At 58.6% G+C, this 53,702-nt stretch carries 68 protein-coding genes (1 of these 68 running past the window's edge); 18 read left to right on the forward strand and 50 right to left on the reverse strand.

From position 1 onward, the window contains the following. Positions 1-159 precede the first annotated feature (159 nt). The 3 genes from ACEVJK_RS11645 to ACEVJK_RS11655 all read right to left on the reverse strand — a co-directional run bounded on the left by ACEVJK_RS11645 (position 160) and on the right by ACEVJK_RS11655 (position 808). The gene (locus ACEVJK_RS11645; RefSeq protein ID WP_374740653.1) at positions 160-321 is read right to left on the reverse strand and encodes a hypothetical protein; all 162 of its coding nucleotides are present in this window, start codon (positions 319-321) and stop codon (positions 160-162) included. Continuing rightward, positions 314-577: a phage ORF5 protein gene (locus ACEVJK_RS11650; protein ID WP_374740655.1), complete on the reverse strand. Its 264-nt coding sequence runs from the start codon at positions 575-577 to the stop codon at positions 314-316. Before ACEVJK_RS11650 ends, ACEVJK_RS11645 begins: the two co-directional genes overlap by 8 nt. Before the next feature lie 102 nt (positions 578-679). Then, on the reverse strand, positions 680-808 hold the full coding sequence (locus ACEVJK_RS11655; protein ID WP_374740657.1) for a hypothetical protein: 129 nt from the start codon (positions 806-808) through the stop codon (positions 680-682). Positions 809-1,359: 551 nt separating this feature from the next. Between ACEVJK_RS11655 and ACEVJK_RS11660 the strand changes: the two genes are divergently transcribed. Beyond that, entirely contained in the window at positions 1,360-4,314 is a 2,955-nt protein-coding gene (locus ACEVJK_RS11660; RefSeq protein WP_374740659.1) for an S-layer homology domain-containing protein, read from the forward strand. Positions 4,315-4,395: 81 nt separating this feature from the next. On the opposite strand, the gene ACEVJK_RS11665 is transcribed toward ACEVJK_RS11660, so the two are convergent. From ACEVJK_RS11665 to ACEVJK_RS11860, 40 genes are all read right to left on the reverse strand, one after another. Continuing rightward, positions 4,396-4,902, reverse strand: a complete 507-nt coding sequence (locus tag ACEVJK_RS11665) for a hypothetical protein (RefSeq protein ID WP_186852896.1) — start codon at positions 4,900-4,902, stop codon at positions 4,396-4,398. Between the two features lie 301 nt (positions 4,903-5,203). Next, a complete protein-coding gene (locus ACEVJK_RS11670) occupies positions 5,204-6,025 on the reverse strand; it encodes an amidohydrolase family protein (RefSeq protein ID WP_186852897.1) in 822 nt (273 codons plus the stop codon). A 161-nt stretch (positions 6,026-6,186) separates the two neighbouring features. Next, positions 6,187-6,531, reverse strand: a complete 345-nt coding sequence (rplQ, locus tag ACEVJK_RS11675; RefSeq protein ID WP_147572401.1) for a 50S ribosomal protein L17 — start codon at positions 6,529-6,531, stop codon at positions 6,187-6,189. A gap of 189 nt (positions 6,532-6,720) precedes the next feature. Then, on the reverse strand, positions 6,721-7,671 hold the full coding sequence (locus tag ACEVJK_RS11680) for a DNA-directed RNA polymerase subunit alpha (protein ID WP_147572402.1): 951 nt from the start codon (positions 7,669-7,671) through the stop codon (positions 6,721-6,723). A gap of 134 nt (positions 7,672-7,805) precedes the next feature. Beyond that, on the reverse strand, positions 7,806-8,408 hold the full coding sequence (gene rpsD / locus ACEVJK_RS11685; RefSeq protein WP_147572403.1) for a 30S ribosomal protein S4: 603 nt from the start codon (positions 8,406-8,408) through the stop codon (positions 7,806-7,808). Positions 8,409-8,430: 22 nt separating this feature from the next. Continuing rightward, entirely contained in the window at positions 8,431-8,832 is a 402-nt protein-coding gene (rpsK, locus tag ACEVJK_RS11690; protein WP_147572404.1) for a 30S ribosomal protein S11, read from the reverse strand. A gap of 14 nt (positions 8,833-8,846) precedes the next feature. Further along, complete coding sequence (gene rpsM, locus ACEVJK_RS11695; protein WP_147572405.1) at positions 8,847-9,215, reverse strand: 30S ribosomal protein S13; 369 nt, start codon at positions 9,213-9,215, stop codon at positions 8,847-8,849. 18 nt (positions 9,216-9,233) lie between these two features. After that, positions 9,234-9,347, reverse strand: a complete 114-nt coding sequence (gene rpmJ, locus ACEVJK_RS11700) for a 50S ribosomal protein L36 (RefSeq protein ID WP_008982609.1) — start codon at positions 9,345-9,347, stop codon at positions 9,234-9,236. A 247-nt stretch (positions 9,348-9,594) separates the two neighbouring features. Beyond that, positions 9,595-9,813: a translation initiation factor IF-1 gene (infA, locus tag ACEVJK_RS11705; protein WP_020989775.1), complete on the reverse strand. Its 219-nt coding sequence runs from the start codon at positions 9,811-9,813 to the stop codon at positions 9,595-9,597. Beyond that, positions 9,800-10,099 carry a KOW domain-containing RNA-binding protein gene (locus tag ACEVJK_RS11710; RefSeq protein WP_147572406.1) on the reverse strand — a complete coding sequence of 100 codons (300 nt, stop codon included), beginning with the start codon at positions 10,097-10,099 and terminating at the stop codon, positions 9,800-9,802. The genes infA and ACEVJK_RS11710 overlap by 14 nt, the downstream gene beginning before the upstream one ends. Further along, a complete protein-coding gene (gene map / locus ACEVJK_RS11715) occupies positions 10,092-10,856 on the reverse strand; it encodes a type I methionyl aminopeptidase (RefSeq protein WP_147572407.1) in 765 nt (254 codons plus the stop codon). Before map ends, ACEVJK_RS11710 begins: the two co-directional genes overlap by 8 nt. An 11-nt stretch (positions 10,857-10,867) precedes the next feature. Further along, positions 10,868-11,500, reverse strand: coding sequence for an adenylate kinase (locus ACEVJK_RS11720; protein WP_186852959.1), 633 nt, complete (start codon positions 11,498-11,500; stop codon positions 10,868-10,870). 22 nt (positions 11,501-11,522) lie between these two features. Continuing rightward, positions 11,523-12,905: a preprotein translocase subunit SecY gene (gene secY, locus ACEVJK_RS11725; RefSeq protein ID WP_374740660.1), complete on the reverse strand. Its 1,383-nt coding sequence runs from the start codon at positions 12,903-12,905 to the stop codon at positions 11,523-11,525. Position 12,906: 1 nt separating this feature from the next. After that, entirely contained in the window at positions 12,907-13,347 is a 441-nt protein-coding gene (gene rplO / locus ACEVJK_RS11730; protein ID WP_147572409.1) for a 50S ribosomal protein L15, read from the reverse strand. Positions 13,348-13,362: 15 nt separating this feature from the next. Beyond that, positions 13,363-13,545: a 50S ribosomal protein L30 gene (gene rpmD, locus ACEVJK_RS11735; RefSeq protein ID WP_050623215.1), complete on the reverse strand. Its 183-nt coding sequence runs from the start codon at positions 13,543-13,545 to the stop codon at positions 13,363-13,365. A 14-nt stretch (positions 13,546-13,559) separates the two neighbouring features. Continuing rightward, positions 13,560-14,060 carry a 30S ribosomal protein S5 gene (gene rpsE, locus ACEVJK_RS11740; RefSeq protein WP_147572410.1) on the reverse strand — a complete coding sequence of 167 codons (501 nt, stop codon included), beginning with the start codon at positions 14,058-14,060 and terminating at the stop codon, positions 13,560-13,562. An 18-nt stretch (positions 14,061-14,078) separates the two neighbouring features. Further along, positions 14,079-14,438: a 50S ribosomal protein L18 gene (gene rplR, locus ACEVJK_RS11745; protein ID WP_147572411.1), complete on the reverse strand. Its 360-nt coding sequence runs from the start codon at positions 14,436-14,438 to the stop codon at positions 14,079-14,081. Positions 14,439-14,455: 17 nt separating this feature from the next. After that, positions 14,456-15,001 carry a 50S ribosomal protein L6 gene (rplF, locus tag ACEVJK_RS11750; protein ID WP_147572412.1) on the reverse strand — a complete coding sequence of 182 codons (546 nt, stop codon included), beginning with the start codon at positions 14,999-15,001 and terminating at the stop codon, positions 14,456-14,458. A gap of 14 nt (positions 15,002-15,015) precedes the next feature. Then, a complete protein-coding gene (rpsH, locus tag ACEVJK_RS11755) occupies positions 15,016-15,414 on the reverse strand; it encodes a 30S ribosomal protein S8 (protein ID WP_147572413.1) in 399 nt (132 codons plus the stop codon). Between the two features lie 704 nt (positions 15,415-16,118). Beyond that, positions 16,119-16,304, reverse strand: a complete 186-nt coding sequence (locus tag ACEVJK_RS11760) for a type Z 30S ribosomal protein S14 (RefSeq protein WP_147572414.1) — start codon at positions 16,302-16,304, stop codon at positions 16,119-16,121. A 15-nt stretch (positions 16,305-16,319) separates the two neighbouring features. Further along, a complete protein-coding gene (gene rplE / locus ACEVJK_RS11765; protein ID WP_147572415.1) occupies positions 16,320-16,871 on the reverse strand; it encodes a 50S ribosomal protein L5 in 552 nt (183 codons plus the stop codon). A gap of 20 nt (positions 16,872-16,891) precedes the next feature. Continuing rightward, positions 16,892-17,209 (reverse strand): 50S ribosomal protein L24, encoded by a 318-nt coding sequence (gene rplX / locus ACEVJK_RS11770; RefSeq protein ID WP_147572416.1) that lies wholly within the window; start codon positions 17,207-17,209, stop codon positions 16,892-16,894. 15 nt (positions 17,210-17,224) lie between these two features. Then, positions 17,225-17,593 (reverse strand): 50S ribosomal protein L14, encoded by a 369-nt coding sequence (gene rplN / locus ACEVJK_RS11775; protein WP_147572417.1) that lies wholly within the window; start codon positions 17,591-17,593, stop codon positions 17,225-17,227. A 12-nt stretch (positions 17,594-17,605) separates the two neighbouring features. Continuing rightward, a complete protein-coding gene (gene rpsQ, locus ACEVJK_RS11780) occupies positions 17,606-17,866 on the reverse strand; it encodes a 30S ribosomal protein S17 (protein ID WP_023346506.1) in 261 nt (86 codons plus the stop codon). A 15-nt stretch (positions 17,867-17,881) separates the two neighbouring features. After that, positions 17,882-18,079, reverse strand: coding sequence for a 50S ribosomal protein L29 (gene rpmC, locus ACEVJK_RS11785; RefSeq protein ID WP_147572418.1), 198 nt, complete (start codon positions 18,077-18,079; stop codon positions 17,882-17,884). Beyond that, positions 18,079-18,510 carry a 50S ribosomal protein L16 gene (gene rplP / locus ACEVJK_RS11790; RefSeq protein WP_147572419.1) on the reverse strand — a complete coding sequence of 144 codons (432 nt, stop codon included), beginning with the start codon at positions 18,508-18,510 and terminating at the stop codon, positions 18,079-18,081. Before rplP ends, rpmC begins: the two co-directional genes overlap by 1 nt. Beyond that, positions 18,510-19,358 carry a 30S ribosomal protein S3 gene (gene rpsC / locus ACEVJK_RS11795; protein WP_147572420.1) on the reverse strand — a complete coding sequence of 283 codons (849 nt, stop codon included), beginning with the start codon at positions 19,356-19,358 and terminating at the stop codon, positions 18,510-18,512. The genes rplP and rpsC overlap by 1 nt, the downstream gene beginning before the upstream one ends. 15 nt (positions 19,359-19,373) lie before the next feature. Then, entirely contained in the window at positions 19,374-19,706 is a 333-nt protein-coding gene (gene rplV / locus ACEVJK_RS11800; protein WP_147572421.1) for a 50S ribosomal protein L22, read from the reverse strand. A 12-nt stretch (positions 19,707-19,718) separates the two neighbouring features. Further along, complete coding sequence (rpsS, locus tag ACEVJK_RS11805) at positions 19,719-19,991, reverse strand: 30S ribosomal protein S19 (RefSeq protein ID WP_147572422.1); 273 nt, start codon at positions 19,989-19,991, stop codon at positions 19,719-19,721. A 14-nt stretch (positions 19,992-20,005) separates the two neighbouring features. Next, positions 20,006-20,839, reverse strand: coding sequence for a 50S ribosomal protein L2 (gene rplB / locus ACEVJK_RS11810; protein ID WP_147572423.1), 834 nt, complete (start codon positions 20,837-20,839; stop codon positions 20,006-20,008). A gap of 15 nt (positions 20,840-20,854) precedes the next feature. After that, complete coding sequence (gene rplW / locus ACEVJK_RS11815; protein WP_147572424.1) at positions 20,855-21,154, reverse strand: 50S ribosomal protein L23; 300 nt, start codon at positions 21,152-21,154, stop codon at positions 20,855-20,857. Beyond that, on the reverse strand, positions 21,154-21,774 hold the full coding sequence (gene rplD, locus ACEVJK_RS11820) for a 50S ribosomal protein L4 (RefSeq protein ID WP_186852898.1): 621 nt from the start codon (positions 21,772-21,774) through the stop codon (positions 21,154-21,156). The genes rplW and rplD overlap by 1 nt, the downstream gene beginning before the upstream one ends. 19 nt (positions 21,775-21,793) lie before the next feature. Next, positions 21,794-22,522, reverse strand: coding sequence for a 50S ribosomal protein L3 (rplC, locus tag ACEVJK_RS11825; protein WP_186852899.1), 729 nt, complete (start codon positions 22,520-22,522; stop codon positions 21,794-21,796). A gap of 262 nt (positions 22,523-22,784) precedes the next feature. Continuing rightward, positions 22,785-23,096 carry a 30S ribosomal protein S10 gene (rpsJ, locus tag ACEVJK_RS11830; protein ID WP_147572427.1) on the reverse strand — a complete coding sequence of 104 codons (312 nt, stop codon included), beginning with the start codon at positions 23,094-23,096 and terminating at the stop codon, positions 22,785-22,787. Between the two features lie 432 nt (positions 23,097-23,528). After that, a complete protein-coding gene (locus tag ACEVJK_RS11835) occupies positions 23,529-24,233 on the reverse strand; it encodes a hypothetical protein (RefSeq protein ID WP_374740669.1) in 705 nt (234 codons plus the stop codon). Then, positions 24,230-25,072, reverse strand: coding sequence for a permease prefix domain 1-containing protein (locus ACEVJK_RS11840; protein ID WP_374740670.1), 843 nt, complete (start codon positions 25,070-25,072; stop codon positions 24,230-24,232). The genes ACEVJK_RS11835 and ACEVJK_RS11840 overlap by 4 nt, the downstream gene beginning before the upstream one ends. 14 nt (positions 25,073-25,086) lie before the next feature. Then, on the reverse strand, positions 25,087-25,452 hold the full coding sequence (locus ACEVJK_RS11845; protein ID WP_240286428.1) for a permease prefix domain 1-containing protein: 366 nt from the start codon (positions 25,450-25,452) through the stop codon (positions 25,087-25,089). A 4-nt stretch (positions 25,453-25,456) separates the two neighbouring features. Next, positions 25,457-26,122, reverse strand: a complete 666-nt coding sequence (locus ACEVJK_RS11850; RefSeq protein ID WP_186852903.1) for a hypothetical protein — start codon at positions 26,120-26,122, stop codon at positions 25,457-25,459. Positions 26,123-26,133: 11 nt separating this feature from the next. Next, the gene (locus ACEVJK_RS11855; protein ID WP_374740728.1) at positions 26,134-26,484 is read right to left on the reverse strand and encodes a PadR family transcriptional regulator; all 351 of its coding nucleotides are present in this window, start codon (positions 26,482-26,484) and stop codon (positions 26,134-26,136) included. A 160-nt stretch (positions 26,485-26,644) separates the two neighbouring features. Then, a complete protein-coding gene (locus tag ACEVJK_RS11860; RefSeq protein ID WP_374740673.1) occupies positions 26,645-28,093 on the reverse strand; it encodes a nicotinate phosphoribosyltransferase in 1,449 nt (482 codons plus the stop codon). Between the two features lie 189 nt (positions 28,094-28,282). On the opposite strand from ACEVJK_RS11860, the gene rbr reads away from it, so the two are divergent. Next, positions 28,283-28,885 (forward strand): rubrerythrin, encoded by a 603-nt coding sequence (gene rbr, locus ACEVJK_RS11865; protein WP_240286421.1) that lies wholly within the window; start codon positions 28,283-28,285, stop codon positions 28,883-28,885. Between the two features lie 43 nt (positions 28,886-28,928). Here rbr and ACEVJK_RS11870 read toward each other — a convergent pair whose 3' ends face one another. Then, positions 28,929-30,452, reverse strand: a complete 1,524-nt coding sequence (locus ACEVJK_RS11870) for a peptidoglycan DD-metalloendopeptidase family protein (RefSeq protein WP_374740675.1) — start codon at positions 30,450-30,452, stop codon at positions 28,929-28,931. A gap of 314 nt (positions 30,453-30,766) precedes the next feature. Then, positions 30,767-31,057 (reverse strand): hypothetical protein, encoded by a 291-nt coding sequence (locus ACEVJK_RS11875; RefSeq protein ID WP_374740677.1) that lies wholly within the window; start codon positions 31,055-31,057, stop codon positions 30,767-30,769. Between the two features lie 541 nt (positions 31,058-31,598). On the opposite strand from ACEVJK_RS11875, the gene typA reads away from it, so the two are divergent. Then, positions 31,599-33,428 (forward strand): translational GTPase TypA, encoded by a 1,830-nt coding sequence (typA, locus tag ACEVJK_RS11880; RefSeq protein ID WP_147572435.1) that lies wholly within the window; start codon positions 31,599-31,601, stop codon positions 33,426-33,428. Positions 33,429-33,533: 105 nt separating this feature from the next. Here the strand turns inward: typA and secG are convergent, their stop codons facing one another. From secG to mnmG, 5 genes are all read right to left on the reverse strand, one after another. Continuing rightward, positions 33,534-33,767, reverse strand: a complete 234-nt coding sequence (gene secG / locus ACEVJK_RS11885) for a preprotein translocase subunit SecG (protein WP_147572436.1) — start codon at positions 33,765-33,767, stop codon at positions 33,534-33,536. A 187-nt stretch (positions 33,768-33,954) separates the two neighbouring features. Then, positions 33,955-34,332, reverse strand: a complete 378-nt coding sequence (locus ACEVJK_RS11890) for a RidA family protein (RefSeq protein ID WP_147572437.1) — start codon at positions 34,330-34,332, stop codon at positions 33,955-33,957. A 105-nt stretch (positions 34,333-34,437) separates the two neighbouring features. Further along, positions 34,438-35,334 carry an MBL fold metallo-hydrolase gene (locus ACEVJK_RS11895; protein WP_147572438.1) on the reverse strand — a complete coding sequence of 299 codons (897 nt, stop codon included), beginning with the start codon at positions 35,332-35,334 and terminating at the stop codon, positions 34,438-34,440. Next, positions 35,331-35,576 (reverse strand): hypothetical protein, encoded by a 246-nt coding sequence (locus tag ACEVJK_RS11900; RefSeq protein ID WP_374740679.1) that lies wholly within the window; start codon positions 35,574-35,576, stop codon positions 35,331-35,333. Before ACEVJK_RS11900 ends, ACEVJK_RS11895 begins: the two co-directional genes overlap by 4 nt. 16 nt (positions 35,577-35,592) lie before the next feature. Further along, a complete protein-coding gene (gene mnmG / locus ACEVJK_RS11905; protein WP_186852908.1) occupies positions 35,593-37,470 on the reverse strand; it encodes a tRNA uridine-5-carboxymethylaminomethyl(34) synthesis enzyme MnmG in 1,878 nt (625 codons plus the stop codon). Positions 37,471-37,762: 292 nt separating this feature from the next. On the opposite strand from mnmG, the gene ACEVJK_RS11910 reads away from it, so the two are divergent. From ACEVJK_RS11910 to ACEVJK_RS11980, 15 genes are all read left to right on the forward strand, one after another. Next, a complete protein-coding gene (locus ACEVJK_RS11910; RefSeq protein WP_374740680.1) occupies positions 37,763-38,215 on the forward strand; it encodes a hypothetical protein in 453 nt (150 codons plus the stop codon). Positions 38,216-38,587: 372 nt separating this feature from the next. Next, on the forward strand, positions 38,588-40,651 hold the full coding sequence (recJ, locus tag ACEVJK_RS11915; protein ID WP_186852910.1) for a single-stranded-DNA-specific exonuclease RecJ: 2,064 nt from the start codon (positions 38,588-38,590) through the stop codon (positions 40,649-40,651). Positions 40,652-40,692: 41 nt separating this feature from the next. After that, positions 40,693-42,927 (forward strand): bifunctional (p)ppGpp synthetase/guanosine-3',5'-bis(diphosphate) 3'-pyrophosphohydrolase, encoded by a 2,235-nt coding sequence (locus tag ACEVJK_RS11920; RefSeq protein ID WP_147572443.1) that lies wholly within the window; start codon positions 40,693-40,695, stop codon positions 42,925-42,927. 15 nt (positions 42,928-42,942) lie between these two features. Beyond that, entirely contained in the window at positions 42,943-43,155 is a 213-nt protein-coding gene (locus ACEVJK_RS11925) for a hypothetical protein (RefSeq protein ID WP_147572444.1), read from the forward strand. Positions 43,156-43,216: 61 nt separating this feature from the next. Beyond that, complete coding sequence (dtd, locus tag ACEVJK_RS11930) at positions 43,217-43,657, forward strand: D-aminoacyl-tRNA deacylase (protein ID WP_186852912.1); 441 nt, start codon at positions 43,217-43,219, stop codon at positions 43,655-43,657. Positions 43,658-43,781: 124 nt separating this feature from the next. Further along, positions 43,782-44,396, forward strand: coding sequence for an MBL fold metallo-hydrolase (locus tag ACEVJK_RS11935; protein ID WP_262669525.1), 615 nt, complete (start codon positions 43,782-43,784; stop codon positions 44,394-44,396). A 12-nt stretch (positions 44,397-44,408) separates the two neighbouring features. Next, positions 44,409-45,866, forward strand: coding sequence for a coproporphyrinogen dehydrogenase HemZ (hemZ, locus tag ACEVJK_RS11940; protein WP_374740681.1), 1,458 nt, complete (start codon positions 44,409-44,411; stop codon positions 45,864-45,866). Between the two features lie 45 nt (positions 45,867-45,911). Then, entirely contained in the window at positions 45,912-46,850 is a 939-nt protein-coding gene (locus ACEVJK_RS11945; RefSeq protein ID WP_374740682.1) for a uridine kinase, read from the forward strand. Positions 46,851-46,962: 112 nt separating this feature from the next. Then, positions 46,963-48,825: a glycoside hydrolase family 13 protein gene (locus ACEVJK_RS11950; protein ID WP_374740729.1), complete on the forward strand. Its 1,863-nt coding sequence runs from the start codon at positions 46,963-46,965 to the stop codon at positions 48,823-48,825. A 148-nt stretch (positions 48,826-48,973) separates the two neighbouring features. Continuing rightward, complete coding sequence (locus ACEVJK_RS11955) at positions 48,974-49,783, forward strand: helix-turn-helix domain-containing protein (RefSeq protein WP_186852916.1); 810 nt, start codon at positions 48,974-48,976, stop codon at positions 49,781-49,783. 233 nt (positions 49,784-50,016) lie between these two features. Next, positions 50,017-50,676, forward strand: coding sequence for a GntR family transcriptional regulator (locus tag ACEVJK_RS11960; RefSeq protein WP_374740683.1), 660 nt, complete (start codon positions 50,017-50,019; stop codon positions 50,674-50,676). A gap of 245 nt (positions 50,677-50,921) precedes the next feature. Beyond that, the gene (locus ACEVJK_RS11965; protein ID WP_186852918.1) at positions 50,922-51,710 is read left to right on the forward strand and encodes a carbon-nitrogen family hydrolase; all 789 of its coding nucleotides are present in this window, start codon (positions 50,922-50,924) and stop codon (positions 51,708-51,710) included. A gap of 23 nt (positions 51,711-51,733) precedes the next feature. After that, positions 51,734-52,426: a DUF2848 family protein gene (locus ACEVJK_RS11970; RefSeq protein ID WP_240286403.1), complete on the forward strand. Its 693-nt coding sequence runs from the start codon at positions 51,734-51,736 to the stop codon at positions 52,424-52,426. Beyond that, positions 52,427-53,494: a TRAP transporter substrate-binding protein DctP gene (gene dctP, locus ACEVJK_RS11975; protein WP_240286401.1), complete on the forward strand. Its 1,068-nt coding sequence runs from the start codon at positions 52,427-52,429 to the stop codon at positions 53,492-53,494. A gap of 101 nt (positions 53,495-53,595) precedes the next feature. After that, positions 53,596-53,702: the start of a TRAP transporter small permease gene (locus tag ACEVJK_RS11980; RefSeq protein WP_186852921.1), read on the forward strand. The gene runs 379 nt beyond the window's last position; the window shows 107 of its 486 coding nt (coding positions 1-107); its start codon is at positions 53,596-53,598; its stop codon lies beyond the right edge, outside the window.

The raw sequence follows: 53,702 nt of genomic DNA on the forward strand, positions 1-53,702 counted from the left end.
GAATCCTTGTGGGACTGGATATAGTCATACAGATTCTCCTTGCCTTTAGGCTCTAGATCTAGAGTACCATTCTCATCGAACACAGGACCATAGAGGACTTTTTCAGGAGTGCCCGGATTAGCGTGAATCCGGGCGTGTGGCTCAAACTGATTAGCAAACTTAGGCATTTTTATCCTCCTCGCAGATAATATTGACAGTGGCATCAGACGGAGCAATCTTAGTGACAATATCAAATACTTCATGGGCCTTACGCATTGTACGATAAGGGCCAAAGGTATGGATACGGCCAAGACTGGCCATGCAGACGGAATAGCTAAACATGCTTCTTACCTCCTAGCAGACAGGTCTTAGCTTCCAGAATCAGGACGGGAAGTTCCTCCGGGATGATATGGCCGGTATCACTATCCCAAGTGCCTAGACGGTACAAAGAGAAGTCCTCGGCATGGGTGAACAGAACGGAATCGGAATTGATAACAGTGCTCTCAAAGGAACGAGCGGCTACGGGGTCATTGGGCTGGATGGTAATGGACTGAAATCCTACCTTCACGTCACGGACGGCATAAATGTTGAACATCATAGTCTAATTCCTCCTCGATAGATTTTGGGGTCAATGTTGATAGCTTTGGCTTGGGATGCGGTTCTACGAAAGTAACGCTTGTCTTTCGCTCGGGGTTGACGTTTACGCATTTTCAAACTCATCCTTTCTCTTACGATTTTTCAAAATAAGGGAAACACATTCACTCGAAGTTATTAACTCCTCACGCCAAAGAACCAAAATAGCATTAAATATTTCATCATGTTTACTCACAACTTAGACCTCCTTAATGTCTTTACAGCCTCTTGTTTTACTTCCTCCTCAGTATCCAACATGTTCATATAACGCTTGTCGGTCTGGGAGAGCTTACAACGGGATATCTCTTTCGCTAGGTTCTTACGGGCTTCACGGAGCTTCTCTGATAATTCGGGATTGTCTGTCTCTAACAGACGGTTAAAATAACGGGGCGGCCTAAACTTTACACCTCCTTGTCTGGTAGACACGTTTATATAATCGTAGTCATACAAACTGTCTAAATTGCTGTCATAGTAGCCTCTACCAATACCGGGTTTTCGTGACATTAAACTAAAAGGTGGCTCAATGTTGTGTTCTTTGTAGAAACTAGCTACCTCACCAGTTAGCTTTTTCGTAACATATCGGGCCACATATGCGCAGGTTTCCCAAGAAACATTGGCTACTAGGACAAATCCTCGGGATGTGAGGGGAGTTATACAGGGCTAAGTGTCCCTAAAAGTCCTCAAAACCTCAAAAATGCGGGGGATTTTCAAGAAATCACCCCGAAAAAATTTAAGGAGGAATCCCGAATGAGAAACCTGAAGCGGGCTCTTAGCCTGGCTCTGGCTTCCGTCATGGTCATGGGCCTGATGGTAGTCGGTTCCGGCGCGAGCTACGTCGATGTGTCTTCCGAAAACAACGTGGAAGCCATCGAAGTTCTCCAGAAAGTCGGTGTCATGACCGGCGACGAGAACGGCAAGTTCAACCCCGACGCCAACGTCACCCGCAACGAGATGGCCGTCATCATGTCCAACATGCTGGACTACAAGGTGTCCAACTACGCTGGCACCGCTCCCTTTACCGACGTGCCTTCCTGGGCTGAACCCTATGTGGCCGCCTGCTACACCCACGGCATCATTTCCGGCTACGACGCCAAGACCTTTGGCGGCAGCGACTCCGTCACCGCCGCCCAGGCCGCTCTGATGATGATGAAGGCCCTGGGCTACTTCCAGTATCAGTCCGATTTCGGCGAGGACTGGCAGATGGCCACCATCCGCGAGGCCAACAAGATCGACCTGTACAAGGACGTGAACGCCACCGCTGTGGCCCCCATGACCCGCAACGATGTTGCCCAGCTGGCTCTGAACACCCTGAAGTCCTATCAGGTTGAGGCTGACAACGACACCATCAATGTCAATGGCAACGGCGTGTCCGTCAGCGGCGGCAGCGTCAAGTACTATCAGCTGGTCAGCAATGACAAGATGTACAAGGCCATTGACGACCGCACCGGCCTGAGCATGTCCAACGTTTCCGGCTACACCAAGGAGCTGGGCGAGGACCTGTATGACGGCGACCTGGAGTGCAAGGACGAGACCGACGATTTCGGCCGCCCCGCCACCACCTGGAGCTACAAGAGCTCTACCATCGGCACCTACTCCGACTCTGCCGACCAGACCTGGACTGGCAAGGTCAGCGAGAAGGACCTGTACACTGCCGCTGGTTCCGCCGCCTATGACAACTACAAGTGGACTGTGTACCGCAACGGCGAGATCGTTGAGGACATGGACCGCGTAAACGGCAAGGACGTTCTGGACTATGGCAAGACCAGCAGCGAGCGTTGGCAGGAGACTGGCAACGGCGTGCTGACCGAGCTGTATGTGGACTCCACTGAGGAAGATGTCGTTGTGACCATCATCGACACCTTCGTGGCTGAGGTCACCAAGGTGGAGGACAATGGCGACGACTACACCGTGACCATTTCCTACAAGAGCGATAAGCCCTCCAAGGCCGAGAACGAGTTTGACACCGATCAGAAGTTCTCCAAGGAGGACATCGTGGTCCTGACCATCGGCGGAACTGAGATTCAGTCCATGGCCAAGGCCGAGATCGTTGAGGGCACCGTCAGCTCCGTCAAGGACAACGACTATGTGAAGCTGGACGGCACCACCTACAACTACAACCGCGCTTACTGCACCACCGTGATCAATTCCGCTAAGGGCCTGGTCAACCTGGACGACGGTGACAACTTCACCAACCCTGACATCGACAACGAGGTCGTTCTGTACCTGGATACCTACGGCAACGCCGTGGCCATCGAGGGCGCTGAGGACTCCGTGGACGACTACCTGTTCGTCACTGGCGTTGACTCCGCCTATGGCGACGTGTCCGCCAAGGTCGTCTTCGCTGACGGCACTGAGGAGAAGATCGACATCGACGAAATTGACGGTGTCGACGCCTACTTCACCAGCGATTCCAGCAAGCGCGTCCCCACTGTCGGCCACATCTACAAGTGGAACCAGAGCGGCAGCGAGTACGACCTGGAATCCGCCTCTTATGCTAACTTCGAGCAGATCCTGTTTGATGCCTCCAATGGTAAGGGCAAGGTGGAGCGCGACAACGCCTCCGTGTATCGTGGCAGCGACCGTATCGGCACCGCTGACAGCGACACCGTGTTCATCAACACCGACGACGACAAGGTGTGGACTGGCTATAAGAACGTCTCCAGCCAGGAGGACATCGTGGGTGCCGCTGTGAAGGATGACGGCGTGATCACCATCCTGTTCATGTCCAGCTCCAGCGGCTCCTCCGCCGAGGACGACGACTTCGTCTTCATCAGCGGCACCGATCCTGAGGTCGTCAACGACAACGGCGACAAGCTGTACCAGTACAACAGCGCCTACATCAACGGCGAGAAGGTCGAGGGCGGCTTCATTGTTTCCAGCAGCTCCGCTAAGGACGACATTGTCACCAAGGGCCTGTACCAGGTCACCAAGCGTGACAACGACGATCACGCCACCGAGGTAAAGCTGGTCGTGGACGCCACTGCCGACAAGAAGGGCGACTACGAGAGCGGCGCTCTGGAGGCCTTTGAGTCCTATGCCACCTACGCCAAGAAGGACATCCTGTCCCTGAATAGCGGCAAGGGCAACCTGACCGCTGGCAGCCAGTCTGACTTCAGCTATAACAACGACACCACCTTCGTGGTCGTGGAGCTGAAGAAGGACAACACCGACGTGGACTCCGTCTATGTGGGCGGTGTCAGCGACATCGAGACCGACGCGGAAGGCCTGACCGGCGTGTTCGTGGTCACCGTTGAGGATGACGGCGACGATACTCCTATGGCCGAGGTCGTTCTGGTCATCGTGCCCGACGAGGACACCGTGATTGATAAGGACGACAACAACAACGGCGATTACGAGGTCGTTTCTCTCGCTAGCAAGAAGATTGAGCTCACCGTTGATAAGAATGGCGAGTTCACTCTGAAGAATGTCAAGGTCCAGAAGGGCGGCGAGAACTACGAGAATCTGGGCGATGTCACCCTGTCCGCCAAGATCGAGCTCTACAACAAGGGCTGGGATGAGCTGGAGACTGTGGAAGAGGTCTTCACCGCTGAGAAGTCTGTTGTCGCTGACTCCAACGGCATCAACTTCAGCAGCGACCTGCTGTCCTCCGGCGATAAGATCCGTGTCACCCTGACTCTGAGCAACAAGACCATCGGTGATATCGAGTTCTTCACCGGCTCCATGACCGTTCCTGAGGCCTAAGAATTCTATTCTTTAGAACTCTAGAGCGATTGGACACCTAAACTGAAAGCACCCCCGGTATTTCCGGGGGTGCTTTTCCTCTTATCCCAAGGCCAAATAGTGAAATACAGTATTTTTTTCATTCGAGGCATAGTAATCGCCGTTCGAACTTTTGTGTACCACCCGGAAGCCCCCCGCCTCCAAGGTGACCAAAGCGGTCTCTCCAGCGGTTGCCGGATTCCCAGTTACCGCCAGTCCTCCGTAATAGTAAGCAGCCAGATTGGCGCCGCTGGCGTAGGTCCTGCCCTGCTTGTCACACAGATAGACCGCCTTAGGTGAGAATGGAAGGGAGATCAGCCGGCTGGCCGCTCCGTCCCCCGTATAAGCCCCCGCCGCGATCTGTACTAAATTGCTCCGCATCTCCTCCAGGTCGGTACTGTCCGCCTTTTGAGACACTAGGCTTTGAAGGGCGGTCAGCGCCTCCTGGTCCGCCTTTTCCTGGAGCGCCTGGTCTATCTTCTGATTGTCCTCATTGAACTCTGTGCGGAGCACCTTATCCTCCGCCTCCCATTGGTTAAGCTGGTAGTGTTGGGTCTTGTTGGTTGACATGATGGTTCCTCCTTTAATGAGTAAGGTTAAGGGTGTGGCTTTTGCGGGGTACGCCTTTTTTATACACTTTGACAGGATTGTCTGAAGGGGCCTGTAAAATACGGCACGCCTAGTTGTGATGCCCTGCATGCGCCCCTCTGCCGGTCAGTCGGGCCGGAGCCGCAGCGTGACCCCTTCTATCTAACACAAAAAACCGCCCCGGAGTGGGACGGTTTCATACATTTTTTGGAAATTACAGGATTATTATCTTCAAAAGAGGGCGGGCCCCCTTCCAGGGGGTTCCGCCCTCTCTTATACCTGGTCACAGACCAAGTCCATAGATCCGGTTTGCGTTATGGAAAAACACCTTTTCCCAATGCTCCTCTGGTACAATCCCCTGAATGAAGCGAATATACTCCTCCAAATTGACGATAGGCCAATCCGTACCATACATAATATCATCCCACTGGAGGATAGCGGTAAGCCAGGTCCGGAGAAGGGATACATAGCCTGCCTGCTCCTGAAAATAGTGCGTCAGATTCACCCGCCCCTCCAACAGACCGGACAGGTCCGCGGATACGTTCCGGTTCTTCTCCACCACCGCTGCGGCCGCCTCTAAAAAAGGGTTCCCAAAGTGGCACATGACAAACCGGGTCTTTGGATGGTCGGCGGCGGCTTCATCCAGGGCGAGGGGGTGGCAGTATTTCAGATGGGCCCGGGAAAACGAGGTCAGCCCCATATGGACGGCCACAGGCTTGTCATAGCGGGCCGCCAGGGCGTAGACAGGCTCATAGACAGGGTCGGTGAGCCAGACCTTATTATAGCCCGGATAGAGCTTCACCCCGCAGCAGTTATCCCGCTTCAAGTTCTCCTCCACACGGTCAGCCAGATCCGGGATGAGCCGCTTTCCACCCTCCAGCAGGGAGCTGTCCAGCCCGATACAGTAGTGGAACAGATCAGCCGGATAGGCATGGTAGACCGGGTCCAAGCTCCGGTTGCCCATGACCACTCCATGTACCATCTCCAGTTCCCCATAGACATCCCGCAGGTGGTCCACCGAGTTGATATGTCCCACTCCCTGGGCCATGGCGTTAGTTCGCTCATCGGGTGGAAAGAGATGGAGGTGGGCATCAATGATTTTCATAGGAAGGCGCTCCTTTGGCACGTTTTTTTCTATTATAGCAGATAGCGCGGGTCAAAAAAAGGGGGCTGGCTGCTTTTCCCCGCCGGATGCGCCCGCCTGGTTTTCCGCCGCCGTCGACGCAAAAGCCCCCTGGCATATGCCAGGGGGCTTGCAAATGTCTATCACACCAGCTGGATAATCGCCATCTCGGCGGCGTCGCCGCGGCGGGGGCCGATGCGGACGACGCGGGTGTAACCACCGTTACGCTCGGCATACTTGGGGCCGATCTCCTTAAACAGCTTGTTGGCCACATCCTCCTTCGTGATGTAGGACAGGGCCTGGCGGTAGGAGGCCAGGGTGTTGTCCTTGGCCAGGGTGATCATCTTCTCGGCCACGGGAGCCACTTCCTTGGCACGGGTGACAGTGGTCTTGATCTGGCCGTTCTCCAGCAGGTAGGTGACCATGGCGCGCAGCATAGCGCGGCGCTGATCGCTGGTGCGGCCCAGCTTGCGGTTCTTCTGAGACATGAGAAACACTCCTCCGACCTCGCGTGGCGAGATCTCCATAAATTCGTTCATTCGGCCACTAGGGCCGGGACACCCCGCTGAGGGGACAGGAACCCCGCACCCGGACAGGAACGTTACTTACTTCCGGGCTGTCCTTTGAAGTATCGCGAAGTACGATACTCCTTCTTTTGTCTGAGGATTCGGCGCTTCTTAGTTATTTTCCTCGCTGGCCAAGGACAGGCCCATCATCGCCAGCTTGTTAATAACCTCTTCCAGGGACTTACGGCCCAGGTTCCGAACCTTCATCATCTCTTCCTCTGTCTTGGAGATCAGGTCCTCCACCGTATTGATGTTGGCCCGCTTCAAGCAGTTATAGGAGCGGACAGACAGATCCATGTCATCGATGGTCATCTCCATCACCTTATCCCGCTGGGTCTCCGCCTTCTCCACCACCGTAGACTTGTTACCCATGGTCTCGGACAGGTCGGTGAACAGCGTGAAGTGGTCGCACAGGATGCGCGCCCCCAGGGAAACAGCGTCCCGAGCATCGATGGTGCCGTTGGTCCACACCTCCAGCGTCAGCTTGTCATAGTCCGTGGCATCGCCCACACGGGTGTTCTCCACGGTGTAATTGACCTTACGGACGGGGGTATAGATGGAGTCTACGGGGATGGTCCCGATAATGGACTGGGCCGGCTTGTTCTTGTCGGCGGAAACATAGCCACGGCCGTGGGCCAGGGTCAGTTCCATCGACAGGGTGGCGTCAGGTCCCAGGGTTGCGATATGGAGATCAGGATTCAGGATCTCCACATCAGCGTCCGCTTTGATGTCACCGGCGGTGACCTTGCACTCCCCGGCGGCCTCGATGTGGACGGTTTTCACTCCCTCGCAGTACAGCTTGGCGATGATCCCCTTCACGTTCAGGACGATCTCGGTCACGTCCTCCTTGATGCCGGGGATAGTGGTAAACTCGTGCTGGACACCGGCGATCTTGATGGAGGTCACCGCGGTACCAGGCAGAGAGGACAGCAGGATCCGACGCAGGGAGTTGCCCAAGGTGGTGCCATAACCCCGCTCAAGGGGTTCCACAACGTACTTGCCGTAGGAGGCGTCGCCGGGATTCTCCACACATTCGATGCGGGGCTTTTCGATTTCTACCATATGCTAGGATACCCTCCTTTTCTCGGCGGTGTACTTGCCACCGCCTGATTCAGCTCACCAATATCTGAGGGTTGTCTAAGTCTGGTCTTTTGCCAGGTCTCTCCAGCTCGTCTGGAGAGACCCGCAAAAATAGATTACTTAGAATACAGCTCGACGATGAGGTGTTCTTCCACGGGGAAGTCGATGTCGTCCCGGGCGGGCATGGCAGCGACAGTACCCTGGAGGGTATTCTTGTCACGGGTCAGCCACTTGGGCAGAGTGACCATAGGGGCATCCTCACCCAGCAGGCCCTTAAACTTGACGGAGGAGCGGCTCTTCTCCCGAACCTCGATCACGTCGCCCACCTTCACCAGGTAGGAGGGGATGTCCACCCGCTGGCCGTTGACAGTGAAGTGGCCATGGGTAGTCAGCTGGCGGGCCTCGCGGCGGGTCTTAGCAAAGCCAAGACGGTACACCACGTTGTCCAGACGGCGCTCAATGAGGGTCAGCAGGTTCTCACCGGTCTTACCCTGCATACGAGAGGCCTTCTCATAGTACATATGGAACTGTTTTTCCATAATGCCATAGACAAACTTGACCTTCTGCTTCTCGGTCAGCTGCAGGGCATACTCGGACTTCTTCTTCCGCATATTCCCGCCGGGATTGCGATTGGTAGTCTTTTTGGCATAGCCCATAGCGGCAGGGGACAGGTTCAGAGCCTTGCACCGTTTAGCGATGGGCTGCATATTTCTAGCCATGTGTCATAACCTCCTTCTCTGATCAGACGCGGCGGCGCTTGGGCGGGCGGCAGCCGTTATGGGGAACCGGGGTCACATCCTTGATCATGGTGACCTCCAGGCCCACGGCCTGCAGCGCGCGGATAGCGGCCTCACGGCCGGCGCCGGGGCCCTTCACGAAGACCTCGACGGATTTCAGGCCGTATTCCATCGCAGCCTTTGCAGCCGTTTCGGCGGCAGTCTGAGCGGCGAAGGGGGTGGACTTACGGGATCCACGGAAACCCAGACCGCCGGAGGAGGCCCAGGACAGGGCGTTGCCCTGCGCGTCAGTGACGGTGACCATGGTATTGTTGAAGGAGGAGCGGATATGCACCTGGCCCTTCTCCACGATCTTGCGTTCGCGGCGCTTACGCACCACTTTCTTACCCTTGGTATTAGCAGCCATTGTATATCCCTCCCTTACTTCTTCTTATTGGCTACGGTACGCTTGGGACCCTTACGGGTACGGGCGTTGGTCTTGGAACGCTGGCCGCGGACAGGCAGCCCCTTGCGGTGGCGGATGCCCCGGTAGCAGCCGATTTCAGTCAGCCGCTTAATGTCCATCGCCACGTTGCGGCGCAGGTCGCCCTCGACCGTATACTCATGACCGATAACCTCGCGCAGCTTGGCCTCATCCTCCTCGGTGAGGTCCTTCACACGGGTATCGGGGTTAATCCCGGCCTGGGCCAGGATCTTGTTGGCGCTGGTGCGCCCAATGCCGTAGATATAAGTGAGGCCGATCTCGATTCTTTTCTCTCTCGGCAGGTCAATACCGGCAATACGAGCCATTTTTTACAGCACCTCCAATTAACCTTGTCTTTGCTTATGCTTGGGGTTTTCGCAAATAACCATGACTTTGCCCTTGCGCTTAATGACTTTGCACTTCTCGCACATGGGCTTCACGGACGGTCTGACTTTCATTGTTAAAACCTCCTATGAATGCCTTGATGGCCCCTCCTCGTCGAAACAAGCTCCGTATCCTTCGCCCCCACACGTGTGTGAGGGCTCAGTTACTCCGCTGTTTCTCCTCTCCAAATGCGACCCGCTTCGCTGGGCTCGCATTTGGGAGCGGCCTTGCGGCCGCTTGTCCCCGCGGGGGGACGGGAGTCTGGGCGGACCCCGGAAGGCAAGGCTTCCGGAGAAAGCCGGACGATTCGGTCGTTGATAGTTACTTAGATCTCCAGGTAATACGGCCTCGGGTGAGGTCGTAAGGCGACATCTGGACCGTCACCTTATCGCCGGGCAGGATACGGATGAAATTCATACGCAGCTTGCCCGAAATATGTGCCAGGATGATGTGTCCGTTTCCAATATCCACATGGAAGGTGGTATTGGGCAGGGATTCGGTAACGACTCCCTCCAGCTCGATCATATCATCTTTCGCCAAGCGTGTTTCCCTCCTTGAAGGCGGCCAGCGCCCTTCTCAATGCTCTGTCGGACAGCGGTGTCCCGCGTTTCAGCCCTTGGATGGTCGGGTGGTCAAATGGATGCTCCATATCAGTGAGAGGGAGCACATGGCCCAGCTTTTTGACCTTGGGATTGGCGACCTTACGGCGCTTTCCATCGGCCAGCAGCAACATGGACCGCTCCTGGTCCACTCCCACCACACAGAACACTCCGCCCTTGTCCCGGCCAGCGGCGGCCTCTACGATCCAGCCCGTATAATCATACATAGGCTCCATCCTCTGTGACGGTCAGGATCTCAGGGCCCTCTTCTGTGATCAGGATACTGTTCTCATAGTGGGCTGTCAGGGACCCATCCAGAGAGACGGTGGTCCATTTGTCTGACAGCACCTTCACCCGCCAGTCTCCGGCGCATACCATAGGCTCTACCGCCAGGGTCATGCCAGGCTGAAGCCGGGGACCGTGGCCGGCAGGTCCGAAGTTGCGTACCTCCGGGGGCTCATGGAGTCTGGCGCCCACGCCATGTCCCACAAAATCCCGGACGACGGAAAAGCCGTTGGCCTCTACATACACCTGGACCGCGTGGCCGATGTCAGAGACCCGGCAACCCTGGCGGGCAAATTTCATGCCCTCCCAGAAGCTCTGCTGGGTGACCTGAATCAGGCGCTTGGCCTCGTCGCTCACCTGCCCGCATGGGTAGGTGGCGGCGCAGTCACCATGGAAGCCGCCGATAAAGGCGCCCACATCTACGCTGACGATGTCGCCCTCCTTCAGCTTTCGGGGCCCAGGGATGCCGTGGATAACCTCCTCGTTCACCGAGATACAAGCGGAGCCGGGAAAACCGCCGTATCCCAGGAAGGAGGGCTTGGCCCCATGGCTCTCGATAAAGCGGCGGACCGCTGTATCGATCTCATGGGTCGTGACTCCGGGTCTGATCATAGAGCCAGCCAGAGCCCGGGCCTGGGCGGTAAGGCGCCCAGCCCGGCGCATGGCCTCGATCTCTCGGGGAGATTTTAGTGAAATCATTTCCAAACCCATCAGATACTCAGGGCCTCCATGATCGCTTTGGTGGTATCCTCAATGGTAGACTGATTATCTACGGGGGTCAGGATACCCTTCTCCTCATAGTAGCCCTTCAGGGGCTCGGTCTCAGCGTGGTAGACCTCCAGCCGGTGGCGCACAGTCTCCGGCTTGTCGTCCTCCCGCTGTACCAGGGGTCCGCCACAGGTGTCGCACACACCTTCCACTTTAGGGGGCTTGGCCTTCACATGGTAGGGCGCGCCGCAGTTCTGGCAGACCCGGCGGCCGGTCATGCGTTCTTCGATCTCCCCATCGGAGATCTCGATGGACACCACATGGTCAAAGGTCACACCTGCCTGGGCCAAAGCCTGGGCCTGGCCAATGGTGCGGGGCACTCCGTCCAGGATGAAGCCCCCGGAGCAGTCAGGCTGCTCCAACCGCTGGGCAACGATGCCGATGATAACGGAATCGGGGACCAGCTTGCCCGCATCCATATAGGACTTGGCCTCTAAGCCGATGGATGTGCCTTCCTTGATGGCGGCACGCAGAATATTGCCGGTGGAGATGGTCGGGATTCCCAGCTTGGCGCTGAGGATCTCAGCCTGAGTTCCTTTGCCGGCGCCCGGAGCGCCCAGCAGGATCAGCTTCATTCCCATATCTCCAACCTCCCGCTTATTCAAGGAAACCCTTGTAATGCCGCATCAGCATCTGGGCTTCCAGCTGCTTGACGGTCTCCAGGGCCACGCCCACCACGATGATGACTGAGGTGCCGCCGATCGCCAGAGAACTATAGCCCACGATATTTCCAGTGATAATGGGGGCGATGGCAATGACAGACAGATACAGAGCGCCAAACATAGTGATCTTGGACAACACCCGGGTGATGAAGTCGGCAGTTGGCTTACCGGGCCGGATGCCGGGGATGAAGCCTCCGTTCTTCTTCAGGTTATTGGACACCTCAATGGGGTTGAAGGTCATGCTGGCGTAGAAGTAGCTGAAGCCAACGATCAGGAAGAAATACAGCACGGAGTAGAAGGGTTTGCTGGTGTCGAACAGCCGCATCATGGCTCCGCCAAAGCCAGCGCTCTCCACGGTAGCCCCGGTAAAGGCGCCGATGGTGGCGGGCAGGGAGGCGATGGACTGGGCAAAGATGATAGGCATGACGCCGGACATATTCACCTTCATGGGGATATGGGTGGACTGGCCGCCATACATCTTCCGGCCAACTACCCGCTTGGCATACTGGACAGGCAGGCGGCGCTCGGCGTTGGAGATGAACACGATGAACACCACCAGAGCCAGCAGGCCGATAACGATGACCGGGATCATCCAAGGAGCCAGGGCCAGTTTCAGCTGGGCCTCAGCCTGCTGAGTGGTCATGCCGGCCGCGGTCAGCGTATCCATGGTCATAGTGCCGTCCTGGACGCTGTTCCAGATGGTTACACCCTTTATGCTGTCAGTCACCATGGTGGGGAAGCGGGACACGATGCCGGCGAACAGGATGATGGAGATACCATTTCCAATGCCGAACTCAGTGATCTGCTCACCCAGCCACATCAGGAAGGCGGAGCCGGCGGTAAAGGAGAGGACGATGACCGCTCCAACCCAGAAAGCGTTCAGGCTGCCGCCCTGGACCAGACCATAGCTGTTGATCAGGGAGTAATAACCAAAACCTTGTAGCAGTGCGATGGCCACGGTGGTATAACGGGTGATAGAGGCGATCTTCTTCCGGCCCTCCTCGCCGCCCTCCTTAGCCAACCGCTCCAAAGCAGGAATGGCCACCGTCAGCAGCTGGATGATAATGGAGCTGTTGATATAGGGCTGGATGGACAGGGCAAAGACCGTCGCCATAGAGAAGGCGGAGCCGCTCATGGCGTTCATCAGGCCCAGAATCGTACCGCTCTGAGCCTCCAGATAGAATCCCAGCTGCTCGGAATTGATATAGGGAACAGGGATAGCCGAACCCAGACGGAAGATAAGCAGGGCAAAGATGGTGAACAGGATCTTCTTCCGCAGCTCAGGGACGGACCATGCGTTACGGATCGTCTGGATCATGTCAGATCACCTCCGCCTTACCACCCGCAGCTTCGATCTTTTCCTTAGCGGAGGCGGAGAAGGCGGAAGCCTGGACGGTCAGCTTCTTAGAAATCTGGCCGTTGCCCAGGATCTTGACGCCGTACTCGCACTTGGAGAGGATACCCTTCTCCAGCAGAGCCTTGGCATCGACCACAGCTCCGTCCTCAAACTTATCGAGGGCAGAGACATTGATGGCCTCCAGGGGTTTCGCAAAGATGTTGTTAAAACCGCGCTTGGGGATACGGCGGCTCAGAGGCATCTGGCCACCCTCAAATCCCACGCGGACGCCGCCGCCGGAGCGGGCCCACTGGCCCTTCTGGCCGCGGCCGCCGGTCTTACCATTGCCGGAGCCGGCGCCCCGGCCCTTGCGGTAGGCCTTGGTGTTGGAGCCGGCGGCGGGGGAAAGTTCATGCAGATTCATGTGTCGCGCCTCCTTTTAGTTTTCCTCGGTGACCTGGAGCAGGTACCCGATGTGGGCGATCTTGCCGCGGGTAGCCGCGTTGTCGGGCTGCACGGTGGTATCGCCGATCTTACGGAGGCCCAGGGCCTCGGCGGTCGCCTGATGCTTGGCGATGCGGCCGTTCAGGCTCTTGACCAGCTTGATGTTCAGATTAGCCATGGTGAACGCCCTCCTTAACCCACGATCTCTTCCACGCTCTTGCCGCGGATACGGGCCACTTCCTCGGGGCTCTTCAGGGACTTGAGGCCCTCGAAGGTCGCGGAGACCACATTCTGCGGGTTGTTGGAGCGCAGGCACTTAGTACGGATATCCTTAATTCCGACAGCCTCCATAACGGCACGGACCGGGCCGCCGGCGATAACGCCGGTACCGGGGGCAGCGGGCTTCATCAGCACGCGGCCGGCGCCGAACTCACCAATCACCTCGTGGGGGATAGTAGTGCCGGACAGGGACACGTTGACCATGTGCTTCTTGGCATCCTCGATGCCCTTGCGGATGGCCTCAGGGACCTCGGCGGCCTTACCGGTGCCGAAGCCTACGCGGCCCTTCTCATCGCCCACCACCATCAGGGCGGCGAACTTCATGACACGACCGCCCTTGACGGTCTTGGACACGCGGTTCAGGGAAACGAGCTTCTCCACGAACTCGCTGGGTTCTCTCTCAAATCTAGCCATTTATCGTTTCCTCCTCCCTTAGAACTGCAAGCCGCCCTCACGGGCGCCCTCGGCCAGAGCCTTCACGCGGCCGTGATAGACATAGCCGCCGCGGTCAAAGACCACGTTCTCGATGCCCTTGGCCTTGGCACGTTCAGCCACAGTGACGCCCACCTGCTTGGCGGCGTCGGTCTTGGTGCCCTCGCAGGCAAAGTCCTTCTCCAGGGAAGACGCAGAAACCAGGGTCTTTCCGCTCACATCGTCAATAATCTGGGCGTAAATATTGGTTTCGCTGCGAAATACGTTCAGCCGGGGACGCTCGGGCGTGCCGGAGATTTTAGCACGCACGCGCTTGTGGCGCTTGATACGCTGAGAACGAGTATCGGGTCTGTTGATCATAGTGGCACACCTCCTTCTTACTTCTTGGCGCCGGTCTTACCAGCCTTGCGGCGGATGACCTCGTCTGTATACTTGATGCCCTTGCCCTTGTAAGGCTCAGGGGGACGCTTCTCTCTCACTTCGGCGGCAAACTGGCCCACCTGCTGCTTGTCGCAGCCGTGGATAATGATCTTGTTGGGGCCGGGGACCTCGATCTCAATGCCGGGGATCTCCTCCACGACCACCTGGTGGGAGTAGCCCAGGTTCATGACCAGCTTGTTGCCCTCCTTGGCCACACGATAGCCGACGCCATTGACGTCCAGCTCCTTCTTGTAGCCCTCGGTGACGCCCACCACCATGTTGTGGATGAGGGTGCGGGTCAGGCCGTGCAGGGCACGGTTTTCCTTGGCGTCATTGGGACGGGTGACGTGCAGTGCGCCCTCTTCCATGGCGATAGCCATGTTGGGGTTAAACTGCTGGGTCAGGGTGCCCTTGGGACCCTTGACAGTGACAACGTTGTTGTCCTCTACCTTGATCTCCACTCCGGCGGGAATGGCGATAGGAGCTCTACCAATTCTAGACATTCCTATGACCCTCCTTACCAGACGAATGCCAGGACTTCGCCGCCGACATGGGCCGCACGAGCGGCCTTATCGGTCATGACGCCCTTGGACGTGGATACGATGGCGATGCCCAGGCCGTGCAGAACACGGGGCAGCTCATCGGCGCCGGCATAGACGCGCAGACCGGGCTTGGACACCCGGCGCAGACCGGAGATGACCTTTTCCTTGCCGGCATTGTACTTCAGAGTGACGCGGATTACGCCCTGAGTGCCGTCGTCGATCAGCTGGAAGTTCTTGATATAGCCCTCATCCAGCAGGATCTGCGCGATGGCCTTCTTCATGTTGGACGCGGGGACGTCCACGGTGTCATGCTTGGCGTTGTTCGCGTTGCGGATGCGGGTCAGCATATCCGCAATGGGATCGGTGATGTGCATGAAGTTTACCTCCTATATAAGTTTACCTTGTCGTGCATTGTTACCCTGGGAGCACACAGCTTTCCTCCATATCAGAACACAATCGTCTGAGCGGACCCTTCTGATTTGTGTCCCTCTCTTTGGTCTCACCGCGCTTTCCAAAGCGACGCAGCACTTCCCGGTACAGACGGCAAGGTATCGAGAATTAGGTGGTTCCCGACCTGTTGACCGTCTTTGCGCCTGGTTGGGGCAGGCGCAGTTATCAATACCACCTGAGGTGGGATCGACCTGGATACCCTGTCCCACTTCCGGACGGAGCGCTTTCGGCGCCGGTCTCCGGTCTTTGATAGGGGACAGGACAAATCCCCGCAGCCGCCAATCTTTTTCTGACTGGCGGTTCCGGGTGCGCACTCCCGACTACGTTGGGAGTTTATTGTGTCATTTCCAAGGGGCGACAACAATTTATTATACTCCATACAGCCTGATATAGCAAGGTTTTTTTGCCTCGCACACACGGGCAGGTGGAGAGATTTACGCCGGAACGGGGAAATTTCCCACGTTCCGGACTGTAAAAACCGCAGATTTTGTCGCGCTTCTCCTAAGAGGGAGGGCGGAGCGCCTTGAAAAAAGGCGCCTTCTTCCTGGAAACGATTTTGTTCGGTGATGGGGGCCGCCGCCGCACTTATTGTACGGCAGGCCGCCCCAACCAAAGCATAACAGAAAGATTACCAGGATGCCTTCTTCACGCCGGGGATTTCGCCCTTATAGGCCAGCTCACGGAAGCAGATACGGCAGATGCCGTAGTCCCGGAGATAGGCGTGGGGACGACCGCACAGCTTGCAGCGGTTGTACTGCCGACTAGAGAACTTGGGCGCACGCTGCTGCTTCAGGATCATAGATTTCTTAGCCATAACTCTTCCTCCTCCTTAGCGGCCGGCAAAGGGAGCGCCCACCAGCTTCAGCAGCTCACGGGCCTCCTCATCGGTCTTAGCGGTGGTACACACCACGATGTCCATGCCGCGGATCTTGTCGATCTTGTCGTACTCGATCTCGGGGAAGATCAGCTGCTCCTTCACGCCCAGGGCGTAGTTGCCGCGGCCGTCGAAGGCGTCGGCGGAGATGCCGCGGAAGTCACGGACACGGGGCAGGGCCACATTGAACAGGCGGTCCAGGAACTCCCACATCTTGTTGCCCCGCAGGGTAACTTTCGCTCCAATGGGCATACCTTCACGGAGCTTGAAGTTGGCCACAGACTTCTTGGCCTTGGTGATAACGGCCTTCTGGCCGGTGATGGTGGTCAGGTCATTGACCACGGCATCCAGCACCTTGGCGTTCTCACGGGCCTCGCTGCAGCCAACGTTGACCACGATCTTCTCCAGGCGGGGGATCTGCATCACGGACTTATAGCCGAACTTCTGCATCAGAGCAGGAGCGACCTCGTCCTGGTACAGCTTCTTCAGGTTAGGGGTATTAGCCATTTCGAATCGTTCCTCCTCTCTTAAATCTCGGCGCCGCACTTCTTGCAGACGCGGACCTTCTTGCCGTCAGCCAGCAGCTTGTGGGCCGGACGGGTGGGCTTGTTGCACTTGGGGCAGACACGCTGCACCTTGCAGGCGTAGAGGGGAGCCTCTTTCTGCAGGATACCGCCCTGATCGCCCTGCTTGCGTGGCTTGGTGTGGCGAGAGACCATGTTGATCTTCTCAACAATGACCTTGCCGTCCTTGGGCATGACCTCCAGGACCTTGCCCTGCTTGCCCTTGTCCTTGCCGGACAGGACGACAACCAGGTCGTCCTTCTTGATGCTCATCTTATTCATCTTCATTGCCCTCCCTTACAGCACTTCGGGAGCCAGGGACAAGATCTTCATATAGTCCTTGTCGCGCAGCTCACGGGCCACTGGGCCAAAGATACGGGTGCCGCGGGGATTCTTATCGTCCTTGATGAGGACGGCGGCGTTGTCGTCGAAACGGACATAGGAGCCGTCGGCGCGGCGGACGCCCTTGGCGGAACGGACGATGACGGCCTTGACCACTTCGCCCTTCTTAACAGTGCCGCCGGGAGCGGCCTTGCGGACGGAGGCGACCACCACATCACCGATGTTGCCGAACTTGCGCTTGGAGCCGCCCAGCACCCGGATGGTCTTGATCTCCTTGGCGCCGGTATTATCGGCCACCTTCAGATAGCTTTCTTCCTGAATCATACCGACACCTCCTTACTTCGCTTTCTCGATGATCTCAACCACGCGCCAGCGCTTGTCCTTGGACAAGGGGCGGGTCTCCATGACCTTGACGCGGTCACCCACGCCACACTGGTTGTTCTCATCATGGGCCTTCAGCTTATAGGTTCTCTTCACGATCTTCTTATACAGAGGATGGGCCACGCGGTCGGCGATGGCGACCACAACGGTCTTATCCATCTTGTCCGAAACCACCAGGCCGACTCTGGTCTTACGAGAAGAAGTTCTGTTTTCCATCTTCTATTCCTCCTCTTAGCGGCCGGCGAGCTGCTGCTCGCGAATGATGGTCTTGACCCGGGCGATATCCTTCTTGACCTCAGCGATCCGGATCGGATTATCGAGCTGGTTGGTGGCGTGCTGGAGGCGCAGGTTGAACAGATCTTTCTTCAGATCCTTCAGCTTGTTCTCAAGCTCCGCGGCAGACATCTTACGGACTTCATTGGCCTTCATTACGCTTCACCACCCTTCTCGGTCTCTTCACGCTTGACGATTTTGCACTTGACAGGCAGCTTGTGGCTGGCCAGGCGCAGGGCCTCACGGGCAGTTTCCTCAGAAACGCCGGCGATCTCGAACATCACACGGCCGGGTTTGACCACGGCCACCCAGTACTCAGGGGAGCCCTTACCGGAGCCCATGCGGGTCTCGGCGGGCTTCTCAGTCACGGGCTTGTCGGGGAAGATCTTGATCCAGACCTTACCACCACGCTTGGTATAACGGGTCATGGCAATACGGGCAGCCTCGATCTGATTGCTGGTGATCCACGCGGGCTCAATAGCCTGCAGGCCAAACTCACCGTAGGCGATGGTGTTGCCGCGCATGGCCTTGCCCTTCATGCGTCCGCGGTGGACGCGGCGGTACTTTACGCGCTTAGGGAGCAGCATTACTGAGCGCCTCCTTCCTTAGGAGTGTTGGCCTGACCGGCGGGGCGGGGGCCACGGTTGAATCCGCCGTTCTGGCGGTCACGATTGAACCCGCCCTGGCGGTCACGGTTGAAGCCGCCCTGACGGCGGTCACCATCCCGGCGGTCACGGCGGGGACGGTCACGGCGCTCCTGGTAGGGCTTGCTGGTATCCAGAGTGCGGGGGGTGGTACGCAGGGCCTGAGTGAGCACCTCGCCCTTGTAGATCCACACCTTCACGCCGATGCGGCCGTAGGTAGTGGCAGCCTCAGCAAAGCCGTAGTCGATGTCGGCCCGGAGGGTCTGCAGGGGAATGGTGCCATCGTGATAGTGCTCGGTGCGGGCGATCTCAGCGCCGCCCAGACGGCCGGAGCAGGAGGTCTTGATGCCCTTGGCGCCGGCGCGCATGGCGCGGCCCATAGCGTTCTTCATCGCCCGGCGGAAGCCGATCCGCTTCTCCAGCTGCTGGGCGATGTTCTCAGCCACCAGCTGGGCATTGGTATCGGCGTCCCGAACCTCTACGATCTTCAGATCCACAGGCTTGCCAGTCATCTTGACCAGCTGGGCCTCGATCTTCTTGATGTCCTCGCCGCCCTTGCCGATGACCACGCCGGGGCGGGCACAGTGCAGGTAAATGCGGGTCTTGGCGTTGTCCCGCTCGATCTCGATCTTGGGGATGCCGGCGCCGTAGAGGGTCTTCTTCAGGTAGTCACGGATCTTCTTGTCCTCCACCAGCAGGTCGCCCACCTTCTCGTTGCGGGCATACCAGCGGGAGTCCCAATCCTTAATGACACCCACGCGCAGTCCGTGGGGATTAACTTTCTGTCCCATATTGTTCCTCCTCCCTTAGCGCTCGCTCACAACAATGGTGACGTGAGAAGTGCGCTTGTTGATCCGGTACGCGCGGCCCTGAGCCCTGGGCATGATGCGCTTGATAATGGGGCCGGGGTTGGCGTAGCAGGCGGACACATACAGCTTCTCAGGGTCCATCTGGTGGTTGTTCTCCGCGTTGGCGGCGGCGCTCTTCAGCAGCTTGAGCACAGGCTCAGAGGCGGCCTTGGGGGTCTGCAGCAGGATGGCGGTGGCGGTACCCACATCCTTGCCCCGGATCAGGTCCAGGACGATCTTCACCTTACGGGGAGAGATCCGCAGATATTTCAGATTTGCTTTCGCTTCCATGCTCTCTCCTCCTTACTTACCGGTCTTGCTGCCCGCGTGTCCCTTGAAGGTGCGGGTGGGCACAAACTCGCCCAGCTTGTGGCCGACCATGTCCTCGGTGACATAGACGGGCACGTGCTTGCGGCCGTCGTGTACAGCAAAGGTGTGTCCAACGAAAGAGGGGAAGATGGTGGAGGCGCGGCTCCAGGTCTTCAGGACCTTCTTTTCGTTCTTTTCATTCATCTCATCGACCCGCTTCAGCAGCTCGGGGGCGCAAAAGGGGCCTTTCTTAATGCTTCTGCTCATCTTTCACAGCCTCCTTACTTGGCATTGCGGCGCTTGACGATGAACTTATCAGTGCGGTTCTTCGTCTTGCGGGTCTTGTAGCCCAGGGCGGGCTTGCCCCAGGGGGTGACAGGGCCGGGACGGCCGACGGGGCTCTTGCCCTCACCACCGCCGTGGGGGTGGTCATTGGGGTTCATAACAGAGCCGCGGACGGTGGGCCGCCAACCCATGTGGCGCTTGCGGCCGGCCTTACCGATCTGGATGTTGGCCCAGTCGGTGTTGCCCACCTGGCCGATGGTGGCCTTGCAGTTCTCGCGGACATAACGCACCTCGCCGGAGGGCAGGCGGATCTGAGCCATGCCGTTCTCCTTGGCCATCAGCTGGGCGGCCACGCCGGCGGCGCGGACCAGCTGGGCGCCCTTGCCGGGGTACAGCTCGATGTTGTGGATCTCCTCGCCCACAGGGATGTTGGCGATGGGCAGACAGTTGCCGGGCAGGATGTCGGCGTCGGGGCCGGTCATGATGATGTGGCCGGCCTTCAGGCCGTTGGGGGCCAGGATATAGCGGCGCTCGCCGTCCTCATACTCGATCAGGGCGATGTTAGCGGAGCGGTTGGGGTCATACTGCAGATTGACCACAGTTGCCTTACCCTCTTTATCCCGCTTAAAATCGATCACACGATACTTCTGCTTGTTTCCGCCGCCGTGATGACGGACGGTGATGCGGCCGTAGCTGTTGCGGCCGGCGTGCTTCTTCAGCACTTCGGTCAGAGCGCGCTCGGGCTTGGCCTTCTTATCGATCCCCTCGAAGGCGGACACAGTCATGTGACGGCGGGAGGGGGTTGTGGGCTTAAAAGTCTTAATAGCCATTTGTCAATATCCTCCTTACACCATACCCTCGAAGAACTCGATGGACTTGGAGTCGGCGGTCAGGGTGACCATGGCCTTCTTCCAGCTGGGCCGGCGGCCGGCGGGGCGCATCCCCATCCGCTTCTCCTTACCCTGCATGTTCAGGGTGTTGACCTTGGCGACCTTGACGCCGAAGATCTCCTCAATCGCCTTGGCGATCTCGATCTTGTTGGCGGTCTTGGCGACCTCGAAGGTGTAGCGCTTCATCTCAGTCTGCTCCATGGACTGCTCGGTGATGATGGGGCGCTTGATGATGTCATAAGCAGTGGTAGCCATTACGCGTACACCTCCTCGATGATAGCCAGGGCAGCCTTGTCAATGACCAGCTGCTTGGCGTTTACGATGTCATAGACGCTGAGGATCTTGGCGGTGGTGGTGACCACGCCGGGGATGTTCCGGGCGGACTTGACCACGATCTGATCCACCTCAGGGGTGATGACCACGGACTTGGAGGCGCCGATGCTGTTGAGCATCTCCTTCATCGCCTTGGTCTTGATCTCCTCCAGCTTCAGACCGTCTACCACCAGAACGGCGCCCTGGGCAGCCTTGGCGGACAGAGCGGACTTAAGAGCCAGACGCTTGACCTTCTTATTCAGAGTATAGCTGTAATCCCGGGGCTTGGGGGCAAACACGATGCCGCCGTGGGTCCACTGGGGAGCCCGGGTGGAGCCCTGACGGGCGTGACCGGTGCCCTTCTGACGCCAGGGCTTCTTGCCGCCGCCGGAAACCTCGGCGCGGGTCAAAGCGCTCTGGGTGCCCTGACGGCAGTTAGCCAGGTGGTTCTTGACCACCTCGTGGACCACAGCCTGGTTGGGCTCGATCCCGAACACGGCCTCGGAGAGCTCGATCTCGCCGACCTGCTGACCGGCCATGTTGAACACGTTAGCTTTAGGCATGACTCAATCTCTCCTTTCCTTACTTGTTGCGGGCGGAAGCCTTCTGCGGGTTGACACGGGCGGAAGCCTTCTGCGGGTTGACGCGGCCGATCTCGGCGGCCTTCTTCTCCACGTTGGTCTTGACGGTGCTCTTCACAAAGACCACGCCGCCCTTGGGGCCGGGGATGGCTCCGCGCACGGCGATGAGGCCCAGCTCCTCGTCCACCTGGACCACATCCAGATTCTGGACGGTGACCTGTACGTTGCCCATCTGTCCGGCGCCGTCGCGGCCCTTATAGATGTGGCCGGGGGTGGTGCCGGCGCCCAGAGAGCCCTGGTGACGGTGGACAGGGCCGCCGCCGTGGGTCATGCGCTTGATGGCGGCGCCGTGGCGCTTGACAACGCCCTGGAAGCCGTGGCCCTTGCTGATGCCGGTGACGTCAACAAAGTCGCCGGCGGCAAAGATGTTGGCGGTCAGCTGGTCGCCCACCTCGAACTTGGAGCAGTCGTTGAGGGCAAACTCCTTGAGGACCTTCTTCAGCTCCTCCAGGCCGGCCTTCTTCTGGTGGCCCAGCTCGGGCTTGGTGAGCTTGCGCTCAGGAACGGTCTGATAACCCAGCTGAATGGCCTCATAGCCATCCTTCTCGGCGGTCTTCTTCTGCACCACAGTGCAGGGGCCGGCCTGGATCAGGGTGACGGGAATCACCTTGCCAGCCTCATCGAAGATCTGGGTCATGCCGATCTTTTTGCCGATGATCGCTTTCTCCATGTTGGATTTCCTCCTATAAAGGTTATTGGTTGAAAAACTTGGGGCATTGGGCTCCTATTGGTTTTCCAACTTGACCCGCCTGTCTCAATAGGCGACAGGCAGCGGGTACACATCGTCAAAGCAAAGTTCGCTAAACTCCGTTTCCGCCTGCGGCGAAAACCTCGTTCGCTTCCTTGCTTTTCCTCTCCAAACCGAACCCGCTATCGCCGGGCTTCGGTTTGGTCGCGCGGCTGCGCCGCACATTTTTGAGACCAAGCCTTAATTACAGCTTAATTTCAATCTCCACACCAGCGGGCAGCTCCAGGCTCATCAGGGCCTCGACAGTTTTCTGGGAGGGCTTGATCACGTCGATCAGGCGCTTGTGGGTGCGGCGCTCAAACTGCTCGCGGCTGTCCTTATACTTGTGTACAGCCCGCAGGATGGTAACGACCTCTTTCTTGGTAGGCAGGGGAATGGGGCCGGAAACGGCGGCGCCGGTACGCTTGGCGGTTTCCACGATCTTCTCAGCGGACTGATCGATCAGCTGATGATCGTAGGCCTTCAGACGGATGCGGATCATTTCTTTCTGAGCCATTTTGGGTTTCCTCCTTAAATACATACGAAAGTTGACTTTGTCCAGCCTTCGTACGGTGAGAGCCCTTTCGTGTTACCACGCTTTCGTGCGTATCACTCCCGGCCACAAAAAAACCGGCATGATGACAGGCCGGTTCCTTCCCGCCAGACGATATACGCCGTGGCACGAAGCTCTCAGCCGCCCGATTATCGGACATACTCCGCGGAAGTTACCTCATTTCTGAGCAATCTCCCGCATCATCGCAGACTGCGCCCTAGCAGGCGCTTGGTTATCATACAACAACACCGCCGTGTGTGTCAAGCATTTTTTAAAAATTTTTTTGTCGTTTTCTTCCGGCCCCTTTTCCGGTCTTTTCATGCACTATATCTTGTATCTTTCTTCCATCTGTCACGCAACGCCAAAAGGAGAGAGGGGCGCTTCGGCCCCTCTCCTTTACATCGGCTCCGGCAGGACGCCTTCCCGCTCCAGCAGAAGTTCCCCACCCTCGCCGTACAGCCGCAGGGCATAAGATGCCCCCGCATACCAGTCTTGGGAATATGCCCCCTCCGGGGACTTCATGGAAAACAGCCACAGCCCCTCCTCCAGACAGATGCCTTCCTGGGCATAACGGGCGAATCTCTCGCCTCCCAAAAGCACCGTGTCTACATCCAGCTCCGTCCGGGTGGTTTCTCCGGAGATCTGATAAAACAGGAGATTGCATCCGCTCATCCATACCTTTCCGGGCTCCGGGACCCAGGCGATCACGCTGTTAATCGGGATTGGGGTCGGTCCCTTGCCCAGAGGGACGACATTCATTATGTGCTTCCCAGGCGCATACAGCGTGGCGGCGTATACCTGATCCTTTATCGTTCCCGCCACAAACGGCTGGAACACACTGAGGTAAGTTCCATCCCGGCTTTTAATCTCTTCAACATTCCCGATGTTCCAGAAGCCCGTCTGATACACAATCTCGCTCCGTGGCAGCAGATACTGCCGCTCCAGCCGCCGAAATTCCATCTCCGCCGTAGGCAGGGGGCAGCCGTACTGTCCCCAGATCATCAGGGCCAGAGCCGCCGTCAAAAGGAGATTCCGGACCGTCCTCCCCCCGCGCCCCAGCCGGGGACGGCGGGACCAGAGTTCCCTCCACTTTTTCTTCATGCCGCCCCCTCCTCAAGGTCCAAGGTAAAGGTAAATACCGGATCTCCGGGGCCGTAGCTCAGATAAATGGTTTCCGCCTGTGGGTCTATTCCCCAGACACGCAGGGTATATCCCCGGTGGAAGGGGCCCTTGCCCGCCCCGCCGGACAGGGAACTGAGCAGCCCGCCACTTGGATCCCGGGGAGCATCCAGTCCCAGGCCGTATCTATTCCCCCGGTCGTCAGTGACCGTCATCCACTCCTCCTTCAGGATTCCCAGCGCCCAGAATTTCCAGGTGTCCACCCGGAGATAGAGGTAGAGTACCTGTGTCCCCTCCTCCTCCCAGAGCGCGCCCCGCAGGGCCGAGATCCTCTGCCCCGCCGCCTCCTGCTCCAAGCCGGGGGAGAAGGTAAGGAGCTGGCCGGGATCCTCGCCGTGCAGATAGGTGGTTTCATACCAGTCCATCCGCCCCCGGTCAAAGGGCATAGCGTCAAAGTCCCAAAACTCCGCATCTGAGTCGTCCCCCAGAAAGGCATCGTCCCCCAGGGCGAAATTTAGCCCCAGAAAGGCGATGAGAACCAGGGCCAGCAGCACCCCGGAAGCCCGCCACAGCCAGCCCAGCCAGGGCTTATGGACCCTGGCCAGCTCCTTCCCGATCTCCGCCGGATCTCCCATCTCTGACAGGGCCCGTTCCTCCGCCTCCTCGCGGGAGATACCCGGGAAAATCCGCTGAAGGTCCGCCGCCTTGTCCTCCATGTGGGCCTCCAGCTCTTCCCGCACCGCCGCCCGGTCCGGTCCAAAACGGATGCCGCCCACCGCCGTGTCCAGCCAACTGACGGCGGCCTCATTTTTTCTTTCCATCGCGCTCCCTCGCCTTATCCTCTCCGCGCCCAAGCCCACAGCAGGTCCCAAGCCACGGGCAGCACAATAGCCGCCTCCACTGCCAGCAGGAGCAGTGCGGCCAGGGCCAGAAACCTGGAGAACTGCCACAGCCAGCCCAGCCAGGGCTTGTGGATCCTGGCCAGCTTCTTCCCGATCTCCGCCGGATCTCCCATCTCTGACAGGGTCCGTTCCTCCGCCTCCTCGCGGGAGATATCCGGAAAAATCCGCTGAAGGTCCGCCGCCTTGTCCTCCATGTGGGCCTCCAGCTCCGCCCGAACTGCCGCCCGGTCCGGTCCAAAGCGGATGCCGGACACCGCTTGATCGAGCCACCGGTCTATCGGCACGTTTCCCCGCTCCACTCCCTCACCTCCATTGGTCGGTCAGACTGCCCCGGACTTGCCCCAACACAGCGCCCTCGCTGTCCAACAGCTCCAGGATATAGGGAAAATCGGAACCTCCGTTGACCTCCGTCACCTGACGGGGAATGGTGGTCAGAATCACCCGGTCGTCGGATTCCCGGTCGCTGGTGACATAGGAAAGGCCGCCTCCCCGGAAATCCAGAATGGACTTGACGGCAGCCGCCTCCTCGGGCACATCCACCGCCGCCATCCACGCCCCGATGAGGGGATTTTCAGGAATAATCCCACCATTTCCCGGCTCTGCCAGGTAAACCAGGGCCGGTCCCTGGGGCTCCGGACAACTACTGACCCCGCCGAAATGGGCGTCCCCTTCATAGGTAGTCAGATAACCCCTCCACAGCCGGCCTCCGCCCCGAGCCAGCACCATTGGCAGGCTGTATTCATAGAGGGGAAAATGGCCGCCGTCGCCAGACTCACAGGCTATGGCTCCCGCCCACAGCACCTCGATCCGCTCCACTCCATCCCGCCGGGCCTCTGCCCGGATCTGCCCCTCGATAATCCACAGTGGTATCTTAGGCAAAGCGACCCAAACAGCCACAGCCAGCAGGAAAATTACCACATTTCGCACAGTCCTCTGTCCACGGGTCAACCGGAAGGCGCTTTTCTTCATGGCTGTTCCTCTCACGCCAGCCCCAGGGCGTTGGCGCCGCCGGACAGCACGTCGCTGACGCCCTGACGAAAGTTCTTCCACTCCTCCTTTTTGTCGGCCAGCAGTTCCCGCCCCCGCCTGGTCAGGCGGTAATACTTCCGCTGCCGTCCCGTGGGGGCCTCTTGTTGGTAGGAGATCAGATACTTGCCCTGCTCCAGGGCATGGAGGATAGGGTAGAGAGTGCCCTCCTTCATCTGGAAGGTATCATTAGATCGGCGGGCCAGCTCCTCAATCATCTGATAGCCATACATATCTCCGCTCTCCAGCAGGGACAGCACCAGCAGCGTACTGCTCCCCGCCATCAGGCCCTTGTCAAACTTCATTTCGTTCATCCTTTCTTTCCTGGGAAATCTTCCACGCCAAATACCTCGTTTCTCTAGGTATAGAATACCTAGAGAAACGAGGTATGTCAAGTGCCTTTTGACAAATATCATAGAAAAACAGCCCTCCGGCCGTTTGGCCGGAGGGCTCATTTGATCCTGTTTACTTCATCTCGTGGCTGTTCAGCAAACCTTGCTTGATATCCCACAGCTTCTGAGACAGGTCCACATAGTAGTTATGGGGGTTCTCGAACCGCTTGACCTCGTCCCACAGGGCATCCACCTGCCGTTGGCAGTAGGCCCGGCTGGTCTGCAGGTCGGGGACCTGGTACACCAGCTCGCCTCCCCGGAACACAGGAACCAGCAGCTCCCGGGCCTCGATGCTGGTAAAGACCTTTCGCTTCCAGGTGGCGTCCGGGTCAAAGAGCTCCAGCGGCTGGTCAAAGTCAAACTCCTCGTCGTGGAGGCAGATCAGGTCGGCCTCCGCCTTTCCTGTGTCCTTGGAGAAAATGCGGTATACTTTCTTAAAATGAGGTGTGGTAATCTTGGCGGCGTTCTCGCTGATCTTGATCTTGGGAATGATATTGCCCTGGCCGTCCTCGATGGCAGCCAGCTTATACACCCCGCCAAAGACGGGCTCAGAGCGGGAGGTAATGAGCCGCTCGCCCACGCCAAAGGAGTCAATACGGGCCCCCTGGCGGACCAAGTCCCGGATGATATACTCGTCCAGGGCATTGGAGGCCACGATCTTGCAGCCGGTCAGCCCCGCCTCGTCCAGCATCTCCCGCGCCTTCTGAGACAGGTAAGTCAAGTCGCCGGAGTCCAGCCGGATCCCACACTTGGTGATCCCCTGGGGCAGCAGGACCTCCTGAAAGGCCCGGATGGCATTGGGCACGCCGGACTTGAGCACGTTATAGGTGTCCACCAGCAGGGTGGCGTTGTTGGGGTAGAGCTGGCAGTACGTCTTAAACGCGGTGTACTCGTCGGGGAACATCTGGACCCAGGAGTGGGCCATGGTGCCGGTGGCGGGGGAACCATACCACTGGTCGGCCATGGTGCAGGCCGTGGCCGAGCAGCCGGCGATATAACTGGCACGGGCGCCCAGCAGGGCGCCGTCCGGCCCGTGGGCCCGGCGGGAGCCAAATTCCGCCACAGGCCGGCCCTCCGCCGCCCGAACGATACGGTTGGATTTGGTGGCGATCAGGGATTGGTGGTTCAGGGTGAGCAGCAGGAAGGTTTCGATAAACTGGGCCTGGATAGCGGGCGCCCGAACCGTGAGCAGGGGCTCGCCGGGGAATACGGGGGTGCCCTCCGGCACGGCCCAGATGTCGCCGGTAAACCGGAAGTCCCGGAGGAAGTCGAGGAACTCCTCGCTGAAGCAGCCCTTGCTCCGAAGATAGCCCAGGTCCTCCTCGTCAAAGTGCAGCTCCTGGATATACTCGACGACTTGGGCCAGTCCGGCGGCCAGGGCAAAACCGCCCTTGTCAGGGACCGAGCGATAGAACACGTCAAAATAGCAGATCCGGTCGGCCAGCCCGGTCTGGAAGTAGCCGTTGGCCATCGTCAGCTCGTAGAAGTCGCAGAGCATGGTCAAGTTGGTCTTTGCTTTCATTTGAGAAAGCCTCCTTAGTTTCGGGTGACAAGACACCCCGTCATTGCTCCTATTATAATGCCCCTCTACGGAAAAGGCAAGAAAAAGGCCAAAAAAAGCCCAGGACATCCCGCTCTTGCCGGGAGTAAAGGTTCCGCTCCCTGGGCATACTGTGGGGGAATCCATATTTTATACCGAGGAGGGAGCTTTATGTCCGACAATATGCAGGCCTTTGCCCACAGCCAGACCAGGGAGAACCTGATGCGTGCTTTCGCGGGGGAGAGCCAGGCCCGGAACCGTTATACCATCGCCGCCGGCATTGCCCACAAGGAGGGGCTGGAGGTGCTCCGGGGTGTCTTTTTGTTCACCGCCGACCAGGAAAAGACCCACGCCAAGCAGTTCTATGGCCAACTGGCCCAGCTTAACGGCCAGACCATCCAGATCGACGGCACCTACCCCGTGGACCTGTATGACAACCTGCTGGCCCATCTGCGGGCGGCCCAGCATAACGAGTATCAGGAGTGGGAGCACGACTACCAGCACTTTGCCCAGGTGGCCATGTCCGAGGGCTTCCCCCTGGTCGGTAAGCTATTTGAGAATATCGCGCGGGTAGAGCAGACTCACGGAGACCGGTTCGGAAAATTCGCTGACCTGCTGGAGAAAGGCCAGTTGTTCTTCTCCGACGTGGAAGTGCAATGGACCTGCCTCCACTGTGGCTGGGTAGTCACCTCCACGGCCGCCCCGGCTCAGTGTCCTGTCTGCCGCCATCCCCAGGGCTATTTTGTCCGGGTGGAGCTGGCCCCCTGGAACTAAAAAGGCACAAAGAGGCCGCGGTCTATAAAGACCGCGGCCTTTTTTATTTCAGATAATTCAAGGGGTTAACAGCGCTGCCGTTCACGCGGACCTCGAAGTGGCAGTGATTGCCAGTGGACCGGCCAGTGCTGCCCGCCTTGGCGATAACTTGGCCCTGGTACACCTTCTCCCCAGCGGAGACCAGAAGGGAGGAGTTATGGGCGTAATAGGTCTGCGTCCCGTTGTCGTGGGTGATAATGACCAGATTGCCGTAGGTACCCTTCCAGCCCGCGAAGGTGACGGTTCCGCCGTCCGCTGCCTTGATGGAGGCGCCGTAGCTGGCCTTGATATCCAGACCTGAGTGGTAACTGTAACTGCCAAAAATATATCGACCGCCGAAGTAGGAGTTGATCTTCCCCTTAATGGGCCAGATGAAATAGCCCTTGGAGGCTGTCTTAGGCTTCTCCTTGGTCCCCACCGCTTTAATGGTGGTGGTGGGCTCCCGGAGCGTGGTGGAGCTCTGGATGTCCCGCTCCTTCTCCACGCCGTTCACATAGGTAACGGTGGCCTCTACCAGCGCCTCGCCCTCCTCGCCCTGAACGAGGATCTTGGAGTCCCCCTTATACATGGAGCTGTCCTCCTGGGTCTCCACGGGGCAGGCGATGGCCTCGTGATAGGTGACCTCTTCCACGGTCTCCACCGATACGGTGGGGATGACCTCCTTCACGTTGACCACGTCTCCAATCATCAGCCGGTTGATATCCGCCTGGGGATTGAGGGCCATCAGATCACTGAGGGACATGTCGTTGGCGTAGGCGATGCCGTTATAGGTATCCCCCTTGACCACGGTGTAAGTGGTCTCGCCGGTGGTATTGGCCGTCAGGGCCTGGTGCATCTCCTCGACAGTCATCATATTGTCGGCGGAGTAGATATAGTCTACCGATACATCCTCCACGAAGTCAGCGGATACGGTATTCTCTGTGACGTATTGGTCCTGCATCTGGTCCAGCATCTCGTTGAGGGCATCCTCGTCCTTGACCACGCCGATGACCTCTCCATCCACGGACACTTGGTATTTGCGCAGATGGTCGCTGACCGAGTTGAGCTGGTCGTAAAAGTAATTTTCGATCTCCTTTTCTCCGTCCAGCTCGGTCTTCAGCGTCAGGGTAAACTGATAGTCGATGTCCCCTTCCACCTGGTAGTCATAGCCCAGCAGGGAGGATCCCTCCGCCTCCACCTCCTGAATGGCGGCGGATACGATATCCTGGTCGGCCACCACGCCCACCTTCTCTCCGTCTACGGTGACGGCGTAACTGGAGGAGTAGAGAGTGGTGATGGTCAGCGCCAGCCCTAGGGCAGCGGACACACCCAAAAAGGAGGCGGGCCCCACAGTCCACCGGCCGCCCGATTCGCTGTGGAGCACATGGACCCAGCGGCGGAAATGGATGCGGGCCCACTCGCCCGTCCCTTTGCACTGGCGGATCAGTCCAAGACGGAGCTGCGCCCAGTTGATCTTTTCCTTTGGCTGCTTTTGATTTGGCCGCGGACCGGAGGACCTCCTCCGTGACCGCTCCCGATATTCGCTCATGGTATCCCTCGCAATCGACGACGCGAAAAAATTACAGATCGGATAAAAGAGTTACAATTTGGTTACAAAGTAGAATATACACGGTTTCCGCCGTCACGTCAACCCCTTTGCCAAAACTCGACGAGTTCGTTTTCCTCAATCGGGGGGAATTTTATAGCCCGGCATCCGCAATAAAATATTGTATTTTTTCTTTCCATCGGCGGAAATTACCACAAAAAGGCGGGGGCCGCCCAAAATTGGAGCGGCCTCCGCCAAAATTTCAGTGATTTTGCCGGGATGAGGGAAGAAATGAGCGGGAAGCATCCAAAACGGCCTTACACCGCCAGCACACGAAGGGTAAACGTCAGTGTCATGAGGAGCACGCCCATGCTGGCACAAATATCCAGCGCCCAAGCCCGGCGGGCCGCCCTGTTGGAGTTCCGGGCACGTCGGTCCTGAAGTGCCACCAGATGCAGGCGGGGCGCTTCCGGTTCCTCCCGCTCCTCCGGCAGAGGGGCCAAGTTGCCCTCTCTAGTCAGGGCTAGCTTCCGGCGGTACTCCTCCAGATCTACCACATTTCCTGTGTGGCGGACAAAATGGGTGGTAGTATAATAGATCGTCTGCATCCAAGATCCCTCCTAACGCTTTGAACCTACTATAAAAAATAAAACGTCCTATAAAACGGACTTTTTTCAGTCTCTCCAAAATGGAACAAATGTTCTGTTTTAAAAATACAACAGATGTTCGAGTCTGTCAAGACATTTTTCGAACATTTTTTCGATTTTCTGGGTGCCCCTTCCAGGGAAGCAGTAGGGCCTTTCTATTTAGTCAGACGAAAATTGACGAAAAAGGTTTCCTTTCTTTGCGAAAAACCTGTAACATGGTGCCAACGATTGTGGATAGAGTCTGATTTTTTTGGAAAGCCGTTGCTTTTTTTTCGGATTGGAGATATAATACCACGTCTGAAACTCAAGCTTCCTCTGCCACATGGAACAAGTCCCTCCTGTGACCCTGTGTCTCGGAGAAATTATTAATGGATGTTGGGCGGGCGCTGGTCTCTCCACCGACGAGCTCCTGCCCCGCGCAGTATTTTATACACGCCATTCGGCGCGCCCCATGGGCAATAGGGCTCCGAGTGGTTTTGCCATAGGTAAGGAGAATCACTGCATGAAAAATGAAAAGTTGAGAAATGTCGCCATCATCGCCCACGTGGACCACGGCAAGACCACCCTGGTGGACGAGCTGTTGAAGCAGTCCGGTGTCTACCGGGAAAATCAGGCCGTGGTGGATCGGGTCATGGACTCCAACGACCTGGAGAGGGAGCGGGGCATCACCATTACCGCCAAGAACACCGCCGTCCAGTACGGCGATGTAAAAATCAACATCGTAGACACGCCGGGCCACGCCGACTTTGGCGGCGAGGTGGAGCGCATCCTGAAGATGGTTAACGGAGTCATCCTGCTGGTGGACGCTGCCGAAGGGCCCATGCCCCAGACCCGCTTTGTGCTGTCTAAGGCCCTGGAGCTGGGCCACCGGGTCATCGTGGTGGTCAACAAGATCGACCGCCCTGACCAGCGGGTATACGAAGTCATCGACGAGGTGCTGGAGCTGCTGCTGGACCTGGACGCCACTGACGAGCAGTTGGACAGCCCTATGCTGTTCTGCTCCGGCCGGCAAGGCACTGCCTCCGTCCAGCCCGATGTGGCGGGCAGCGACTTGAAGCCCCTCTTTGATACCATCATTGACTACATCCCCGCCCCCGAGGTGGACCTGGAGGCCCCCTTCCAGATGCTGGTGTCCTCCATTGATTATAACGAGTTCGTGGGCCGCATCGCCATCGGCCGGATTGAGCGGGGCACTATCCGCCAAAACCAGGAGATTGCGGTGTGTAACTACCACGACCCGGACGCCGCCCCCAAGAAGGCCAAGGTGTCCGCCCTGTATGAGTTTGACGGCCTGTCCAAGGTGCCCGTCCAGCAGGCGGAGGCGGGCAGCATCGTAGCCATGAGCGGCATTGGGGATATCACCATTGGGGACACCATCTGCGCCCCCGACAAGGTGGAACCCATCGAGTTTGTCAAGATCTCCGCGCCCACCATCGAGATGACTTTCTCCGTCAACGACTCCCCCTTTGCCGGCCGGGAGGGCAAGTTCGTCACCAGCCGGCAACTCCGGGAGCGCCTGTTCCGGGAGACTATGAAGGACGTATCTTTAAAGGTAAGCGAGGTGGAGGGTTCCACCGACTCCTTCAACGTGGCCGGCCGGGGAGAGATGTCCCTGTCCATCCTCATTGAGACCATGCGCCGGGAGGGCTATGAGCTCCAGGTCTCCCCGCCCCGTGTGTTGTACCAGGAGATCGACGGAGTGAAGTGCGAACCCATTGAGCGGCTGGTGGTGGACGTCCCCTCTGACTGTGTAGGCGCCGTGATGGAGAAGATCGGCTCCCGGAAGGGGGATCTGGTGGAGATGACTCCTGTGGGCGACCGGATGAAGGTAGAATTTCTGGTCCCCTCCCGCGGGTTGTTCGGCTACCGCAACGAGTTCCTCACTGATACCAAGGGAGAGGGCATCATGGCCTCTGTCTTTGACCGCTACGCCCCTATGAAGGGGGAGATCAGCCGCCGCTCCACCGGCTCGCTGGTGGCCTTCGAGACTGGCGAGGCGGTGACCTACGGCCTGTTTAACGCCCAGGAGCGGGGCCAGCTGTTTATCGGCCCCGGCACCCCTGTCTACGGCGGCATGATCGTGGGCGAGTGCCCCAAGGCGGAGGATATCTCCGTCAATGTCTGCAAGAAGAAGCAGCTGACCAATATGCGGGCCTCCGGCTCTGACGAGGCCCTCCGCCTGGTGCCCCCAAAGGTCCTGTCCCTGGAGCAGTGCCTGGAGTTCCTGGCTGACGACGAGCTGTTGGAGTGTACCCCGGAGAATCTCCGTCTCCGCAAGCGGCTGCTGGACCACGGCGACCGGATGCGGGAGGCTTCCCGAAAGAAGTCCTGACTGCAAAAATAAGCTGCACCGTGTTCTGACGGAGGCCAGAACACGGTGTATTTTATCCTGGAGATAAGAAGAGCGCCCCGTCCAGATGGACGGGGCGCTTTTTGATCAGTGTACGATGCTCAGGGACAAGGTCAGCAGGATCCAGAGGATGGCCACCCACTTGGTCATCTTGGCCAGTTTGGCGTCCACGCTCTTGGCCTTATTTTTGGACAGGAAGGTGTCCGCACCACCGGCGATGGCACCAGACAGGCCGGCGCTCTTACCAGACTGGAGCATAACCACAGCGATAACAGCCAGACCACACAGGACCTGGAGGACAGTAAGAATCATATTCAGCATTGTTTTCGTTCCTTTCAAGGCCCGGTGGGGCACAGATTCCAGAAATTATCCAGGCGAACCCGGAAGTACAGGAAAGTGTACCACAATTTTTCCCGGATTGCAAGCCTTTTCCGCGATTTTCTTTCGACGCGCGCCTGAAACACCATAGCTTATATATCCAAACCAGGCCGCAAGCGCAGGATAGTTCTTACAGGACGGCGATGGCCTCGATCTCCACCAGTACGTCCTTGGGCAGCCGGGCCACCTGGACAGCGGAGCGGGCGGGGCATTCGGCCTCAAAAAAGGTCTTATATACCCGGTTCATCTCCACAAAGTTTTCCATATCGCTGAGAAACACTGTGGTCTTCACCACATGGCCCATCGTCCCGCCCGCATGGGCCAGGATGGCCTTCAGATTGGTCAGCGACTGAGCCGTCTGGGCCTGGATAGTGGCCTCTACCACCTCGCCGGTAGCGGGGTCCACGGGGATCTGCCCCGAAATGAACAGCAGGTTTCCGGCCTTGACCGCCTGGGAGTAGGGTCCGATGGCGGCAGGCGCCTTTTCGGTGGAAATGATCTCTTTCATGACAAAAGCTCCTTTCATATTTGCATAAGCTAGAGTCAGTATATCAGGAACTGCTCCGTTCCACAAGCGCCTGTCTATCTTTTTCTGTCAGAGACCGAAGGGGGCTCAAGCCTTGGGACGGCTGTACAGCACTACGCCCCTCTGGCATGACATTTCCAGCTGCCCTGTATCCACCAGATACTCCACAAAGAAGCGGATATTCCGCTCAAAGCGCAGGGCCCGCCGGTTCTTTCTGGTGTACAGCTCATAGCGGGCGCAGGCGGCCTGGTCGATCTCACTGGCCGTCATGGGCCGGTCCACCAGCTCGAATATCTCCTGGGCCCGGCGCCGAACCAGCTTCTGGTTCTCCTCAATGAGCGTGTCGATCTCCCCGGAACCGCACACCCCCCGATGGGCCATAATATAGTAGTCGCACCCCAGCCCCCGCAGCTTTTCCCGGCTATCAATAGCCGCCTGGTGGCTCAAGCTGTATGGCAGCTTGGCCTCTATCATCTCATAGCTCAACAGGGCGTCAGCTGTATAGCACACATTGTCCGGCGTGACCGTACAGATGTGGCCAGCGGAGTGGCCTGGGGTGTGGACGATGTGAAACTCCGCGCCGCAGAAGGAGAAGGGGCCGTCCCCTGGCGGGATAATCACGTCGGGGGTATGAATCATATTGGAGGACTCCTCCGCCACCGTTTCAGGCGGCAGGGTGAGAAAATAGCACTTCAGCGTCAGCAGATTGGCGCACATCCCCGCTTCCGGAGCGGTAAGCGCTTCCGGTATACCGTATTTCCGCTGGAGATAGGCGCTGTTTCCACAGTGGTCGATATGGGCGTGGGAGCACAGGATGCCCGCCGGGACCAGTCCGGCCCCCTTCAGGCTCTCCTCCAGCTCCTTCTGCTCCTGGACCAGACCGTTGTCCAGCAGGACGCAGCGGCGCTCATCCAGCCTATAAAGAGGGATAAACTCCTGTCCCTCCAGCACCCAGGTATTGCCCTTGATTTGTGTCAGGTTCATGGTTCAGCTTCCCTCCAACGGATTGTAGTAAATCCATCTTCCCAGCTAATCCGGTCCACCTCTGTCTTATGAATCTCAAAACAGCATTGGGGGAGATCCCGAAATCCTTCCTTATCTTTTAAGCGTTCTATTGCTTCCCGCGCGTTGGCCTTCGAGGAAAAAACGCCGATCAGCTTTTCCTCATTATGAATACCAGTGCCATCTCTTTGCTCGTATATGTGCCATAGCATAAAAACATCCATGGATGGTCCTCCAAAATCAGATGCTGTTATTTTGCTTCAAATATACCATCAGCACCGCCACGTCCGCCGGGGATACCCCGGACACCCGGCTGGCTTGGCCCAGGTTTTGGGGGCGGATATCATTCAGCTTCTGCCGGGCCTCCAGCCGCAGTCCCTGGATGGACTGGTAGTCCAGGTCCGCAGGCAGAGGCCGGGCCTCCAGCCGCTTGACCTCCTCCACCTGGCGCAGCTGCCGCTGGATATAGCCTTCATATTTAATGGTGATCTCTGCCTCGCTGGCCACGGCGGGGGCCAGGTCCGGGCGGTCCGGGTCAAAGGGGGCCAGATCAGCGTAGGTCAGCCTGGGCCGGCGCAGCAGGTCGGCCAGCTTGGCCCCATTCCTCACCTGGGGCTCGCCCCGCTCCTCCAGCAGCCGGTCCAGCTCAGGGGAGGGCGGGGTGCCCGTGTGTTCCAGACGGCGGACCTCCAGCTCCACCGCCCGGCCCTTTTCCAGCACTCGCCCATATTGCGTCTCAGAGAGCAGCCCCAATTCCCGCCCGATGGAGGCCAGCCGCCGGTCGGCGTTGTCCTGGCGGTGGAGAAGGCGGTATTCTGTGCGGGAGGTCATCATGCGGTACGGCTCGTTGGTCCCCTTTGTCACCAGGTCGTCGATGAGGACGCCGATGTATCCCTGGTCCCGCCGGAGGACCAGGGGGGGCTTTCCCAGTATCTTCAGGGCGGCATTGACACCGGCCACAAAGCCCTGGACCGCCGCCTCCTCATAGCCGGAGGAGCCGTTAAACTGTCCCGCTCCATATAGGCCGGACACCGTCTTTGTTTCCAAGGTAGGGAGCAGGCCGGTGGGGTCCATGCAGTCGTACTCGATGGCATAGGCGGGGCGTGTCATCTCGGCCTGTTCCAGGCCGGGAATCGTGTGGAGCATCTGAATCTGGACCTCCTCCGGCAGGGAGGAGGAGAGGCCCTGAATATACAGCTCCTCGGTATCCAGCCCCATGGGTTCAATGAACAGTTGGTGGCGCTCCTTGTCTGGGAACCGCTCCACCTTGGTTTCAATAGAAGGGCAGTAGCGGGGACCGATGCCCTCAATGGTGCCGTCATAGAGAGGGGAGCGGTCCAGATTGGCCCGGATCACCGAATGAGTTCTCTCATTGGTGTAGGTGAGATAGCATACAGCCCGGTTTTCCAGATGGTGGTCCGTCCAGAAGGAAAAGGGCTGGGCGTCCCGGTCCCCCTCCTGAAGCTCCATTTTCGAAAAATCCACCGAACGGCGGTTGACCCGTGGGGGCGTACCCGTCTTGAATCGACGGATCGATAGGCCCAATTCTACTAGGCAGGCAGTCAGCGGCAGGGCGGCCGCCAGTCCGTCGGGCCCGGAGTCCCGGACCACCTCTCCCACGATGGTCCGCCCCCCCAGATAGGTGCCGGTGGCGACGACCGCGGCTCTGACCTGGTACACCGCCCCGGTGTGGGTCACCACCCCGGATACGGCTCCCCCCTCCGTCAGCACCTGAACCACCTCTGCCTGTTTGACCCACAGGTTCTCCTGGCGCTCTAAGGTGTGCTTCATCACCTTTTGGTACTCCCGGCGGTCCGCCTGGGCCCGTAAGGACCAGACAGCGGGGCCCTTGCTCCGGTTGAGCAGTCGGTACTGGATGCAGGCCTGGTCGGCGGCCCGTGCCATCTCTCCCCCCAGGGCGTCCAGCTCCCGGACCAAGTGGCCCTTGCCTGTCCCCCCGATGGCGGGATTGCAGGGCATATTACCCACCGCGTCCAGGTTGATGGTAAAGCACAGCGTCCGCAGGCCCATCCGGGCGGCGGCCAGGGCAGCCTCAATCCCGGCGTGGCCCGCCCCAATGATAGCGATATCATATTGTCCGGCATTATAAGTCGTCATAGGTCTCTATCCTTTGGTATGATCGCGCGCCTGTCTGGCACCCTGTCCAGGCAGGCGCCTAATTCGGGGGGTATTGTATCACGATTTCCCCCCTGCCGCAAGAGGTGCTCCACAACGTCCCTTTTACATTTGGACTGATGGGTCCTACCTCTGTCGCTTTAGCTAAAACGACCTATTTTCAAGCATTGAAAGAATCACGAGAATGGTATATTATATAAAAAACTAAGATGTTTTTCAGATTTTTTATCGATATTGTCTATGCAAATAGAACTATAACAAGGAGGTAATCTGTATGAGAAAATACATAGCGTTAGTTTTAGCGTTGATTTTAATGCTTGGGCTGGTCGGCTGCAAGGAAAAAACGGTCAATATCGACTTTCCATTTGAGGTCGGAGATGTTGAAACCATTGAACTGTATCGCTATGCGGGGGCGCCTGTTTCCGCAGAAAAGAAAGTTATTGACGCAGAAGAAACCATAAAAGACTTGTATGATAGGTTCGAGGGTTTAACCTTAAAACTCAAAGAGGCAGAAGAAACCACAGGAGCGAAGATAACCAGTTTCAGATTTAATCTATCCGACGGAACAACCTATGAATTGATCTATGTCTGCTATGGAGTAAAGAGTGGCAATCTAAAATCCTCAACAGGTAATTTTGAATACTTTACAAGTGCAGACATTGGATCTTATTGGAACGATATCGACCTTGAAGCAGTTTCCGTTGAAGAAAGCGAGTTGCCGAAGTAAGCCGGACCCATTTTAATTTGTGAACTGGGCTTATCTGAAAGGGCGCATGCTAAATTTTCATCAGTATGTTGGTATGTGTCCTTTAAGGCTCTCGGCATACAGGTCGAACACAGACCAGGGAAAAGCTCCGCCTGTTCAATGGCGGAGCTTTTTCTGTGCATCTGACGAATGAATTGTTAGGTAAGCCTAAATCAGTCCAAAAGGTAAAAGGGAGCCCGCAACGTGGAAAAAACTGAGACAAAACAGGCAAAAAGAGGTACTGAACGGGATTTTGTCTTGATGGTCCCTCCGCCACTGTGATATAATAGATAAGTTAATACTCCCCATATCCGCCCTTTGGCGGGATCCTGCATGGTCTGGAGGTGGATGCCAATGAAATACAGACAGTGGTCAGTGGCGTCCCCCGACGCGGCCCTTCGCTCCGCCCTGGAAGGGGCGGGACTGCCCCCCTTGCTGGCCTCCATCCTGGCTGCCCGGGGCATTCATAGCGGGGACCAGGCCCAGCAACTGCTGTCCCCCGGAGGGGAGTCCCTTCTGTCTCCTCTGTTGATGCTGGGCATGGATCAGGCGGCGGCCAGGGTCCGGCTGGCCCTGGAGCGGGGAGAGCAGATAGCGGTCTATGGGGACTATGATGTGGACGGCATCACCGCCACCTGTCTGCTCACCGAATTTCTGTCCGGCGAAGGGGGCGCTGTGCTGCCCTATATCCCCGGCCGGCTGGAGGAGGGCTATGGCCTGAACCGGGAGGCCATCGCCTCCCTGGCCCGACAGGGCGTCACGCTGATCGTCACTGTGGACTGCGGCATCACCGCCGTGGATGAGGTGGCCTTCGCCAGTCAGTTGGGTGTGGACGTGGTGATCACCGACCACCACACCTGCAAGGGTATTCTGCCTGATGCCGTGGCGGTGGTAGACCCCCACCAGCCCGGCTGTCCCTATCCCTTCAAGGGGCTGGCCGGCGTGGGAGTGGCCCTCAAGCTGGCCATGGCCGTGGCCGGTTCAGAGAGAGCCTGCAAGGTGTGGGAGTCCTCCTGCGACCTGGCCGCCATCGGCACCGTGGCCGACGTGATGCCTATGACCGGGGAAAACCGGCGCATCGTCAGCGCCGGCCTGGCCCGGTTGAACCCCTCCCGGCGGCTGGGGCTGGCCCGGCTCATCTCTCTGTCCGGACAGGGGGACCGCCCCATCAGCTCTGTGTCGGTGGGCTATACCCTGGCCCCCCGGATCAATGCCTCCGGCCGGATGGGGCGGGCAGAGGCCGCCCTGGAGCTGCTCATGACCGGGGACCCGGAGCGGGCGGAGGAGCTGGCTCAGGAGCTGTGCGCCCTGAACCGGGAGCGCCAGACCGTAGAGGGCGAGATCTTCCAGCAGTGCGTCCAGCGGCTGGGGGAGGCTCCCCAGGCCGAGGCCCTCGTGCTGGCTGGCCGGGCCTGGCACCAAGGGGTAGTGGGCATCGTGGCCTCCCGCCTAGCAGAAAAATATGCTAGACCCTGCTTTATGATTTGCCTGGACCAGGGGATGGGCAAGGGCTCCTGCCGCTCCTGGGGCGGAATCAATCTGTTTGAACTCCTGGAGGAGTGCGCCCCTCTGCTGGAGAGCTTTGGGGGCCACGCCCTGGCCGCCGGCTTTACCGTCCGGGAGGAGCGCATCCCCGCCCTGGCGCAGGCTCTAGCACAGGCGGTGGCGGAGCGAGCCCAGGGGACCGAGCTGCCCTCTGTTCTGGAGGCGGATGGGGTAGTGCCACCGGAGCTGCTCACCGTGGAGGAGGTATCCGCCCTGGACCGGCTGGAGCCCTGTGGGGTTGGAAACCCGCGGCCCGTGCTGGTCCTCAGTGGAGTGCAGATTCACTCTATGGCTCAAGTGGGCCGGGGCCGGCACCTGAAGCTGAAACTGGAGTCCCGTGGCATTCTATTGGACGCCATCTGGTTTTCCGCCGACGGCGGGGAGCTGGGCCTGTCCCCCGGCTGCCGGGTGGACGCGGCCTTTTATCCCCAGATCAACGAGTTTCGCGGCTGTCGCTCCGTGCAGCTCCAAATCATCGACCTGCGCCCCGCCCCCTCCAGGGCACAGCTGGAGCAGGCCATCTATGACAAGTATCGCCGGGACGAGGCCCTGACTCCCCAGGAGGCCCGGTTCTTATTGCCCAGCCGGGAGGAATTTGTCTGCCTGTGGAAATGGCTGGACCGGCATTGCTCCCCCAGTGGTCCACTGGAGGACACCCTGCCCCGGATCTCCCGGGCGGTGGCCCGCTCCGGAAGGCAGGTCGAGGTGCCTGCCCGGACCCTCCTGTGTCTGGAGGTGTTGGAGGAGCGGGGCCTGATCCAGCTGGGCCGCAGCGCCGGCCGCCTTCAGATCACCCTGAACCGGCTGGAGGGGAAGGTGGATCTGGACGCCTCTCTGCTGCTGCGGCGGCTGCGGGATGTCCTGCGTGAATAAGGCGAGCTCCTCAAACTTTTACTCTACTTCGAGGTGATCTTATGGACCCTATTCTGGTCCGTTATCAGGCCCTTGAGGACAAGGTGGCCTCCTATACCCCAAATCTGGATACCAAGCGGCTGTTCGACGCCTTCACCTATGCCGACGCTGCCCATAAGGGCCAACTGCGCAAGAGCGGAGAGCCCTATATCATCCATCCCCTGGCTGTGGCGGAGATCGTCGCCGACCTGGGGCTGGACGTGGACTCCGTCATCGCCGCTATGCTCCACGACTGCATCGAAGACACCGCCTCCACTCATGAGGAGATCGCCAAAAAATTCGGCGCCTCTGTGGCCGAGCTGGTGGAGGGCGTCACCAAGCTGACCAAGATGCAGTTCGTCACCAAGGAAGAGGAGCAGATGGAAAATCTGCGCAAGATGCTCATGGCCATGAGCCGTGATATCCGAGTCATCCTCATCAAGGTGTGTGACCGGCTGCACAATATGCGCACCATGGAGTACCAGTCCCCCAAAAAGCAGCGGGAAAAATCCTTGGAAACCATGGAGATCTATGCTCCCATCGCCCACCGCTTAGGTATGCAGAAGCTGAAGTGGGAGCTGGAGGACCTTTCTCTGCGCTATCTGGACCCCATTGGCTATAAGGAGATCGAGGACGAGCTGGCCCGCCGCTCCTCCGCCCATGAGGAGTTTATGACCTCCATCCAGCATAAGATCCAGCAGCGGCTGGCCCAGGACGGCATCCACTGCACCGTCTACGGCCGGGTAAAGCACATCTACTCCATTTACCGCAAGATGTTCGCCCAGAATAAGACCTTGGACGAGATCTTCGACCTGTACGCCTTCCGGGTCATCGTGGACGACATTCCGGAGTGCTACAATGTGCTTGGCTGCATCCACGATATGTTCAAGCCGGTGCTGGGGCGGTTCAAGGACTATATCGGCACCCCCAAGCCCAATATGTACCAGTCCCTCCACACCACCGTCATCGGCCGGGAGGGCATCCCCTTTGAGGTACAGATCCGCACCTGGGAGATGCACCAGACCGCCGAGTACGGCATCGCCGCCCACTGGAAGTACAAACAGGGGATGGCCAACCAAAAGCTGGGGACAGAGAAGGACTTTGAGTGGGTGCGCAAGTTGCTGGAGAGCCAGCAGGATACCGACGCTGAGGAGTTCGTCCGCACCCTGAAGGTGGATATGTTCGCCGACGAGGTGTTCGTTTTTACCCCCAACGGCGATGTCATCAACCTGCCCAACGGGGCCACCCCCATTGACTTCGCCTATAACATCCACTCCGCTGTGGGCAACCACATGGTGGGCGCCCGGGTCAACGGCCGGATGGTCACCTATGAAACGCCTCTGAAAAACGGCGACATCGTGGAGATCATGACCTCCAAATCCGCCAAAGGCCCCAGCCGGGACTGGTTGAAGATCTGCAAATCCAACGAGGCCCGGAACAAGATCCGCCAGTGGTTCAAAAAGGAGCGGCGGGAAGAAAATATCGCCACTGGCCGCGCTGCCTTCGAGGCAGAGCTAAAGCATGTAAAGATCCCCCTGTCCGCCATCACTGGGGAGGAGGTGCTGCCTCACATCCTCCACAAAGTGCGCTTTGGCACTCTGGACGAGCTGTACGCCTCCATCGGCTATGGCGGCACCACTGCGGTCAAGGCGGTGGCGCGGGTGAAGGACGAGCTGCTTCGGCTGGGCCGGCTCCAGGCGGAGAAGGCGGCGGCCTCCTCCAAGAGTCTGGAGGAGAGCGTGATCGTCCCCGGAACCGGCGCAGCCCCCGCCGCAGGCCAGGTCAAGCCCAAGCACTCTGACTCCGGTATTGTGGTGGAGGGACTGGGCAACTGTCTGGTCAAATTTGCCAAGTGCTGCACCCCCGTGCCAGGCGACCCGGTCATCGGCTTTATCACCCGTGGCTACGGCGTGTCCGTCCACCGGGCGGACTGTCCCAACGCCTCCCCCGACAAGCGCCGGCCAGAGGAAGCGGACCGCTGGGTCAAGGTGTCCTGGGTGGAGAGCGACCTTCCCAATTATAAAACAGCGTTGGAATTGGCCTCTAAGGACCGGGACGGCCTGACACTGGATGTGGCCATGGCCCTGTCCGCCGCCAAGGTAAAGGTGACCGCCCTGTCCGCCCGCTCCCAGCCGGACGGACACGCCACGGTCAACATCGTGGTGGAGGTCAAGGACAAGGCGGAACTGAGCGCCGTCATCAACAAGCTGAACAACATCCAGGGGGTCTATTATGTGGCCCGGTCTTCCGGGAAATAACGGGAGGGGTATGCTATGATTATCGAGCCTTTGGGGTATGTTTTTGTCTATACCTGGTTCATCTGGGCGCCGGTATTCGTCTATAATTTGATTGCCGCTATCAAATATGCCTGCCAGCCCCCCTCAAAGGAGCAGGAAAAAAAGAGCAGTCAAGCCTCCGCCTGGGCTGCCGTCTCCTTTAGCGTTATCGTGGGCGGCTTTATCTGCATATTCCAGTGGGTATCATGATCCCCATTTCGAAAAAGCGGGCATGCTCCGCTATCTCACCACGAAAGGATGTATCCAAGCTATGCGCGCAGTCGTCACAAGAGTTTCCTCCGCCTCTGTCACCATCGGCGGAGCGGTGGAGGGGACCATTGACCGGGGCTTCCTGATCCTGCTGGGGGTGGGCCCCAGCGACACCCCGGCGGTCTGTGATAAGCTGGCAGAAAAGATCTGCAACCTGCGGGTTTTCGAGGACGAAAACGGCAAAATGAATCTGGATCTGTCTCAGGTTGGCGGCTCTCTGCTGGTGGTGTCCCAATTTACTCTGTATGCCGACACCAAGAGCCGCCGCCCCGGCTTTACCGGGGCGGCCAAGCCTGACCTTGCCGTCCCACTGTACGAGCGGTTTATCGACCAGTGCCGGGCCAGGGGATTTCAGGTGGCCCACGGCCGATTTGGAGCGGATATGCAGGTGGCCTCTGTTAACGACGGGCCGGTCACCATTTTATACGATACAGACCAGTAAGAGGAAAGCCAAAAGTATGAAGCGCGGAGATACCATATCCGGCCGCGCTGGGCGGGCTGTTCGCCTTCGGCCACCCCCACTGTCTACTTTTAACTCTCCACGTTCAACCTAAAGGGGTGTTTTCATGAAAGTCAAAGTCATGCAGGTCGGTCCCATCGGCACAAACTGTTATATTTTAGAGGACGAAGCCACCAACAAGGCCGCCGTTATCGACCCCGGCGACGAGGGGGACCGCATCCTGTCTGTTCTAAAAGAGGACGGGGTACAGGTGGAGTATATCCTTCTGACACACGGCCACTACGACCACACTACCGCTGTTCCCGACCTGATCCGGGCCCTGCCCCAGGCGGAGGTCTATATCCACCAGGCGGATGCCAACGGGGCTGGAAGCCAGCTCTTTCCCCTGGCCGGGCAGGTAGCGGACTTGAAATACTACACCGAGGGGGATACCCTCACTCTGGGCTCTCTCACTATCCAGGTCCTCCACACCCCAGGCCACTCCAAGGGCTCCGTCACCCTCCAGGTCGGGGATGTGCTGTTTACCGGGGACACCCTGTTCTGCGGCTCCTGCGGCCGCACCGACCTGCGGGGGGGCAGCTATGAAGAGATCATGTCCTCTCTAAATCGCCTGGGCCAGTTGGAAGGGGACTTCCACGTCTGCCCCGGCCATGACCGGACCTCCACGCTGGAGCGGGAGCGGCAGTACAACCCCTTCCTCCGGGAAGCCATGGGGCAATGAGGAGACTATCTTATGAAATTGGTTCTGAACGGGCATGATGAGCGGTATGTTGTAGAGCAGGGAATGCTCAATCTCTTTCCCGGCGAGCGTCCCGTCTATGAGCCCATCGGCCCTGGGGATGACAGCTGGGCCGTTGTCACCCTCCGGGAAGATGACCGCTGCCATGTCACCGTAGAGCTGTGCTTCCGCGGCAAGTCCCTGCCCTATTCCCTGGATGTTCCCCTGGTCGGCGACGAGTTCCAGCGGGAGGGCATCCGCCGCCGGGCCATCGGCAAGTGCTTTTTTCTGGCCGCCCGTGCGCTCACCGGCCATACGCCTCCCTGGGGGATGCTTACCGGTGTCCGTCCGGTGAAACTGCCCACCCGCGCCCTGCTGTCCGGGGCCACACCCCTTCAGGCCAAGCAGGAGCTAAGGGAGGAATACTATGTCTCTCCCGACCGGGCCGCGCTGGCGGTGGACTGCGCCCAGGCCAGCATCGCCGCCCAGCGGTCGCTGAAGGAAGGGGAGGTATCCCTGTACCTCGGCATCCCCTTTTGCCCCACCCGGTGCGCCTACTGCTCCTTTGTATCCGCCGACGTGGGCCGGACATTAACATTGGTGGAGCCCTATGTGGACGCCCTGCTGAAAGAAATCGATGGGACGGCCCGTGTACTGACGGAGAGTGGCAGGACCATCCGCTCCTTCTACATGGGGGGCGGCACCCCGACTACCCTAAGCGCCCGGCAGCTGGACCGGGTCCTGACCCGCTGTGAGCAGGTCCTCCCTCTGGAGGGATGCACCGAACTTACGGTGGAGGCGGGCCGGCCGGACACGATCAACCGGGAAAAGCTGGAGGTGCTCCGGGCCCACGGTGTCGGCCGCGTCTCCATCAACCCCCAGACGCTAGAGGACCATGTGCTGGAGTCCATTGGCAGAAAGCACTCCTCGGGGGATATTCAGACTGCCTACGACCTGGCCCGCAAGGTGGGCTTCGACTGCATCAACATGGACCTGATCGCCGGCCTGCCTCTGGACTCCCTAGGCGGCTTTCGCCGCTCTCTGGATGGGGTGCTGGCCATGGGGCCGGAGAATATCACCGTCCACACCCTGGCCCTGAAGAAGGGCTCCACTTTGATCCAGAGGAAAGGCGCCCTTCCCGGCGGGGAGGAGGTGGCCCAAATGCTGGACTACTCCCGCACGACCCTGTCCGGCGGCTATCTTCCCTACTACCTCTATCGGCAGAAGTACATGTCCGGCTCTCTGGAGAATGTGGGCTGGGCAAGGCCGGGCACGGAGAGCTTGTACAACATCGTCATGATGGAGGAGCTCCACACTGTCATCTCTCTGGGGGCGGGCGGCGTTACCAAGCTCATCGATCCCCAGAGCGGCCGGCTCCTCCGGCTGTCCAACCCGAAGTATCCCCAGGACTACCTGTCCGCCGGGGAAAAGTTGGCGGAGCAGCAGAGGGAGATGCTGGCGTTTTTCCGCTGACCATCTATACCGCTGGGCAGCCTGCCCAAGGGAAAGGAGTTCCAAATGGCTTATCAACTGCAGGAGATCAACCGGCGCATTCAGACTGACGTGACCGCCTTCCTGACCGAGTGCGACGAAAATTACGCCCAACGGGTGTCCTTGGCGGCAGACAAGATCCTGGGCAATCTGGAGCACAGCCCCATCGTGCTTTTGTCCGGGCCCTCCGGGTCCGGCAAGACCACCACTGCCCTGAAGATCGCCGAGGAGCTGCGGCGCCGCGGAGTCAACTCTCACGCGGTGGCCATGGACAACTACTTCAAGACCATGAACACAAAAGCCGCCCCCCGCACCCCGGAGGGAGACATCGACTATGAGTCCCCCCTGTGCCTGGACATGGAACTGCTGGATGAGCACTTTGCCGCCCTGTCCCGTGGAGAGGAGATCCTCATTCCCAAGTTCGAGTTTGCCCGCCAGATGCGCAACGACTCCCTGGGCCTCCCCCTTCGGCTGGAGAAGAACGAGATTGCCATTTTCGAGGGCATCCACGCCCTGAATGACGACATCGCCGGCCGCCACCCAGAGGCCACCAAGCTCTATATCTCCGCCCGGTCCAACGTGAACGAGGGGGCCGTCCTCCGCTTCAAGGGCACCTGGATGCGGCTGACCCGCCGGGCGGTCCGGGACTACAACTTCCGGGGCACCGGGGTAGCCGAAACTCTGGAGATGTGGGCCAATGTCCGCCGGGGAGAGAAGCTGTATATCTCCCCCTTTAAGGGCCGGGCGGATATCATCTTTGACTCCTCCCTCCCCTATGAAGTGCCGGTCATGAAAAATTACGCCATCCCCATCCTCCGCTCTGTCCCCCAAGAGAACGAGCGCCATGACGAGATGCTTCAGCTGGTGGACGCCTTTCAGCATTTCGAGGCCATTGACCCGGCCCTGGTGCCCAAGGACTCCCTGCTGCGGGAGTTCATCGGCGGTGGGAGCTACCAGTATCACTGACCTATCAAATCCATGGCGCTGTCTTGCGCGGGGAGGGGCAAAGTCTCCAGCCCCCGGCCCTGACTTCTCTTTCCGCAGTGGGCTCCAGCAAAGCTTTTATCCTATTTCCGGAGTGATCGACTTGACCGACCAGCCTATCTATAACTCCCGGGACTCCCGGTACAAGACGCCCTACGGGGCGGTCCCCTCCGGGGCACAGGTCCGGTTCACCCTCCGCCCTGGAAGGGTGGAGGGCTTCTCCCGCGCCACCCTCTCCGCCCGCTTTGAAAGTCGTGGGGATCAGATCGAGTCCCTCCCGATGCTCTGGAGCGGTCTGGAGCTGGATCGGGACCTGTTTCAGGGCAGCCTGGACACTGGGGACTATGTGGGGCTGGTGTGGTACTCCTTCCTGCTGGAGCGGCTGGATGGAGGCCGCCAGGAACTGGGCCCCTATCAACTCACCGTCTATCAGGCGGAGGAGGTCCCCTCCTGGTTTGGAGAGGGGATGACCTATCAAATCTTTCCGGACCGCTTTCTCCGCTCCCGTGTCCCCGATCCCGCCGGGATGGTAGGAGGACGCTGGGTCCACCAGGATTGGGAGGAACTGCCTGAGTGGCGGCCTGACCAGCGTGGAGAGATCCGGAACCGGGACTTTTTCGGCGGCGACCTGCTGGGCGTCATGGAAAAGCTGGACTATCTGAAGGGCCTTGGAGTGGAGACCCTCTATTTTAACCCCATCTTTGAGGCATCGGAGAACCATCGTTACGGCACCGCCGACTACGACAAGATCGACCCCATGCTGGGCAGCAATCAGGACTTCTCCCGGCTGTGCGACGAGGCCCACAGGCGGGGGATGCGGGTGATGCTGGACGGGGTGTTCAACCACACCGGCTATGTCAGCCGCTACTTCAACGGGGACGGCTTCTATCCCGACGTGGGGGCCAGCCAGAGCTGGGACTCCCCCTACCGCCCCTGGTTCAATTTCATCCAGTGGCCCAAGAAGTACGAGAGCTGGTGGGGCATTTACTCCCTGCCCGCCGTCAACGAGAGCTGTCCCTCCTACCGGGACTTTATCTTCGCCGGGGAGAACAGTGTGGTCCGCCGGTGGCTCCGGGCCGGAGCGGACGGCTGGCGGCTGGATGTGGCCGACGAGCTTCCCGACGACTTCGTAGCGGGCATCCACCAGGCCGCCCGGGCAGAGAAGCCCGACGCCCTGGTCATCGGCGAGGTGTGGGAGGACGGCTCCACCAAAGTAGCTTACGGAGTACGGCGCAAGCACATTCTGGGCGGCCACTGTGACGGGCTGATGAACTACCCCCTGCGCAACGCGATCCTTGCCTTTTTCCGCGGCGGCGGGGGAGAGCACTTCGTATCGGCTATGGAGACCATTCGGGAGAATTATCCCCCCTCCGCCTTCTACTCCGCCATGAACTCCCTGGGCACCCACGACACCCCCCGCATTCTCACCCTGCTGGGGGCAGGAGGGGAGTACCGGGATCAGTCCAGAGACTGGCGGGCCCACTTCCGTTTGTCCCCTAAACAGAGGCGGCGGGGCAAGGACCTGCTCCGGGCGGCGGCCCTTCTGCTGTTCTGCTTTCCCGGCTCACCTACCGTGTACTACGGAGACGAGGCAGGGATGGAGGGCTTTGAGGACCCCTTCAACCGCCAGACCTACCCCTGGGGCCGCGAGGACCGGGAGCTGGTGGACTGGTTTCGGGCTCTGGGCACCCTGCGCCGGGACCACCCCGCCCTTCGACGGGGGGACATCCGGTATGTGGCCGGCCAGGGGCCTCTGTTGGCCTTCACCCGGTCGGCGGCAGGGGAGACCATCCTGTGTGCCTGCAACGCCGGGGATGGGCCCGCCGCCATGGAGCTGGGCTTTCCCGGGGAATTGACGCCCCTGCTGGGCCGGGCCCATGTGGACCCCGGGGAGGAGGGGCCCACCCTGATTATCCCCCCTCTGTCCGGCGCGGCCTTCCTGGTCCACGAAGGCTGAAAGCCTTGAGGCCCAAGGGGGGCAACCACAGATTGACAACTTGTCAGGGACGGATGGTAGACCCCATTCGTCCCTTTATGCTATGTTTCTCACAGAAAAAAGTTGGGGGCCTGCGAGCCTGCCATATTCTGAAAAGGGAGATGAGAACATGACCCTTGGCCAGCGTATTCAGGCGTTGCGAAAGCAGCACGGCCTGTCCCAAGAGGGCCTGGGGGAGAGGCTGGGTGTCTCCCGACAGGCTATCTCCCGCTGGGAGATGGACGGGGCGGTCCCCGAGGTGGACAAACTCATCGCCATGGCCAGGCTCTTTGGAGTTTCTTTGAACCAGCTTTTGGGGGTAGAGGAGCCAGAACAGCCGGTGTCGGAAGCAAAACAGGTGTCTCATGGCAGGCGTTCCCGCCTGCTGGCCGCCCTGTGCGCCCTCCTTTCCGTGGTTTTGGCAGTATCTCTGGGCTTCAATTTTTATTATCGCTACCGGGTCCTCATGATCCTGGACCCACCTCAAGCCCCGTCTGCCCCCGTTCAGCAGGTGTTGTATGCCGTCCGGCCTGACTACGAAACCATGACCTATGACTTGGCGCTCTCCCTGACGGAGAATGGCGGGCTTAGGGGCTATGACACCCAGGTATCCCTCTTTACAGTCCTTCCGGAACAGCCATCCTACCAGGATGGGAACACCACAGTCATCCCTGCCCCCTCTTATCACCAGGAGGAATTTCCTGTCGCCTTCCGCAACAAAACGGCCACTCTGGTCCTGGAAAACCTCCCCTTCCGCTATCATAAAGCCGCCGTCATCTCCCTAACCTACTCCAAGGGGGAACTGGAGGGGACCCACGCTCTGCTGCGGCTGGAGCCCACCGGACGGGGCATTGACTGGATCATAGAGGCGGGCAGCAGTTCCTTCGGCCAACACCCTCCCGAGATCAAAGAGGAGCCGGAACTCTTAGCGCTCCAATGACCCCACCTCCCTGGTCGGCAACGATGAGCCGGCAGTGTGCTCCGCCCAGACGACATGTTGCCGCCCTACTGAGCTTCTATAAAAGACTACAATTCTCTACAAAAGTACCTATGGAAAGAGGAAAGCATCGGTTTCTTGACAAGGTCCTCCATCTAGTATAATATTTTACTGTGACGGCAAGAGTATGCGGAACTGACCCTTGCCCGTCAAGAGGAAGACGTTACTTCTGGAGGATGAAAACATTGATTGAAAAGCAACTCCCTTACAAATATAAAGTATATGAGATCATTAAGGAGGATATCCTTTCCGGGAAGTATCGGGCTGGAGAAGAACTGAACGAGCGAGAGCTGGCCGAGACTATGGGGGTCAGCCGCACCCCTGTCCGTGAAGCGATTCAGATGCTGGAACACAACGGCTGGGTGAGTATTGAAACTTACAAAGGGGCGGTCATTCGCAGCTTTGGTAGAAAATATCTGGCTGATTTAATGAAAGTCCGTACAGCTCTGGAGTTATCCGCCGTGGAAGACGCGGCCAAAAATATTACTGACGAAACTTTCGCCGCTATTGAACAGACCTATCAGCAGCAGGTCGCAGCTATGGACTCCTCAAACAATCTGGATTTCGCCCAACTTGACCGCCTCTTTCACCAGAGCATCTATGAGCTTAGTGGCAACAATACCCTAATCGACCTGTTAGGCAACTTGAACGATATGATTTTTGTCACCGCCACCAAGGCTTTGTCCGGCGCGCCTCGGCGCCAATCTACCATTCGAGAACATGCCGCAATTTTGGAGGCGCTGCGCTGCCGGAACGCGGACCAGGCAGTCCGGGCCATGAAACTCCACATGGAGCAGACTCACTGTAATGTTCAGCATAACACCTCTATAGACTGAATCTTTTTTATATGGCAGCAGACACACGGCAGGTTAAACCCCTGTCGTGTGTTTTACTTCGTATGTTGATAGTTTTATACAAAAAAACAAATATTCTTTCGTGAAAATCTACAATTATGCAAGAAAGGCTGCGTAATTCTTGACAAAATAATGCCCTGCGTATAAAATCTATGTTGGAATTTTGAATTTGGTATACAAAATTCAAAATTACTGTTCTCAAGTTTCTCAAAAAGGAGTTATGAGATATGAAAGTCAGTCTGATCCAGATGGATATGAAGTTCGCCTCTCCTGACGAGAATTTCGCCCATGCGGAAGAGCTGATCCGTCAGGCGGCCCAGAGCCACCCAGATGTGATCACCCTGCCGGAAACCTGGAACGTAGGTTTCTTCCCCAAGGAGAACCTGGCAGAACTCAGCGACAAGGACGGCGCCCGTGTGAAGGAGACCTTCTCCCGTCTGGCTAGTGAGCTAAACGTAAACATCGTGGCCGGCTCTGTGTCTAATGTCCGGGATGGCAAGATTTATAACACCGCCTTTGTCTTTGACCGCAAGGGAACCTGCGTCGCCGAGTACGATAAGACGCACCTGTTTTCTCCCTCCGGCGAGCATGAATACTTTCAGTCCGGAGACCATACCGTCCGGTTTGAGTTGGATGGCGTCCCCTGCGGCTTAATTATCTGCTATGATGTCCGCTTCCCGGAGCTAATCCGTACCATTACCGTCCAAGGAATCGACGTATTGTTTGTCGTGGCCCAGTGGCCCTCTCTGCGCCGCTTCCATTGGCAGGCGCTGAACCAAGCGCGGGCCATCGAGAACCAGTGCTTTGTGGCCTGCACCAATTCCTGCGGCACCGCTGGAGAAACCAAGAACGCCGGCTACTCCGCCGTTTACGACCCCTGGGGCGAACTGGTCGGCGGCTGCGGCCCCAATGAGATGATTTTGACCACCGACATGGATTTGAACATCATCAAGGGGATCCGCAGCAGCATCAATGTGTATAGGGACCGCCAGCCCGGTCTTTATCAAGTCAACTGACTTCATAGATACGGAGGATTGACATGAGCAAAATCAATTTTACTCTGGAGAAGGCAAATGGCAGTGAGGCTCTCGAGCTGAACTATGAGCGTGTCTTCGCCATCGGCTATGCCGGACGCAACATGGAAAAAACCATGGAGCACATCAAGGAGCTGGAGGAGCAGCTGGGTGTTCCCGCCCCCAAGCGCATCCCCACCATCTTTCAGTGTGGCAACTACACCCTGACTCAGGAGAAGGACCTGCACTTTGTGGGCGAGAAGACCTGTGGTGAGGTGGAGTACGTCATCATCATCAAAGACGGCAAGCGTTACATTGGCGTGGGCAGTGACCACACCGACCGTGCCCTGGAGAGCGCCAGCGTTCCCAAGTCCAAGCAGGCCTGTGCCAAGCCCATTGCTGTCCAGGTCTGGGACTATGAGGATATGAAGGACCATTGGGATGGCATTAAGCTGCGCTCCTATCAGACTGTGGATGGCAAAGAGATCGCCTATCAAGACGGTACTTTGGCCGACATCCTGCCCCCCGACCTCATCCTGAAGGAGCTGGACGAGCGTGTAGGCGGCATTGACAACGTGGTCATCTTCTCTGGCACCGTGCCCCTTTTGAATGGGTTTACCTTCGGCACCAATTTCCGTTATGAGATGGTGGACGAAGTTTTGAACCGCAAGATTACTTCTGACTACAACGTAATCGCTATTTCTGAGGAGGAAAGATAAATGAAAAGAATTTTGAGTTTCGCCCTGGCCGCCGCCATGACACTTTCTCTGGCCGCCTGTGGCAGCACAAACGGCGGGAGCTCCGCCGGGAACACCTCCAGCGGTGCCACCAACACCAACTCTGAGGGTAAATCCTACACCCTGAAGATCGCCACCACTGGTAACGAAGATCACCAGTCCACCATCGCCGCCCGCGCCTTTGCTGAGAAGATCGAGGAGCTCTCCGGCGGCCAAATCAAGGGTGAGGTGTATCCCAACTCCTCCCTGGGCAGCGAGCGTGAGGCCGCTGAGGGCGTGCAGATGGGTTCTCTGGAGATGACTGTCGTGACCACTGACGGCACTCTGCCCAACTGGGTGCCTGAAACCCAGGTCCTGTCTATGCCCTACCTGTTTGAAACCAAGGAAGAGGCCTACTATGTGCTGGACAACTTCCTGCAGGACGAGTTTGCCCCTCTGTTCGAGGAGCAGGGCATCAAGCACCTGGCATTCTGTGAGCTGGGCTTCCGTCACTTCACTACCAACGGCAAGGAGATCAAGTCCGCCGCTGATCTGAAGGGCCAGTCCATCCGTGTTCAGGAGGCCACCATCTGGTTCGCTCTGGCCGACGCGCTGGGCTTTATCGCCACCCCCATCGCTTTTAATGAGCTGTACACCGCTCTGCAGCAGGGCACCGTGGACGGCCAGGAAAACCCCATTGCCTCTATTGCCACCTCCGCTTTTGGTGAGGTCCAGAAGTATATGTGCATGGACGGCCACACCTATGGCGCTGAGAGCATCATTATGAACCTGGATCTGTACAACGGCATGACCCCTGAGCAGCAGGCCTGGGTGGACGAGGCTGCTGCCTATGCCAGAGATACCCAGCGCGCGGCCGTTGACGCTGTTGAGGCCGAGTACCTGCAGCAGATCAAGGACGGCGGCACCATCGTGTGCGAGGATCCTGACATCCAGTCCTTCAAGGATGCCACCGCTGATATGTACAAGCTGCCTGAGGTGGCTGAACTGGTCGATCCCTCTCTGACGGAGGCTGTCATGGCCAAGGTCGCCGAGTTCAACGCCAACAAGTAAGCCTCTCCCCGGATCTATTTCGGGAATCGGCCTGCAAGACGATGTCCGGCGCAGGCTCTGCCTGCGCCGGACGTTCCTTTGTACTAAGGGAAGGAGAAAATATGAAAGTAATTGACCAAATCGTCGACTTCCTTGCACGGCTGGTCATGGGCGTCAGCGCTATCGCCGTCTTCGGCGTTACCTTTGCCCAGGTCCTCTGCCGCTATGT

This window comes from Flintibacter sp. P01028 (genome assembly GCF_041925235.1).
Classification (GTDB): domain Bacteria; phylum Bacillota; class Clostridia; order Oscillospirales; family Oscillospiraceae; genus Lawsonibacter; species Lawsonibacter aceti.

Bases quoted from the DNA above. Each gene is read 5' to 3' on its own strand.
- rpsC (WP_147572420.1), bottom strand. From the start codon at position 19,358: ATGGGACAGAAAGTTAATCCCCACGGACTGCGCGTGGGTGTCATTAAG.
- rpsM (WP_147572405.1), bottom strand. From the start codon at position 9,215: ATGGCTCGTATTGCCGGTATTGACCTGCCGAGAGAGAAAAGAATCGAG.
- ACEVJK_RS11960 (WP_374740683.1), top strand. From the start codon at position 50,017: ATGAAAACATTGATTGAAAAGCAACTCCCTTACAAATATAAAGTATAT.
- ACEVJK_RS11680 (WP_147572402.1), bottom strand. From the start codon at position 7,671: ATGGTAGAAATCGAAAAGCCCCGCATCGAATGTGTGGAGAATCCCGGC.
- rpsK (WP_147572404.1), bottom strand. From the start codon at position 8,832: ATGGCTGCTAATACCAAGGGTAAGAAAGTGGTGCGTAAGCGCCGCGAA.
- dctP (WP_240286401.1), top strand. From the start codon at position 52,427: ATGAAAAGAATTTTGAGTTTCGCCCTGGCCGCCGCCATGACACTTTCT.
- ACEVJK_RS11900 (WP_374740679.1), bottom strand. From the start codon at position 35,576: ATGGATGTTTTTATGCTATGGCACATATACGAGCAAAGAGATGGCACT.
- ACEVJK_RS11890 (WP_147572437.1), bottom strand. From the start codon at position 34,332: ATGAAAGAGATCATTTCCACCGAAAAGGCGCCTGCCGCCATCGGACCC.
- rplX (WP_147572416.1), bottom strand. From the start codon at position 17,209: ATGAATAAGATGAGCATCAAGAAGGACGACCTGGTTGTCGTCCTGTCC.
- rpmC (WP_147572418.1), bottom strand. From the start codon at position 18,079: ATGAAGGCCAATGAAGTCCGTAAGATGTCTGCCGCGGAGCTTGAGAAC.
- rpsD (WP_147572403.1), bottom strand. From the start codon at position 8,408: ATGGCTAGAAATATGCAGCCCATCGCTAAACGGTGCAAGGCTCTGAAC.
- ACEVJK_RS11710 (WP_147572406.1), bottom strand. From the start codon at position 10,099: ATGTATGATTATACGGGCTGGATCGTAGAGGCCGCCGCTGGCCGGGAC.
- rplE (WP_147572415.1), bottom strand. From the start codon at position 16,871: ATGGCTAATACCCCTAACCTGAAGAAGCTGTACCAGGACGAGGTCGCT.
- ACEVJK_RS11910 (WP_374740680.1), top strand. From the start codon at position 37,763: ATGAGAAAATACATAGCGTTAGTTTTAGCGTTGATTTTAATGCTTGGG.
- rbr (WP_240286421.1), top strand. From the start codon at position 28,283: ATGTCCGACAATATGCAGGCCTTTGCCCACAGCCAGACCAGGGAGAAC.
- rpsS (WP_147572422.1), bottom strand. From the start codon at position 19,991: ATGAGCAGAAGCATTAAGAAAGGCCCCTTTTGCGCCCCCGAGCTGCTG.
- recJ (WP_186852910.1), top strand. From the start codon at position 38,588: ATGAAATACAGACAGTGGTCAGTGGCGTCCCCCGACGCGGCCCTTCGC.
- rpsJ (WP_147572427.1), bottom strand. From the start codon at position 23,096: ATGGCTCAGAAAGAAATGATCCGCATCCGTCTGAAGGCCTACGATCAT.
- ACEVJK_RS11720 (WP_186852959.1), bottom strand. From the start codon at position 11,500: ATGAAGCTGATCCTGCTGGGCGCTCCGGGCGCCGGCAAAGGAACTCAG.
- rplQ (WP_147572401.1), bottom strand. From the start codon at position 6,531: ATGTCTCAGAAGAACCGCAAGCTGGGCCGCACCAGCGATCAGCGCCGC.
- rplN (WP_147572417.1), bottom strand. From the start codon at position 17,593: ATGATTCAGGAAGAAAGCTATCTGAAGGTGGCCGATAATACCGGCGCC.
- mnmG (WP_186852908.1), bottom strand. From the start codon at position 37,470: ATGACGACTTATAATGCCGGACAATATGATATCGCTATCATTGGGGCG.
- rplW (WP_147572424.1), bottom strand. From the start codon at position 21,154: ATGGCTACCACTGCTTATGACATCATCAAGCGCCCCATCATCACCGAG.
- map (WP_147572407.1), bottom strand. From the start codon at position 10,856: ATGATTTCACTAAAATCTCCCCGAGAGATCGAGGCCATGCGCCGGGCT.
- ACEVJK_RS11645 (WP_374740653.1), bottom strand. From the start codon at position 321: ATGTTTAGCTATTCCGTCTGCATGGCCAGTCTTGGCCGTATCCATACC.
- ACEVJK_RS11650 (WP_374740655.1), bottom strand. From the start codon at position 577: ATGATGTTCAACATTTATGCCGTCCGTGACGTGAAGGTAGGATTTCAG.
- rplC (WP_186852899.1), bottom strand. From the start codon at position 22,522: ATGGAGAAAGCGATCATCGGCAAAAAGATCGGCATGACCCAGATCTTC.
- ACEVJK_RS11850 (WP_186852903.1), bottom strand. From the start codon at position 26,122: ATGAAGAAAAGCGCCTTCCGGTTGACCCGTGGACAGAGGACTGTGCGA.
- secY (WP_374740660.1), bottom strand. From the start codon at position 12,905: ATGATCCAGACGATCCGTAACGCATGGTCCGTCCCTGAGCTGCGGAAG.
- rplO (WP_147572409.1), bottom strand. From the start codon at position 13,347: ATGAATCTGCATGAACTTTCCCCCGCCGCCGGCTCCAACACCAAGGCC.
- ACEVJK_RS11935 (WP_262669525.1), top strand. From the start codon at position 43,782: ATGAAAGTCAAAGTCATGCAGGTCGGTCCCATCGGCACAAACTGTTAT.
- secG (WP_147572436.1), bottom strand. From the start codon at position 33,767: ATGCTGAATATGATTCTTACTGTCCTCCAGGTCCTGTGTGGTCTGGCT.
- ACEVJK_RS11855 (WP_374740728.1), bottom strand. From the start codon at position 26,484: ATGAAGTTTGACAAGGGCCTGATGGCGGGGAGCAGTACGCTGCTGGTG.
- ACEVJK_RS11860 (WP_374740673.1), bottom strand. From the start codon at position 28,093: ATGAAAGCAAAGACCAACTTGACCATGCTCTGCGACTTCTACGAGCTG.
- rplD (WP_186852898.1), bottom strand. From the start codon at position 21,774: ATGCCTAAAGCTAACGTGTTCAACATGGCCGGTCAGCAGGTCGGCGAG.
- ACEVJK_RS11895 (WP_147572438.1), bottom strand. From the start codon at position 35,334: ATGAACCTGACACAAATCAAGGGCAATACCTGGGTGCTGGAGGGACAG.
- rpsE (WP_147572410.1), bottom strand. From the start codon at position 14,060: ATGGCTAGATTTGAGAGAGAACCCAGCGAGTTCGTGGAGAAGCTCGTT.
- rplR (WP_147572411.1), bottom strand. From the start codon at position 14,438: ATGATCAACAGACCCGATACTCGTTCTCAGCGTATCAAGCGCCACAAG.
- rplP (WP_147572419.1), bottom strand. From the start codon at position 18,510: ATGCTGCTCCCTAAGCGCGTAAAGTACCGCCGCGTCCACCGCGGACGC.
- rpsH (WP_147572413.1), bottom strand. From the start codon at position 15,414: ATGCACATCACCGATCCCATTGCGGATATGCTGACCCGCATCCGCAAC.
- rplF (WP_147572412.1), bottom strand. From the start codon at position 15,001: ATGTCTAGAATTGGTAGAGCTCCTATCGCCATTCCCGCCGGAGTGGAG.
- typA (WP_147572435.1), top strand. From the start codon at position 31,599: ATGAAAAATGAAAAGTTGAGAAATGTCGCCATCATCGCCCACGTGGAC.
- rpmJ (WP_008982609.1), bottom strand. From the start codon at position 9,347: ATGAAAGTCAGACCGTCCGTGAAGCCCATGTGCGAGAAGTGCAAAGTC.
- ACEVJK_RS11670 (WP_186852897.1), bottom strand. From the start codon at position 6,025: ATGAAAATCATTGATGCCCACCTCCATCTCTTTCCACCCGATGAGCGA.
- ACEVJK_RS11660 (WP_374740659.1), top strand. From the start codon at position 1,360: ATGAGAAACCTGAAGCGGGCTCTTAGCCTGGCTCTGGCTTCCGTCATG.
- ACEVJK_RS11665 (WP_186852896.1), bottom strand. From the start codon at position 4,902: ATGTCAACCAACAAGACCCAACACTACCAGCTTAACCAATGGGAGGCG.
- ACEVJK_RS11955 (WP_186852916.1), top strand. From the start codon at position 48,974: ATGACCCTTGGCCAGCGTATTCAGGCGTTGCGAAAGCAGCACGGCCTG.
- ACEVJK_RS11920 (WP_147572443.1), top strand. From the start codon at position 40,693: ATGGACCCTATTCTGGTCCGTTATCAGGCCCTTGAGGACAAGGTGGCC.
- hemZ (WP_374740681.1), top strand. From the start codon at position 44,409: ATGAAATTGGTTCTGAACGGGCATGATGAGCGGTATGTTGTAGAGCAG.
- ACEVJK_RS11965 (WP_186852918.1), top strand. From the start codon at position 50,922: ATGAAAGTCAGTCTGATCCAGATGGATATGAAGTTCGCCTCTCCTGAC.
- ACEVJK_RS11945 (WP_374740682.1), top strand. From the start codon at position 45,912: ATGGCTTATCAACTGCAGGAGATCAACCGGCGCATTCAGACTGACGTG.
- rplB (WP_147572423.1), bottom strand. From the start codon at position 20,839: ATGGCTATTAAGACTTTTAAGCCCACAACCCCCTCCCGCCGTCACATG.
- ACEVJK_RS11835 (WP_374740669.1), bottom strand. From the start codon at position 24,233: ATGAAGAAAAAGTGGAGGGAACTCTGGTCCCGCCGTCCCCGGCTGGGG.
- ACEVJK_RS11925 (WP_147572444.1), top strand. From the start codon at position 42,943: ATGATTATCGAGCCTTTGGGGTATGTTTTTGTCTATACCTGGTTCATC.
- dtd (WP_186852912.1), top strand. From the start codon at position 43,217: ATGCGCGCAGTCGTCACAAGAGTTTCCTCCGCCTCTGTCACCATCGGC.
- ACEVJK_RS11875 (WP_374740677.1), bottom strand. From the start codon at position 31,057: ATGCAGACGATCTATTATACTACCACCCATTTTGTCCGCCACACAGGA.
- ACEVJK_RS11870 (WP_374740675.1), bottom strand. From the start codon at position 30,452: ATGAGCGAATATCGGGAGCGGTCACGGAGGAGGTCCTCCGGTCCGCGG.
- rpsQ (WP_023346506.1), bottom strand. From the start codon at position 17,866: ATGGAAAACAGAACTTCTTCTCGTAAGACCAGAGTCGGCCTGGTGGTT.
- rplV (WP_147572421.1), bottom strand. From the start codon at position 19,706: ATGGAAGCGAAAGCAAATCTGAAATATCTGCGGATCTCTCCCCGTAAG.
- ACEVJK_RS11760 (WP_147572414.1), bottom strand. From the start codon at position 16,304: ATGGCTAAGAAATCTATGATCCTGAAGCAGCAGCGTGCGCCCAAGTTC.
- rpmD (WP_050623215.1), bottom strand. From the start codon at position 13,545: ATGGCTAATCTGAACATCAAGCTGGTCAAGAGCCTGAACGGCCGCATC.
- ACEVJK_RS11840 (WP_374740670.1), bottom strand. From the start codon at position 25,072: ATGGAAAGAAAAAATGAGGCCGCCGTCAGTTGGCTGGACACGGCGGTG.
- ACEVJK_RS11970 (WP_240286403.1), top strand. From the start codon at position 51,734: ATGAGCAAAATCAATTTTACTCTGGAGAAGGCAAATGGCAGTGAGGCT.